The sequence below is a fragment of the Shewanella livingstonensis genome (genome assembly GCF_003855395.1).
GTDB lineage: Bacteria > Pseudomonadota > Gammaproteobacteria > Enterobacterales > Shewanellaceae > Shewanella > Shewanella livingstonensis.
Genome location: NZ_CP034015.1, coordinates 519042 through 576712, shown reverse-complemented (window position 1 = coordinate 576712; position 57671 = coordinate 519042). Strand labels below are relative to the sequence as shown.

Here is a 57671-nt window from a genome sequence, read left to right as displayed (position 1 = left end):
CTGCAAACTTAATGGCACGTATCAATGCAGGGATGGCTAATGACTTATTAACCACTACATGCTTAGCCACCAGTGCGCCTGTCATTATATGTCCTGCAATGAATCAGCAAATGTACCAAAATATCGCCACTCAAGAAAACATGGCAAATTTAGCCCGCAAAGGCCTAATCATTTGGCAGCCAGCATCAGGTAATCAAGCTTGTGGTGAAATCGGTCCAGGCAGAATGCAAGAGCCCGTCGTGATGGCTGAACAACTGGTACAATTTTTTGGCCCTAAATTACTCAACGGCCATAACCTACTCATTACAGCAGGGCCAACGCGTGAAGCAATTGACCCAGTGCGATACATCTCCAACCACAGCTCAGGCAAAATGGGATTTTCCTTAGCTCAAGCAGCGGCAGAAATGGGCGCCAAGGTAACACTAGTCTCTGGCCCAGTTAATTTAGCCACACCTGCTGGCGTCACTCGTATTGATATAGAATCTGCACAGCAAATGCTCGATGCCGTGATGAAACAGGTTGAGCAACATGATATTTTTATCGGCTGTGCCGCAGTAGCAGATTATCGAATTGCCGATGTTGCCCAGCAAAAAATCAAAAAATCTGCCGAGGAAATGCAGCTTGCACTAGTGCGTAATCCTGATATCTTAGCCACGGTAGCTCAGCATGCTAACCGGCCTTTCACCGTCGGTTTTGCTGCTGAAACTAACAACGTAGAGCAATATGCTCGCGGCAAACTTCAGCGTAAAAAGCTTGATATGATCGCCGCTAACGACGTTTCTATTCAAGGCTTAGGCTTTAATGCCGATAGCAATGCATTACAGGTTTTTTGGCAAGATGGCAGCCAACAGCTGCCCGCAACAGATAAACTTACCCTGGCGCGCCAATTACTATCATTGATAGAAAAACAATTAACAAAATCATGAAAACACCCATTGAACTAAAAATTATCGACTCGCGTATTGGCAGTCAATTTCCATTGCCAGCCTATGCCACTGCTGGTAGTGCAGGCATGGACTTACGTGCCATGACCGACACACCAATGTTAATTGAACCAGGAAAAACTGTATTAATTCCAACTGGCATTGCCATTCATGTAGCCGATCCAAGCCTTGCCGCAGTTATTTTACCGCGCTCAGGCATGGGTCATAAGCATGGCATTGTCTTGGGTAACTTAGTCGGCTTAATTGACTCCGATTACCAGGGGCAGCTAATGGTGTCATGTTGGAACAGAAGTGATAAACCATTCACACTCGAAATAGGCGATCGTCTCGCCCAATTGATATTTGTACCGGTTGTACAAGCAGCATTTACCCTAGTGGATGAGTTTAATAGCTCAGATCGTGGAGAAGGCGGATTTGGTCACTCTGGCACCAAATAACCTATTCAAGTAATCACTGAGCCAAGGAACAGATAATGGCTGAAAGCCCTAAAATAAATCGTCGTGAGCATATTTTACAATGCTTGGCGCAAATGCTTGAAACCAGCCCAGGTCAACGCATTACTACTGCAAAACTCGCCGCCGAAGTTGGCGTTTCAGAAGCTGCACTGTATAGACACTTCCCCAGTAAAGCTCGGATGTTCGAAGGCTTAATCGAATTTATTGAAGATGCGATATTGTCGCGCTTAAACATCATCATGGACGAAGAAAAAGACACCATGACACGTTGTCAGTTAGTGCTGCACCTGCTCTTAGTATTTTCTGAACGCAACCCAGGCATTTCGCGCATATTAAATGGCGATGCCCTATTGGGTGAAAATGAACGTTTACGTAACCGAATAGACGTACTCTTTGCCAAAATTGAAACACAGATAAAACAGATTTTACGCGAAAAAACACTCCGTGAAGGCGTAGGTTTTAATATTGACGAAGCCATTCTCGCCAATCTATTACTCGCTTTTGTAGAAGGCAGAATTTCACAGTTTGTCCGCAGCGAATTTAAACAAAAACCAACGCTTCACTTTGATGAGCAATGGACCTTTATTCAGCAGCAATTATTAAGAAGTTAATATCGCATAGATAAAGGATGCTAGTTCGGTCCTTTTTCTACCAATGCTACTGACTCTTCCTTTCCCCTTAAACCGTATCAAATCGAATATTTATACTACATAAAAACAAAGTAAGAACGAATGATTAAACAAGGATGTCTCATGATTTTCACCAAATACCTAACCATTATGTTACTTGTCTGTGGTGGCCTATTCACCCATGCATTTGCTACAGAAAGTCTTTCTACTGCACAGCTATTTAGCCGAGGGGCTGAATTTAGCAATGTAAAAATATCTCCAACAGGCGAGTATATTAGTGCGATAACCAAGCACAATGGCAAAGACAAGCTACTGATATTAAATGCTAAAACAAAGCAAATACATCATGCGATATTTTTTCCCAGCAATGCCCAAGTGGGTGATTACGCTTGGGTAAATAATGACCGAATCGTCTTACAAAAAGAATACTTAAAAGGTTGGAGTGACGTACCGCTGTATTATGGTGAGTTAATGGCTGTTAATGCCGATGGATCAAGAGCAACTTACCTTTTTGGTTTTAATAGCGGCGAGCAACAAACTGGCTCACATCTGAAAAAAAATACCCCAATAAGAGCAACAGCGTTTATTTTAGATCCCCTCCCCGATGACGACCGCTATATGCTCGTCAATGCGATCCCATGGAATGAGTCTAATTCTTTAAACTATGAATTATCACAAACTGTATACCGTGTAAATTTATACAAAGGGTTCCGCAGAAAAGTCACCACTTCGCCTATAGGTTACTCTCGATTTTTAACCGATCATGATGGTGAAGTACGCTTTGTTGCAGGCGAAGATGAAAACAACATAACAAAAGTATTTTATCGTCAAGACCGCGAATGGCTTAACACCGATCAGCTCAAACTCAATCTAGATGATTTCTACCCAATATCTTTTGCCGAAAATAAAAACAGTATTTATGCAGCTGCTCGGGTAAAAGGCGAAACCTTAGGGATTTATGAAATAAATCTAGAAACAGGTGAAAAAACACAAATTATTAAAGATGACAAAAGTGATCCCAGTAATTATTGGATAAACCAAACGACCAAAAAACTCTATGCCGTTGAATTTGAAAATGGTTATCCGTCTTACGCTTTCGTCGATCCAGAAAACAGTCATTCAAAATTACTAAAGCTGTTGCTCGCATCATTACCTGGCCATCAAGTTCGTATCGTTAGCGAAACTCGTCATTCAGAAAAACTCATCGTGGTAGCATTTAACGATCGAAATCCTGGTGATTATTATATATTTGACACCAAGGCGCTCACACTCCAACACTTAGCCTCTGCCAAGAAATGGCTCGACCCAGCGCGAATGTCAGAAGTGAAGCCAATTAGCTTTACCAGCCGAGACGGTAAAATAATTAGCGGTTATTTAACATTACCTTATGGTAAAGAAGCGACAAACCTCCCTCTTGTGGTCAACCCCCATGGTGGTCCGCATGGAATAAGAGATGAATGGGGGTTTAATACTCAAAACCAAATGCTAGCAAATCAAGGGATGGCAGTATTACAAGTCAATTTCCGTGGTTCAGGTGGTTTTGGACAAAATTTTGAACAAGCTGGATTCCAAAAATGGGGTTCAGAAGTACAATATGACATTATCGACGCCACTCATTACGTCATTGATCAAGGTTATGTAGATAAAAACCGCATCTGTATTTCTGGTGGTAGTTTTGGTGGTTATAGTGCATTGCAAAGCGCAATACTAGAACCCGATCTGTTCAAATGCGCAATCGGTTTTGCAGGGATTTATAATTTAGAACTGATGTTCAATGAAGGAGATATTGCAAATAGTGCTTCGGGTACTAGTTACCTTAAAAATGTTTTAGGTCAAAATAGTGAAGTACTAAGGGCGATGTCTCCCTCAGAAAATGTAGATAAGCTTAAAGCAAACTTGCTTCTAGTACATGGCGGTGACGATGAACGAGCGCCCATTGAGCAACTAGAATCATTAGAAAAAGCCCTTAAAGCACGTAATTATCCCTATGAAAAACTGGTGATGGATGATGAAGGCCATGGTTTCTACAATGATGACAATCGTGCCCAATATTATGAAAAAATGCTTCTATTCCTTAAAAAGAACCTAAACATTAAATCGTAATGAGCTAATGAGCTAATGAGCTAAAAAATATTATATCAACAAGCCGATACCCGGCAAACGGGGTCGGCTTTTTTGTACCTGCGTTATGCTTTCAAGTAAATTCTACTGCGCAAAGAGGCCAAGAAAATGGGTGTTAACATAAATTAAAAGTCGTAATATGCGTTAATACTCTACCCCATCTCAATGATAAATAGTGAGTACGTATTGCTCTGATCACTTGAATTAAATACAATACCGTCACATTTTTAACATTTATTACACGGATTGTAGTCATGCTGCGTATTTTATACCTCACTTGCTGTTTGCTTATTCTTTTTACCGCTCACACTTTTGCTAGTCCTCAGATCAAAGATTTTAGTGCTGACTCCGAATTTTCTGAAGTCAAAATATCACCCGATGGTAAATACCTTGGCGTTATTTTAATTGAAGATGAAAAGCGCACCCTGTTAATCCTAAATCTTGAAACCATGAAACCGACTAACGCAGTCAAATTTAGTGGTGATGAAGAAGTTGGAAGTTACTATTGGGTTAATGATGAGCGGGTTGTATTACAAAAACTCTATAAACATGCACAACGTGAATCATCAGATTATTATGGTGAACTACTGGCGGTAAATTATGATGGCAGTAAATCTAAGTACCTGTTTGGTTATAACGGCGGAACATCAACAGGCACCAGTATTTCCAATAATGAAGCTATCCGCGCAAGTGCATTTGTTTTAGATACTTTAAAAGATGATGACAAATACATTTATGTTATGGCCTATCCTTGGAATAGGCAGAATTATGCATACACTCTGGCATACAGAGTAAACGTCTATTCAGGTAAACGTAAACGCCTTACCACTTCACCCATTGCAAATGCGCGTTTTCTTGTAGATAACAATGAAGAGGTACGCTTTAGTTTCGCCACAGATAAGAAAAATAATGATCAGCTATTCTATTATGAAAATGGTGAATGGGTTGATGCGGAAAGAATTAAAGGGGGCCTCACCGATTTCTACCCGCTTTCGTTTACTGAAGACAATAAATCAATTTACGCTTTGGCAAATGGTGAAGGTGCGACTCGCGCTGTTTATGAAGTCGAACTCGCAACGGCTAAACATAAAAAAATCATCCAGCACGATGTTGTCGATCCATTCATGACATGGGTGAGCGACCAAACAAACTCACTCTATGCGGTAGAGTTTGAAAATGGTTACCCTGAATACCAATTTGTCGACACAGAAAGTGCTAAAGCCAAGGCGTTGCAGCAGCTTATGGCCGCGATTCCTGATCATCGCATTCGTATTGTCAGTGAAACGGTTGACGGTAATACCCTCATTGTTGCAGCGATGAACGATAGAAATTCGGGTGACTATTACTTATTTGACCGTAAAAAACTCAAACTCAAATTCTTATTTGCAGGCAATGCTGCACTAGACCCAAGCGAGATGTCAGAAGTACGCCCTATCAGCTTTACTAATCGTGATGGCATAACTATTCATGGTTACTTAACGCTACCCGTCGGCATGAAAGAGCATAAAAACATGCCACTTGTGGTTAATCCTCATGGCGGCCCACATGGCCCGCGTGACTTGTGGGTATTTAACTCAGAAAACCAATTACTCGCCAACAATGGTATTGCGGTACTGCAAGTAAACTTCCGCGGCTCTGGTGGATACGGTAAAGCATTTGAAGAATCTGGCTACTTAGCATGGGGAACTAAAATTCAATACGATATTATTGATGCCACTCAATATGTTATTGACCAAGGTTATGCCGACAAAGACAGAGTGTGTATTTCGGGTGGCAGCTTTGGCGGATACTCAGCACTCATGAGCCCTATGTTAGCGCCTGATATGTTTAAATGCGCTGTAGGCGTTGCCGGTGTGTATGATTTAGAGCAAATGTATAAAACGGGCGATGTACCTGAATCTTACAGTGGTGGAGCATACTTAGAAGAAGTGTTAGGCACTGATATTCAACGCCTTCGTGCAATGTCACCGACTCACAATGTGAGTAAGCTAAAAGCCAAAATACTGTTAATTCATGGCGAAGAAGATGAACGCGCACCGATAGAACAATATGAAGCAATGGCAAAAGCATTGGAGCAAGCTAACTACCCTTTCCAAAAAGAGATTTGGAGAAAAGAAGGCCATGGTTTCTTTAATGCCGAAAACCGTGAAAAATATTATGACATCATGCTTAAGTTCATCAAAGAGAACCTAAACGTAAAATAGTTAACACCTAAACGTTTAGCCACAAAAAGCCGATACCTGACTAAAAGGGTCGGCTTTTTTTTATCGTCTATAGTGTTAATTTGCAACGAATCACGTTATTCTCCATCCCCTTATGGCATAAGCGTCCTAAGGTTTTTTAAGATAAACTCATCGTAGTATGACAGGGTTGTTGGAGGATATATGGCACTAAGTGAAGCCGCAATAAAAGTACAAGCCGCACTAAAAGATCGTGGGCTAGAAACCCCTATGCTGCCGAAAACCTCAACGCCAGAACAACGTAAGGTTAAAATTGAGCATCATATGAGAGAAATCCTGACATTAATGTCATTGGATTTATCAGACGACAGCTTAATCGATACCCCTCGTCGCATTGCTAAAATGTATGTCGACGAGATTTTCTCAGGGCTTGATTACGAAAATTTCCCAAAAATCACCGTCATTGAAAACAAGATGGGTGTCGATGAAATGGTGCGCGTGCAAGACATCAGTCTTACCAGCACTTGTGAACATCACCTAGTAACCATTGATGGTTTTGCCACTGTCGCCTATTTACCGCGTACAAAAATTATCGGTTTATCAAAAATTAATCGTATCGTGCGCTTCTTTTCCCAGCGTCCACAAGTACAAGAGCGCCTAACCCAACAAGTATTAGTGGCGTTGCAAACCTTGCTTGAAACCAAAGACGTGGCGGTAAAAATGGATGCAGTACATTACTGCGTTAAATCTCGCGGCGTGATGGACTCAACCAGCTCAACGACCACTACAGCATTGGGCGGTATTTTTAAATCAAACCCAGCAACCCGCGCTGAGTTTTTACACCTTGTAAAATAAGTTTTAATCATCGCCCAAACCAATAAAAACGCAGCCAACTAATATCATCATCTAGGGCTGCGTTTTTAGTTTTAATGTTTAGAAAACACTAATAGAAAAGATTAGTAGAAAAGATTAAATACCGTATTGCTCGCGATAAGCGCTAACTGAAGCAAGCTCTACTTCCATACCCGGCTTTTCAGACAAGTAACTGATTAAATCAGCCAGTTTAATAATCGACACAATCTGGCAACCAAAGTCACGCTCAACTTCTTGAATCGCCGACAGCTCGCCCTTACCTTTTTCTTGGCGATCCAGTGCAATCAACACTCCCGCAAGTTGGGCATTGTGGGCGTTAATAATTTCCATCGACTCGCGAATCGCCGTACCAGCGGTGATCACATCGTCCACCAGCATCACTTTGCCTTTGAGCTCGCTGCCGACTAAACTGCCGCCTTCACCGTGAGTTTTAGCTTCTTTACGGTTAAAGCAGTAAGGAATATCCACATCGTGATGATCGCACAAGGCAACCGCCGTTGTTGTCGCTATCGGAATACCTTTATACGCTGGGCCAAATAACAAATCGAACTCAATACCCGAGTCCATTAACGCCGCAGCATAAAAGCGGCCTAAACGCGCTAAGTCTTTACCCGTATTGAACAATCCAGCATTAAAAAAGTACGGGCTCGTACGGCCAGATTTAAGGGTAAACTCACCAAAACGTAATACTTGGCGGGCTAAAGCAAACTCAATAAATTCGCGTTGATAGGCTTTCACGGTTATTCCTCTTTCATCAAATTTTAGATTAAAAAAAAGGACCGTAATCGGTCCTCATTTTTCAACAGCATATTAACTTAATGCGGCTTTTTGCACATCGACAATTTCGCGAATACTGTTTTTAGCTAACACTAACAACTCAAGCAACTCTTCATGGCTAAATGGTTCGCCTTCTGCAGTACCTTGAATTTCAATAATCTTACCGGTTTCAGTCATCACAACGTTCATGTCAGTTTCAGCAGCGCTGTCTTCAATGTATTCTAAATCACTGATCGCTTCGCCTTTGTAAATGCCCACACTAACAGCTGCAATTAAAAACTTAAGTGGGTTGGCTTTAATAATGCCTTTACCACGAGCCCAGTTAAGCGCGTCAACTAACGCCACACAAGCACCCGTAATAGCAGCAGTACGTGTACCACCATCAGCTTGAATAACATCACAATCGATAACGATAGTGTTTTCACCTAACAACTTCATGTCTACAGCAGCACGTAATGAACGGCCAATTAAACGTTGAATTTCTTGAGTACGGCCAGACTGCTTACCACGAGCCGCTTCACGGTCCATACGGCTGTGCGTTGAACGCGGTAACATACCGTATTCAGCTGTTACCCAGCCTTGACCCTGGCCTTTAAGAAAACGCGGAACGCCTTCAGTAAAACTGGCTGTACATAATACTTTTGTGTCGCCAAACTCAACTAAAACAGAGCCTTCAGCATGTGCAGTAAAAGAACGCGTAATAGTAATAGGGCGAGTTTGAGCTGGTGTACGGTTACTTGGGCGCATGAAAAGTCCTGTAGTCGAATTCATATCAGATTTGAGCGCATATTATAGAGGTTCGCGACGCCAGATGCCACGACAAACCCACGCTAATCGCTATCGGTAACATGATCGTCCACCAGCGTTATCACAGATGTTGTTGATATCGGCCAAGATAAGCCACAATTATCGCCACTAATCCTTTAATCCAACGACCTAAAACGGCTATAATCAACCCACATTTGCGTAATAACATAACAGGACACTTCATGATCCAAAGCATGACAGCCTACGCTCGTATCGAGCACAAAGCAGAATGGGGCACAGCCTCATGGGAAATTCGTTCAGTCAATCAGCGCTACCTAGAAACCTACCTGCGCCTGCCTGAGCAGTTCCGTAGCTTTGAACCTGTCTTACGCGATCGTCTTCGTAAACGCCTTAACCGTGGCAAAGTAGAAGTGAATTTGCGTTATGAATTAGCTGACAACAGCAGCAACGAATTACAACTTAACCAAGGTCTAGCCAAGCAAATACTTAACGCGGCAAACTGGTTAAAACAAGAGGCAGGACAAGGCGAACTAAGCCTAACTGACGTATTACGCTGGCCTGGCGTACTAGCCACTGCCGAACAAGACATGGACAGCGTTGGCGCAGATTTAATGAAAGCATTCGACACTGCAATCGATCAATTTATCGAAGCGCGCGGCCGTGAAGGTGAAGCGATTAAAGACATGCTGCTTACCCGTTTAGACGGCGTAATGGAGCAAGTGAAGATTGTGCGTGAACACATGCCTACCGTCATGCAATACCAACGCGAAAAACTCACTAACCGCTTAGCCGATATTGCTGGTGAACTGGATCCTGCTCGTATCGAACAAGAAATGGTACTCCTAGCGCAAAAGCAAGACGTTGCCGAAGAAATGGACCGTCTTGAAGCTCACGTAGCTGAAGCTCGCCGCATCCTTAAAAAAGGCGGCAGCGAAGGTCGTCGTTTAGACTTTATGATGCAAGAGTTTAACCGCGAATCAAATACTTTAGCCTCAAAATCAATCAGTGCAGAAATCACTTCAGCCGCTGTTGAATTAAAAGTATTGATTGAGCAAATGCGCGAGCAGATCCAAAACGTTGAATAATGTTTCAGGCTGTTCCAGTTAGTTAAAAAATCCGTTATAACACAAGTTATTACGGATTTTTTTGTTTTTACAGGTTCGTAATTGTTTGCTATTGTTTAATAAAAAGTGGGACTAAAATGGTGACTAAATTGATTAGTCACCACTTTTAAAAAAATCTAGTCACCAATTTGGACTTAAACTAATGAATGATAAGCAAATAAAATCTTTTCTTAAAAGCAAAGAGCTTGGACGCAAGGCTGTAGGTGATGGACTCTATATCCGAGTGCAGACCGAAGGTGTGGCATATTGGGAAGTGAGATACAGCATTAACGGTAATCGCCGCTCTATGATGCTAGTAGGCGGGCTCTATCCAGCCATGCCTTTAGTTGAAGCAAAAGCAGAAGCCGCAAAAGTTAAACTGTTAGCCAAACAAGGTATCGACCCTTTAGCTGAACGAGAACGGCAGCAAGAAGAAACAATCATCACCGTCAATGATCTATTTGACGATTGGTATCAAACGATTGCATCACGTTTAAAGCATGCCGAGATCCCGATGCGAATGTACTCTAAAGAAATTAAACCTACAATTGGGCAGCTAAGAGTGGCTGACGTAAATGCTCGTGACATTAGGGCCATAATCCATAAAGTAGCAACCAGTAACCGTCCTACGGTCTCTAATAAGACGCTACTGTGCTGTAAACAACTATTCAATCACGCCTGTAAACTTGATCTCATAGCTGGTAACCCTGCAACAGCGTTTAAACCTGTTGATGCTGGTGGCGTAGAAAAGAGCAGAGAACGAGCACTTAAAGTCACGGAGCTTGTTAGCCTTTTTAAAGTCCTAAGAGACAATAATCATATTTTTACGAGAGATAATTATCTAGCCGTTGCCTTATTGCTCTCTCTAGGTGTTCGTAAAGGAGAGCTCATTGCAGCTAAATGGACTGAGTTTGATTTTGACAATCAGCTTTGGCATATGCCAAAAGACAGAAGCAAAACAGGGGTCGCTATTACAATACCTCTCCCCAATGCGTCAATTGATTGGTTTAAAGAACTTCATGCTCGGTCTGGTGGTTCTGAATTTGTCTTCCCTTCTCGTCGTGCGAGCAAACGAAGAGGGTATATCTCTAGTGATACCTTAAACCATGCTCTAGCGAAATTGTTTGGTAAGAAGGTTGATAGTAATAAACAACCCTATGACAACTTACTAGGCCAAGCGGGTATTGAACATTTTACCATCCACGATTTACGCAGAACCTGTCGTAGCATGTTAGCTGAGTTGAAGGTACTTCCCCACATCGCTGAGCGTTGCCTTAATCACAAGTTAAAGGGCATTGAAGGGGTGTATAACCAGCACGATTACTTAGAAGAAAGAAGAGAGGCATTAGAAAAATTATCAAACCTATTAGCTCCTCTTGTCAATGATGCTCATAACAACATAGCCCCTTTTATAAAGCGAGCTTAATTCAACAAGTTAAAGATGTAGAGATAACATAATGTCTAAAATCAATATAGTATTCACCTCTGATAGTCATGACATATCTTCAACTCTATTTATCACATCGATGAGAGAAAGTATTAATACACTCATTAGTGACGAGTGCCCTTTAAAACAGTTATCCATTATTACTAATGAGAAAAATCTAAATTTAATCAATACTAATTTAGGTCAGCTCGATGAGCTTGTCTCTGCTCTAGAAGGTCTTCAGAGTGAATATATTACTGGTAGTAACAATCCCGATGGCATTAAAAACCTGTTTGCTAAAATTCATCACAAGCTTATTTATATAATTGGTCAATATAATTATGAAGTAGAGCATAAGTCATTACTAACTAAAGGATTAACAAGTATAAAAACTGCTCAAAAAAAAGCACATAGAGCCTTCCTCAATAAATACAGTGACGCCATAAGGCTTACAGAGTTCATTCTAGAAGAGTTCTACAGTGAACAAGCCAATCATCCTTACCCTCCAAAGGTTGTATTGAAGTCGATAGTTAAACTCTGTGAAGATAATAATATCTGTTATCCAGAAGACTTGAAATCCGCGAAATTTAAAAGCTTCATTCAACCGATGATTAAAGATATAAAAATGAAATTTGTTATCACAAATACATGGCATGGTGCACCTGAGGCCCAATTTAAAGTAATACCGGACCGTTCGTTTCAAAAGAAATTTAATCACCTAATCAATAGGCTTTAATAACTGTAAAGGGTCGCTCGCTGTGCCAGCTATCCTTTACTCGAATTTAACCATGCAAAATCACTCACGAAACGTACTTAAACGGGAGTGACCATGTCAACATCTAACTTAACAACACCAGACCGTATCATCCGCGAAGCTGAACGCAAAACCATTACCTCTATATCTCGTACGACTGCATGGTCTCTTGAACGTAAGGGGTTATTTCCAAAACGACGACAACTATACCCAGAGAGCAACTCTGTAGGCTGGTTATTATCAGAACTCAATGATTGGGTAGCCTCTCGTCAAGCGATTAACTAAGTGGAGGTTAAGATGTCCAATATCAACACTGACCACTTAGCTATGTACTTAGACGATAACCGACTGGTAAAAAAGCCTGAAATCCAAAAGTTACTAGGAGTTAGTCGCTCAACCTTAGGTCGATGGATCAAATCTGGGAAATTCCCTCCACCAGTACTGATTCAAAATGGTCGTTCACGCTGGCGATTCAAAGACGTCCATGAATGGTTATCCACCAAGTAAAAGGAGCAGGTTTGAACCTGCTTTTTTTACCCATACTGATGACACACTATGAACCATGAACAATACCCAGTGAAACGAACTAAAAAGCACACAACCCCAATGGCACAGCATGATTTGAGCTTAAACAAGTCATGCTGTACAGCGGATATTAAATAATATATCGCCGCCAGACTGAACAAGTGTCAAATAACTAGACAAATAACCATGCCAATAAATACAAATAAAAGCCAAACGCTCAACACTAAGGTTCGTAAACAGCCGTTCTGTATATCCAAGCACAACTCAACTTTGTTTGCTTACAAGAACCATGCTTATCAAGTTTATAAACCCAAGTATAAACGCTTAACAAAAAGCATAGTCCATACCATTATCTCTGACTATGAGATTATGCTTAGCCATTACAGCAAAGTCCTAGTAGCAAGAATTGATCTCCATCCAAATAGTTACTCAGTCGATAATCAAACTATTAAGCTGTTCTTACAACAAATCTCAGAGCTTCTAGCTAACAAATATCTGTGTAAAATTATTTATCATTGCGCTAGAGAACAAAACACTTCTGACACCGAGCACTACCATCTAGAGATCATGCTCAGTGCGCATAAAATCAAGCACTCAAGTAAATTACTTAAACTAATAAAAGCAAAGTGGGCAATTCATGCTAATGGCACAGTATCATTCGTGGACAACCCCTTCTGTATCATTTTCAGAGGCAACAAAGCCTCTCTCAAAGAGGCTGTTTATCGCTCAAGTTATCTAGCTAAAGAACACACTAAAGAACTCAATGGAAAAGCTAAAGGCTTTATAAGCAATAAGCTTCCACCAGCAAAATCTTTTGGCCCGACTAATGATCTTATGCTGGTGGCCCCAAACATTACATTTGAAAAAAATAAACGAAAGCTGCTTTATAGAGCCTCTCAAACAACTGAACTTGAGCCTATGACCAAGACAAAAAAACTATCACCATATGGTTGGTTTAATGCCCTTTCTCATGCGCAACAACTCAAAGAATGTATTGCATCTAGAACCACTAGTTTAAGTCATCTGACGAATCCCCCACCAACACAGAAAAGGCAAAGTTATCGATATAAAGATGTATTGATCAATGAAGCGAGCGACGAAGTGATCATCACTCAAGTAGCACCCCATGAACCGAAAAGTGATCACTCTTATTTTGATCACTAAAGTCATTGATGAACGAATCCCAAAGCAAAGGCTAACTCCATGAAACAAGTCATACAGTGGGTTTTGTGAAAATGGAAGTGATCATTGCAACCTTCGAATAATTCAAATGCAAAACAAAGTCCATGAACCGAAGACAATACAGGCGAGTGATCACTAAATTGTTCAACACAAATAGGATAGAACATGACTAAATTTAACCTAGACAGCCTGCCTAAATGCGGAGCAAAGACCCGAAATGGTAAACCATGCAAACGTTATGGTAATAAGGTCAATGGTCGTTGCAAGCTTCATGGTGGACGCTCTACTGGAGCAAAAACTAAAGAAGGAAAGTTAGCTGTGCGCATTAATGCTCTACTAAATGAATTCACGTGGTACTTCAACAACCGCTATTATATGAAGATTAAAAAATCAGACATGCACAATGGAATTCTTGCCTACTTAGAGCTCGTTGAACTCACCAACATGAAAGCTTTAGAACTCAAAGATGAGGTTTACAAGATTGTAGAGCAGTATCATGTTGAACTTGAAATGAGCAAATACTATATAACTATGCGTGAAGGTGCTGACGCCTTAATTATCATTCAATCAGCACTAGATCATTACTACAAAGATACTGCCGCTCAACACCTCTACTTCCATGTGTACACTCCTCTCTATCCCGCACCATTTTTCGATCGACTCGAAGGCTCGAAAGCCCAACAAGATAAAGAGATGCAAATACTCATTCGCACTGCAAAAAAGAAGGGCGATTACTACACAGGTAGAGCCTGTCCGAACACTATGCGCAAAGTGTTAATAAAAGCACCTTGAGACGGCTAAACAGTTTAGTCGCGCACGTAAAAGATGAAACATACTCAATTCATTTAATAGTAATTTCATCAACCCAAATAGAACAATGATTGAGTTGAATGAGGCAATAAAACCAAGCCTATGCTTCTAGCGAGCAAACCTTTGCTTTAGTGACCATAGAATGCCCCTAAATAGCCACTATAAACCACACGTTCAACGTCACAGTTAGTTAGCCTATCTAAGCTTGTCGCCTCGACATTGCTTCAACCAAGCCGTTGCCTTAACGGTTAAGCCCTATGACCATTCAACATATCAAACATGACCTCTAATACATTTTGACGAGTAGAAGGATCACTCAAATATTTCACCATCATTTCCTGTTCAGCGCTTGAGCTAGCCATCACCGCTTCATCACTCGCCACAGGGAAGTCACCGAGCATGGCTTGAGCTCTAGAGTTGTTCTTGATTTGCGCCATAACAGTCTCGTTCTCACGAACCTTTTCACTCCACTTACGGACGGTATTAATCAAATCACCATCTGATAAGTTTTCATTGGCAAATGCTTCATTCAATTTTTCAAGCACATACGACAACAGCTCTTCTTTTTTATCTTTCGCTTTGGCTGAGCCGACATCCGAACTAGGTTCAAGCCCATACTCAACGGCATCTTCTTTAAGTTGAATATCTTGCTGACGAATTTTAGATAAACGATAGTGACTCATTACCACGTTATCCAAATCCAGCTCATCTTCTTCTACGACTTTTTCACGTAATAGAGGACGAAGGTGCCGTGCATACAAGCTCAGTTTTTCTAGCTCTTTGTCGTCATAATCCACCAGCTGAGACATAAACTCATAAAAACGAGTAAAGCTACCCAAGTCTTTCTTGAAAATTTCAAGACGGTCTTTTTCTTGCTTACAATCCTTAAAGCTATTTTCAGCATTGGCTATCAGCACTGCATCGCCTGTTAGCTTCGTACGTTCAAACATTTCTTTGGCTTTGATGTAAGCATCAATCGCAGATGCATAGCGCTTCTGCCAACGGTCTTTAGCTGGATAGCAAATATTACTAATGGCAGCATTAGACTTTTTCTTAGTAAAGAAAGCCTCACAAAACTTCTCCACCTCTGCCCATAAGAAAATGCCGCTTGTGCGTAGCTTCTCAAACAAATCAAACACCATGTTAGGATCGGTAACATCGGTGAGCTCAGCAGTCTGATAATAAGGCTGAAACGATTCTAGAATGTCATCAGGCGAATTATAAAAGTCTAAAACAAACGTGCCTGTCTCGGTCTTACTAGGGTAGATCCGATTAAGACGCGAAAGGGTCTGCACGCATTCAACACCGCCAAGTTTCTTATCTACATACATGGCACATAACTTAGGTTGATCAAAGCCTGTTTGAAACTTGTTGGCCACCAGCATTACTTGATAATCATCACTGTCGAAAGCTTTGCGCATATCCCGACCTTTAAGGTCTGGATTCATGTTTTTCTCGGTAAACTTCTGATCCAAAAATGCGAAGCTATCAGGATCATTCTCGCTAAACTCAACTTCACCAGAAAATGCCACCATGGCTCGTATTGCACCATAGCCAGTTTTCTTATCAGCAAGCGCTTCTGCAATGTACTTGTCAAAGGCAAGCTTGTAGCGCACCGCTTCCTTACGTGAGCTGGTAACAACCATAGCTTTCGCCTGACCGCCCAATAAGCCCATTACGTTATCTTTAAAGTGCTCAATAATCACTTTCACCTTTTGTGAAATGTTGTGATCATGCAAACGCACCCATTGGTTGAGTTTTACCGTGGCCTTCTTACTGTCGACTTCTTTATCGGCAGCCTCTATCTTCTGCGCTAATTGGTACATCACTTTGTAGTTGGTGTAATTTTTTAGCACATCCAGAATAAAGCCTTCTTCAATGGCTTGGCGCATTGAATACACATGATACGCCTCTGGCATATTCTGCTTTGATGGTGGAAGCTCTGGATTAGGTAAACGCCCAAACAACTCAATGGTTTTCGCTTTAGGTGTAGCAGTAAAGGCATAGTAATTAAGATTGGCACTGCCTTGTCGTGCGGCAACAGTGGCGTCTAAAATGTCCTCTGACGATAACTCAACGTCATCATCAACCTCATCGGTCATCAATACTTCTTTCAGCTTACGTGCTGTTGAGCCGCTTTGTGATGAATGCGCCTCATCGGCAATCACCGCATAGCTACGCTCTTTCAGCGAGGTCGAATTTTCTATCGCACGTAATACAAACGGGAAAGTCTGAATAGTCACAATGATAATTGGCTGTGAAGTTTCCAGCGCCAATGCCAGCTTTTCAGATTTAGAGCCATCGCCCTCTTTGTTATTAATCCGCCCGACTACGCCATCAGCATGTTCAAACTGGTAAATGGTATCTTGCAGCTGATCATCAAGCACGGTGCGATCGGTCACCACTATCACCGAATGGAATTGCTTTTCACCTTTATCATCGTATAACGTGGATAGCTGGTGGGCTGTCCATGCAATAGAGTTCGACTTACCCGAGCCAGCACTATGCTGCACTAGGTATTTATTACCCGTACCTTCGTCAATCGCGGCATTGATTAGCTTAGAAACGACATCCCATTGATGATAACGCGGGAAGATAAGGGTTTCTTTTTTAGACTTACGGCCTTCCCAGTCTTCTTTCTCTTCAATTTGTAAATGCACAAAGCGGCCAATGATGTTTAATAGGTTGCTTGGTACTAACACCTCGTTCCACAAATAATCAGTAGCATAAAGGCTGCTATCTTCGGGTACATCGTTACCCGCACCGCCTTCTTTGGTGCCTTTGTTAAACGGCAAAAAGAAGGTGTCATCACCCGCTAGCTTAGTTGCCATGTAGACTTCATACTGACTCACAGCAAAATGCACCAATGCGCCACGTTTAAAACTCAATAATGGCTCACGCTTCTTGGTCACAGGGTCTTTAGCTAAGCGAGTACGTTTATATTGTTTTATCGCATTCTCGACAGCTTGCTTAAACTCAGACTTGAGCTCTAATGTCGCAACAGGTATACCATTAACGAACAACACTAGGTCAATCCGCCATGCTTTGGCTTTTTTACCCGTAGCAGCTAAATGCTCTTTAGTGGCATAGGGGCTATACACCAACTCAGGCACAATACGGCAAATGTTTTGTTGGTAACGCGCCAGAGTTTCAGGGTTAAGGTTATGCTCGGGCTTGAACTGGCATAACGAGAAGCGGGCATTACGAATGTTTAACCCATGACGAAGCACACCCAAGGTTCCCCAAAGACGAGACTCTTTGTCAGTCGCGTTATCATCGGCTTTGGTTAACTGGGCAACTAGTGCTTTTAAGAAATGACTTTCTGGCTCATTGGGATACACCTTACACAGCTTTTGCCACTCTTTGGGTTGAGTGGCCTGTACGAACGCCAACGCATCTTGCTCATAGGTTGCAGTCTCACGGTTGTAACCGTCTGGCGAGCCTTCAACCCAACCTTTACTTACCATTTGAGCAATGATGTCGTCTTGAAAAATACGCTCTTGGGTTGTATCTATCACTTTTATTATTCCCTATAGGTGACTTATTAAACCTGTGGCCCTATGGCCTAGCAAACCTGCGGCCTGATTAAACCTTTGAGCTGATAGCGCCAAAGCAATTCAGGTTAATTATTGGGCTTATCCTGCGGTTGCTTATTTTGTAGCTGCTTTAGCGCATTAGCTAAATCGACATCAACCTTTGATGGCTGGGCATCGATTACTCTTCGGTACTTATCATATTCTTGTTTGGCCTTTTCTGTGGCTTGGGCTTGTGAAATATGGCCTGCATGGTTAAGGACTTCATAATCACTTAAACGTAAAAAGTCATCGAGCTTACTGGCCCAGTCTGCCATTTTCATCAATTTGCCGTTACGGGCTTGCAGTTCGGCAAATTCTAAGTAGGAGTTAACCAGTCGGTTTAAGGTATCAAGCTCTTTTTCATCTAAATAGTTTTTACCCGTTACCACTTCTTTGCGGGTAGGCTCTGTGCCAGCAAAACTCGTTAACCCTAAATGAGGCTTATCGGCATCGATACGCTTAAACACCAATTCAGCGGCGGTATTACCATGTGCCGCCCAGTGCATTTTATTTTGTATTTTGGCAAAAAAATCGACACTGGTTTGGGCTTTGCCATCGTAATCTATGCTGGTGGCGTAAATGTCGCACACCTTGCGCCAGAATATCTTCTCTGATGAACGTATATCGCGGATACGGTTTAACAGTTCATCAAAATACTGCATGTTGTCTGGGTTTTTCAGGCGCTCATCATCCATGACAAAGCCTTTCGTTAAGTACTCTTGTAATGTTTTCGTCGCCCACTGACGAAACAGCATACCTTGCTTAGAGCGCACACGATAACCCACGGCTAATATGGCTTCTAAATTATAATGCGTTACATCGCGCGCCACTTCCCGCGCGCCTTCTATTTGAACTATTCGGAAATTCCTAATGGTTGCATTTTGTTCAAGTTCACCCTCGCTGTAAATGTTGCTTAAATGCTCATTTATCGTCGGTACGGTTTTTTGATAAAGCTCAGCAATGAGGTTTTGCGTCAACCATAAGGTCTCAGTTTCAAAACGACACTCAACCTGCGTTTGGCCTTCGTCTGTTTGAAACAAAATAAACTGCCCAAGCGGCGGCGTAGCATCGTTAGTCATGAGGCGGCTCCCAATGTCGCACGTCTATTTTTCCTGTGACAGCAGCTGAGATTAAGGCGGTGCGGCGTTCTTGCATCAGCAGGATAGCGTTCTGAGCTTTTTCAATTGTTCTATCGAAATATTCTAGTTTTTGGCTCAAATAGTTCGCTATCGCCCTTTGCTCTTCTTTTGTTGGAGGTATTGCTACAACAATGCCTAAAACATCACTATTTGCTAAATTTGCTTGTTTAGTCCCTGATGGTAATGAATATAATTGTGTTAGATATGATTCAGACCACAACACATTAATTAAAAAGTCCACATCAACCTTAGCGTCAAATGGAAGTAATTTGGCCACTCGTTGATTTAGTAAAAAATAGTCACAATGTTCAACCTTAATCGCAAATCCATAGTCACGCTTGCCTAGAGTTCCGGTTAAAGACATGAGGATATCGTTCTGCTGAACTTTAAAATCAGATAGTTCATTTAGCATTTTATTAGGTACAAATATTGGTTGTCGCTCTAGAGCAAGCCTATTTTGATAAACGTTACCGATACGAAGAATCTGAACACCCTCCTCCGTAAAAGAATCACTACTAAAGGCATAACCGCCTTGAATAGATGAAAGGTATTTCAGTTTAGTAACCACCCAATGCGCTGGCACTTCACCTAACCACTCGACACCTGAATCTTTCATTGGGGCTTGTGGGTGCTCTTTATTAGAGATGCCTTTAGTCACTGCATGGCTGATCACCGCTTGGCGCTTTTCTTTTAATAGCTTAATCAGTTGCTGCTGCTTGTCGATGAGCGTATCGATTTTGGCCGTTTCGTGATCTAGAAAGTTGGTTATTTTTTGTCTCTCTTCAACATTTGGTGGGTAGACAACTTCTAAATTGCCTAACGCTTCCGCTGTAAGTTTTGGTTGAGCGGAGCCGCTTACCACGGGACTAATATCCAAATTATTTAGAGAGTTAACCCAAAATGAGTACATTTCATCTAAAGGTTTCAATATATGGGCGTGATTGTTCACCCAGTATTTACCCGAGGCGATAAAAGCTAAAGGGGTACTTTTTGCAAGCAAGTTGGCCCCATCTTCGCCAAACAATATCGTATCCTCATCAAAAAGATAATCATCAACTCTATCTATTACACCTGAAGCACCATAGTAAGGGTATTCTCCTTGACGGCTCCCTCTCTCCTCTGCGCTTAGCGGAATACGCTTATAATCCAGACTCTTGCAGATGTACTTTACGCTCCCTTCAATCCAGTGAGAGGGGACTCTTTCCAACCAGCCGATTTTAGAATCTCGATACTCAGAATAAGCCTGATACTTACCAGCTTTTAACTCACTCATGATCGCCCCCTAGCTGGGCTAATACTTCAACACTGGGCAATTCATTTTTCAACGAGTCGGGGAGCTGTTGGGTTAAGCGATACTCGGCAATGCCCATGGGTTTGTCCATGCCGCTGAGGGCGTATTCGGCCACTAACTTATCTTTGGTTTTGCACAGTAACAGGCCAATGGTGGGCGCATCACCTGTTTTAGCAAGTTGCTCATCAACCGCTTTAATATAAAAATTCAGCTTGCCTGCATGCTCTGGCTCGCTCTGGTTTAATTCAGCACCTAATTTTAATTCAATCACTATGTAGCAATGTAAATGAATATGATAAAACAGCAGGTCGATATAAAAGTCACGCTCACCCACTTGCAGCGGATATTGCTTATCGATGTAAGCAAAGCCTGCGCCCAGTTCCAGCAAAAATTGAGTGATGTGCTTAACCAGCCCTTGCTCTAATTCGCGCTCTGAATGATTTTTTGAAAGGCTTAAAAAGTCAAAAATGTACGGATCTTTTAAGGTTTGAATAGCTAACTCTGATTGCGCGGCAGGCAAACGCTGCTCAAAGTTATGTAAGGCTTGGCCGTCGCGCGTCCACAGGCCGCTTTCAATTTGGTGCACTAACACGTTACGGCTCCAGCCATGTGCGAGTGTGTTACTCACATAATATGCGGCCTCGGCTTTGGTGCTGCACTTGCTGATAATCTGAATATTGTGTCCCCAAGGGATTTGTACTAATTGGGCAACAAGCTGTTGCCCAATTGCATCGCTTGAGAAAAATTGATACCACTGGCGAATGTATTTTAGGTTACGCTGTGAAAAGCCTTTCATTTGTGGAAATTCGGCCATTAAATCTTGGCTGAGTTGGGCTAATAACTTATCGCCCCATGCGGCTTGCTGTTGGCGGGCGACTATTTCTTCGCCCAATTGCCAATACAAGGTTAAAAGCTCGGTATTCACTTTAACGACGGCTTTTTGCTGGCTTGATGCCACTTTTTGTTTAAGCTCTGTTAGCCATTGTTTGTACTCTGCACTTTGCAGTAATGCTGGGTGTTTGTCGTTCATTACGAGTGCACCTCTTGCAGCAACTTCATAATGTCTTTACTGACCGCATCCAAATCAGTGTCAATCGCTTCTAAATCTCGCGGCGGCTGGTAAACATAAAAATGACGGTTAAAGGGGATCTCGTAACCGACAATACCAATTTCACCGTCCTTATCATCACGCTTGTCGGCGTTAATCCACGCATCGGCCACATGGGGGGCGACTTCTTTAGTGAAGTAAGTTTCAATCAATTCAGAGGTGCTTATGCTTGGATCAAGTGGCACGTTTTCGTTATCGCGCAAATCGCCGTCTTGTTGGTATTCAACAACTTGTCCCAACAAGCCTTTCACAGTGCCTTGATACTTAAAAGTACCGTAAAATGGCTGTGCATCGTCTTTAATCACCTTCTTAACCACAGGTGCCGCATCTGGATTTTTGCAAGTGATGGCATCGATAAACTGCTTTTTCTGTTTGGTATCGAGCTTAATACCAGTGGCTTTAAACGCGACTTTGAGGGTGAGTTCGAACTGGTTGAAGTCGTCCGACGGTTGATGCGTCCCGCCTAGCGCTTTGCCTGCATGAGCATCAACTGCTTGTTGAAGCTGCTTTGCATCGTTCATCAATGATTGTTGCCACAACCAAAGCTTGGGCTCTAATACATCTTTAATCTGCTTTTCTTTAAGCTCGGGGAAATCAGCCTTGATCATAGCCCTAGCTTCAACCTCAACCTCTGTGAATTGGCCGTAACTGTTTATATCAGCACTTCCCTCTGTCCAAGCACCACCGAATTGCCCATACAGTGCCACCATAGCGGCATTTAGCGGCTTAGGTGCAAAACGCAGCGACTGAATGGCGGCATCGGTAATTTGCGCCGATAAACGCAGCGGTCGCTCAATCGTTAGACGGCGGTAACCAAACTCGTAAGTGTTAAAAATTTTACTGGCAAAGGTTTTTGTTGTTTCGGCTTTAGGATTAGCAGCCTGTCGACCACGGCTACTTTTTACCTCGGCAGGCTTATCAAGCCCCATGTCAGCCAGTGATGTTGCATCAATCACTTCAAACTGACCGAAGGCACGGGTAATGGTTTTGATGTCGTCTTCACTCATTACGTTACGCTTAGAGCCAAGTGACTTGCGCATTTTACCGCAGAGGTGTGAGCCATCAATCAACTGAACCTTGTCTTTACGCTCAGCGTCTTTCTTGTTTGAGAGTACCCAAACATAAGTCGCGATACCTGTGTTATAGAACATGTCTGTAGGCAACGCGATGATGGCTTCAAGTAAATCAGCCTCTAGAATATAGCGGCGAATTTCACTTTCACCACTTCCAGCACTGCCCGTAAACAAAGGAGAGCCGTTTAAGATTATACCAATACGGCCACCAGCATTAATGCTGCCATCGCTGTTATGTGTATCACGCATCTTGCTAATAAGGTGCATTAAGAAAAGCAGCGAGCCATCTGACACCCGAGGTAAACCCGCACCAAAACGCCCATCAAAGCCTTTTACTTCATGCTCTGTTTTAATCTCACCGTCAATTTTCTTCCAATCGACACCAAACGGCGGATTAGACAGCATGTAGTCAAACTGATCGGTGGGTAGTTGGTCATTAGATAGGGTGTTACCCAGCTTGATACGGCTAACGTCTTGCCCTTTAATCAGCATGTCAGCTTTACAGATGGCGTAGGATTCTGGGTTAAGCTCTTGACCAAAAGCGCGCATAACGGCTTTAGGGTTTAATTTATGCAAATATTCCATACTTGAAGAAAGAAAGCCGCCTGTACCCGCAGTTGGGTCGTAAATAGTACGGATAATACCCTCTTTGGTGAGGGCATCATCATCTTCCATAAACACTAATGACGTCGTTAGGCGAACGATATCGCGAGGAGTGAAGTGCTCTCCCGCTGTTTCATTCGAGCTTTCAGCAAAGCGGCGGATCAATTCTTCAAACACTAAGCCCATTTCATGGTTTGAAACGGCTTTTGGGCTTAGGTCAGTGGTGGCAAATTTTTTCACAACCTTATAGAGCAGGTTAGCACCATCCAACAAGCCAACAAATTCATCAAACTTGAAATGCTCGAAAATTTCACGGGCATCAGCAGAAAAGCACTGAATATAACGCTCAAGATTCGCCTTAATATCCTTTTGCCCCATTTTGCCAAGATCCATCGGCGAGGTATTAAAGAATGCCAAGCCATTCGTGGCTCGCAGAATCATCTTTTCTTGAGCATCTTCTGGAAGAGGCATGGCTTTGACTCTTTCAGCTTCAATAACAACAGCTTCTTTGCTTTCTTCCAGCACACACTCAAGGCGGCGAAGCAGAGTGAAGGGTAAAATAACTCGACCATATTGTGATTGCTTAAAGTCACCGCGAAGCAGGTCAGCGACCGACCAAATGAAGGCAGCAGTTTGAGAGAAATTAGTGTTCGTCATTTATCACCTGTAAAAGCCGCTTATTGTATCGACTTGTTTAAACTAATATTGTTCGGATGTTCTGTTAGAGCTAGCGTAACGAATAAACATGTATGCAAGAAAGTAGCAGATTAATGAACGACTAAATATTCCTACTATGTTTAATCGTATATAGGGGTGTTATCCCTGCAATAATTGATTCGATTATACACAATACACATGAGCTAAATCATAGTCAGATCAAAAAGATAAAACTATTATGTTTCCATGAGTTTGAAGATAGAAAATATGTTGCGCTAATCCTTTGGTTTCAGCATACCAATAAGCTCAATGTTGAGCGTTAATCATTAATGGATGGACTGCTATGAAAATGGACTTGATACCGACTGTAACGTCATTGCTAGTGCAGGATGCAATAAGCATTAGTGGTGATAATGACCTTATAGAGAAGTTTACCGAGCATGTGTACTTTCATAGCTTTGGGTATGAACACCCACCTACTTTTGACTCCAGTGGTTACCCATGCCTAATTTATGCCGAGCGAACAGTACCGCAACTGAGCGACAGCATTGATAGACCTATAAGCAAGCAAGTGCTTTATAGCATTACGTTATTACCTGAAAAGTTTGAAGTGTTGGTGCATGTCCATTCAGCTGATAGCTCTGACAACATAACCAAGCCCATTTATACTGTCATCAAGCCTAATTTATCAATGTTAGATAATGCCTTTAGCGCCTTATATAACCATATTGATGATTCGACTCAATTCTTGATTTGCCAACATTGCCACCAGCTGGTGGCCTCAGAGCTTTGCAGCAATAACACTTGTGGTGGCACTAGCTCTGATAACAGCAGGAGTGAACTCAGCGCCCACCAGCACTGTGAGTCCACTTATAAGCAGGTGTTTGACACTCGTCTTGTTGATCGTGTCTCCATTACAGGAGAAACGGTTAACGTGTTTAAAGATGAGGATGAAATCAAGTTCTATGTTCTCGCGACAGCTTGGGCTGCCCCTGACGAATCTTGTTCCTACCATAGCGTTATTGCAACCCTACCGCTCAGTGCCTCATTAGATGAAGTAAACGCTCTCAGGCTCAAGCTCGAAGCTGAACAGGAGTACCCTGCACCTTGTTATCACTGTGACAAGCAATGCGACAAAGGTGAGGCTATCCATTTAGATTCTTTGGTAGATTTCGATACTGATGACATTGTTTGCTACGCCTGCGCAACACAACACTATGGTGTGGTTTATTAGGCAGGCAAATGAAGCAGCTATTATGTATGGGTGTTATTTAAGCGAGACCAACAAGAAGCCAATTGCTAGTTAAGTAGTCGTCTAGATCTATCCTTTAAGCCATCAAGAATCGTATCTCTTATATGCACTGGAAAATCTTGAGGTAACTTAGAGTTAACTTTAGTGATGACTGAGTCAACTGAATTGGCTATCTCATTCATAATGTCCGCCATAGTTGCAGTATCAAAGCCAACGGCTTTTGCTGTTTGAATAAAGTGCCTTGGGAAGATCTGTGCTATTTGGTACTTCTTACCTCTTGTCGCTTTGAGCCCCATAGCCAGCTTTGCATCGCGAATATTTACACGCTATAGACGTTAAATATGTGATGACATGCTAACGCGTATTGCCATAAAAGAGACTGACCAAAAAATATGAATGAAAAAAAATGAAATACCAAGGGGGGAGTTTGCCCATAAGAATATCAGCTTACAGACCAATCAAAGTGGTACTAAAGTGGTGACTAAATGTATTTTACACAAACAAGAATACAAGTAACCCATTGAATTAAATGCACAATCAAAACTCGCACCACATTCAGATCCAAAACGTTGAATAATGTCTTAGATAGGTAACTACCTGTCCAATAATGTCTTAAAAGCCCTGTACTTACCTTGTAAATAACATTGTAAATACAGGGCTTTTTTATTTATTCCCTTCAAATTAGTTTGCAGATACCTGTTGTAAACTGTCTTAAATTTTGGGAAATGGTGGCACCTCATTTATCCTCAATAAGTGTTTGCAGTTTGCAGTTTGCAGTTTGCAAATTAAGTAAAATCGAGATAAACGTGTGAAACCACAATTTCATTATTATCAAAATAAATAATGTGGTTTAAACATAGATACTTCCGAGCTAGAAAAAAGCGAATAATTGGCATTCTTATACGCATAAAAATATAAAAAACCGCACTTTTATGCAGGTAAAAGTGGGGGCGAGTGGTTCGGTTAACACCAACCAACAGTATGAAGTTCAAAGGTATGACTAACCCATATCAAATGGATTTATTGGTGTTCCTTCATTAAGTAATTCAGACGCGATGGCATTGACCCCTCTCTTATCACATACCTAATACTCTGGGTTATCGAGGGTTCTTTCTTTAATTTGCTTAGGGATAAATCGGCTCACTTCCATGTTGCAGTCATGACAAACTTCATCTTCAGTCATCAGCTGAACAGATAGAGCCTGTTGAAAGCCTTCTGCTTGATTCTGTTTGGCGATGGGTTTCTTTTCAACCAATGTATTGGATAAATCAATACCACGTTGCTTGAGCCAAACAATATCCCCTATATCACGAGGCTTTATGCGCCATGAGCGATACGCCAATGCGATCAATTTATTAGCCATCGTTTCTTGTAAAGACTTACCGGAACCAAGCTCCATTCTGTCGGTGTAACTATATCGTAATGATTGATTAACGAGCATTTTTCGATATCGAATGACGGAATCGCACACTCGCCTATATACATTTTTTGCCTTGGTAAATAAGGACGGTTAGCCTCTTTTACAATACTAATTTGCCAAGTAACAGTATCCCCCTGAACTTGTGCAATGCAAAGGTCTACAGATTGTTACGGCATAAATAGCTTAGTGTAGACCTAGGGATGATTCTTCAGTTTCTTAATCAGTCTAAAGAAAATTTATATCTATTTTTTGTTAACACCATCTGACCCGTCCATAACGGCAAGGTTTATAACAAATTACTAAGCCGGTTTAACAGTGCTTTACGGCTGTTATTAGCAGTAATAAATCGTTTAAAATGTAGCTGAAACGCGGTTGCATCGCCTTTAAACTGATAAGCTTCGAACAGTTTATGAAGATACCGAGATGCCTCATCGTAGCCACTGGCGCAGGTTCGGTTGGCTTGCTCTTGCGCTTTCTGCCAGCAGAGATCACGTTTGCTGTATATTTCAGTAAGCGCCTTTTCTTTTTCCATTTTTTCGATAGCTAATTTCTTTGCGAGTGCTTCGGCTTGTTCTTGCCGTAATTGGCTTTGTGCTGGTTCAATATAGGGTTCAAGCGTATCTGGCGTTAACCAATACTGGTAGACTTCTTTATTGGTCGATTCTTTTCGCATTATCGCTAAGGCTTGGTGACGAGTTAACTGACCCTGCTCAAAGATGGCTCTTATTAGTTTGGTTTTGTCTGCCTCAGTAAGATTATTTAGCCAATGATCAAACTGAAACAGGGTATGTTTAGCTTGGTGACTTGGCTTTACTGCCAACATCATCGCCAGTGCCTTAATCCGCGCGAAAGGAACATCGTACAATTGGACAAAAGCCCTTAGCTCATCACTAATATGATTAAAATCAAAATTAATCAAAGGTATCGTCTCAACCTCACCACAGGCATCTAACCCTCTGAGCCACATGAAGTACAAAAGACGCCAATCACCTTGCATTAACGCATTACGTAAGCCGGCTAAATGTTGGAAAAAATCTTCTGCATTTTCATCATCAAAATACTCTTCATTTTCCTCAATAGAAAAAATAAGCAGTTGCCACTCATCGCTTTGATGAACACGAAGCCCCTCACTTGAAAAGCCAAGTAATGCATCAGATATCGTCCCCGCTGGAAGTTTGATGTAGGCATCGATTGACCCCCAGTTAGCGTAGTAAAAACCGATATCGAAGTGTTTTAGCATTACTTTTTGTGGCTCAGCCTTTAAATCACTGTAGTTATAGACCACGTGAAAAGACGTTGCTGTAATATCGGCTCTACTTGAAATAGCTCTGAGTCCTTGACGTGCTTTGCTGTCTAAATACCCATCCAGACGCTCAAATCGATAATATTGATATTCGCTCACGATGACTTTTTTTATTAGTTAATGGTGAAATGAAAGGTTTGCTTTAATAAAGGCTGAGCCTCAACTATTCTGGCGATAGGTTCCCCGTTTAAAAAACGTTTTGGATCGATGATTATAAACCCCCAAAACTGCAGAAATCGCTTAACAAACCTTGATTCGATTAGCACACTTAACTTTCTTTCAGATGACAAGTCATCTTCCGAATGGCATGCCAGTTGCAAATCGGGGAAAGCTGTCATCACCTCTTTAACGAGCTGATCCACACTGTTATGACTTTGTATTCGCCATAACATAAACAACCAAAAGGTACGCAAATCGACATCGTACTCAAAACCATCTAAATACCCCCAATTATATTTGCTGATTGCGGCTTCTAACATAGGTTTGAAGAAAGCCTGTATCCCTGATGTCTGGTAAAGCTTTTGAGCTGATTTTTTAACATGATAACAACCGCTGCGTCGGTAAATAATACCGCTAATTTCAGCCAACACTCGAGTGTAATGTAAGGCATTGAATTTATCTTCATTGCTACCAGAAAACTCACTGATACTAATATCGCGTTGAAATTGAGCGACAGAGAACTCAGGCAATAACTCACTGGCTTGCTTGACTAATTTAGCTGGTAAGTTGCCTTTGCTAGTGGCTTTGAGTGAGCCATCTTGCGCCATGGCTTCGTCAAGAATGAGGGCCAAATAGCGCATTACAGGACTTGCAGATAGATCCTCTGGCGTACTGATTGTCACCCACTGCAATTCATCAAAAGGTGCATAGAGCCAATTGGCCATTTGCGTTGGAGTCACACCACAAAGATCTTTATGCGGTTGGTTATTGCGGTCCTGGACTTTGTGCTGTAAAGCAGCGTTGAGTTCATCAAGGCTCAAATCTGGGTTCATAGCTAGATTGGCTTCAATATCATCAAAGACTTGGCCATGTTGCTTGGATACGTTATCCATACAACAACGCTTATATTTTTTACCACTGCCACAGTGGCAAGGATCGTTACGACCAAGCTTCATTATTAATTTCTCTTATTATTGTATAAAAAGCGCAGTATTTTCCTGTTTACGCTGATTTAGTGTCTTAGTAATAGCCGCCACTGTCGTTTTACTGATCCCTTGCTGCTGAGCGAGATGAGTAAATTGGCTGATTGCTTCTGATACTTCTTCAACGACTTGCCTCGCTTCCTTCCAAGTAGCAAAACCTGCACTGGCCGCCAGTTTTTGCATCACTTTGAGTGGCGGCGCTTTTCCGTACCCAGCAAAGGCGGTCGCATGCTCATTAAAGGGATGAGGGCTAAACGTCACATCGTAAAAAGGGGCGAGCTGCCAACTGCCATCATCTCCTTGTAAAAAGCCCCAGTTTTTACTGTGATCGTCTTGGTTCGCGGCAAATAAGTTAAAGATTGCGCGACGAAATTGAAGTTGCCCGGCAGCAGGTGACTTACACAGCTGACGGCTGGCCTTAATAAGATCACTATAGTCTAAGCTAGGGCTGCGAAAGTCGGCATCCAATAGACCGCAAGCACTGTGCATATGTAAACGCCCAGCCTTCTCCTGCGCCGGTAAATAATCGAAACGCTTTAACGCTAACCAAGCTTTAGCGCCACTGCTTGTTGGTGCTTCAATTAACTGCCATATCGGTGGCTGACATTTTGCCTGCTCTGCCATTTGTAAATAGACCGCTTCACACAAACCTTCTTCGTGGCCCAAAGCCAAGTTCTTCGAAGTAAACTTCACCAACCATGCTTCATCACCAGGCTGTGCATAAGTACGGCATTGCGTCGCGTCTCCAGCAGGCATATAGATTTGCGCTTTAGGACGTGCACCGCCAGAGCTTCCTACTGCTACCAACGTTGCTAACACTTGCTGAGTGCTACCGTCTAAATCGTCAGAGAGGGATTGGTCAAACAAGGTTTGTGCTTCAAGCCCAAGTGTTTCCAAATCAATATCTGAACGCTGATCTAATGAGAACTCTGATACAGGCGTAAAAGACAATGCCCCCATTGCTTGCTGGCCAACAAAAGCCAGTCTATCCATAGCTGTCAATTGCGCTGGTAAAATGCCTTGTTGGCGGAACGCGCGATCTTGTAGCAACAAACCCCAGCCATCGGGAAGACTATCACCAAAAACGCCATGAATACCTTGGTGTGGCTGTTTAGGTGCGGCTTGAACTTGTGTGTTCGCCTGCAAAGTAAAAGGCGATAAATTGCCAAACTGCGGCAAATAGCTGTCTGCATACTGAAAAAAAACGCCTTGCCGATTCTGAGCTAACACACCAACGGCTATCCGTTCACCTGAGCTTAACGTGCGAGCTACGTTGAGTTTCTGAATGGGTTTAAAACTCATCTTTTAGCACCTCATCAATGCTAGTCGGTATAGCTGTGCGCTCTTTGTTAGGTTGTGTGAGCTGATAGAGCCTATCCAATGAGTCGAGTGTCTGCCAAAGTAAAAGCAATTGGCGAAATGAAATTTTCCCGGTCAACTCAAACTTCTTAATGGTGGCAGCAGGCACGCAGCTTCGCTCTGCCAATGCTGATCGTGACAGCTTTGCTTGTTGGCGTAACTCACGTAAGTAAGCAGCATAGGCTTGGCTCACATCAGCATCATCAAGTAATGTAAAATTCATTCGCAAAGGCCATATGGACACAGTAATATCCATTGTATAAATAAAAAGCCAAAAATAGCCACTATTGTATCCAAAAAAATACGGGGTATTGAAAATCTTCTCGATAAAGCCTTTCAACACTGCTATTTTTAGAACCATAACAGCAGCATAAAAACGGAATTGCTTTTCCATTGCTCTCAACTAAGATTGTGTAAAACCATTCATATAAACATCAAGGATAGTCATTACCACTCCTCCTTCCATTCTTACTCAGTCGGTATAGTTTTATCATCTACAAGCTCACACCCTAACTCTGGGTTTCTAACCTTGATGTCTAGCTCAAGGTTTAATGCCGATAATATTTTAAACAGTGTTTCTACTTTAGTGGAGTCAGGGTTCTGCTCAAAGCTAGAAACCGCATCCTGACGAATGCCGACCTTACTAGCGGCTTTACTTTGCGATAGCTTCATATTTAGCCGTGCATCTTTAAGATACGCGCTAAGCTGCTTTGAGGTCGTCACCTTCATAGTCACTTTACCTATATAAACAGTTCCAATATCACTTTACACGCTACAACCGTTAAAACAATTCTTACATGCCATAGCGTGTAAGAACAACCCACACAATGATTAATCCTTACTACCAACATCTAGCAATCTTATTATCAACCGCGGGTATACTCTGCTATAAAATTCGGCCTACAATGACTTATTACCGTGTTCAATTTACTTACTGAATTCTATAAAGGGCGCTTGATGACCAATCCTTACTCTGCCACACAATGGTTACAGCTAAGTATGCAGCAGCAAGGTTTGTTGCAGCCTTTAGGATCGTTATCAGAATTGATGCAGCAATTAAGTTATGTGCAAATCGACTCTATTAATGTGGTCGAGCGCGCACATCATCATGTGTTGCACAATCGCCTAGCCGATTACTCTCCTGCCATGCTTGACGAGGCTATGACCGATAAAACCGTATTTGAATACTGGTCCCATGCGGCGGCATATTTGCCCATAGATGATTACCGTTTTAGCTTGTATCGCAAACAGCAATTACAACAAGGCGATAAACATTGGTTTGAGCCTGAGCATAAAGTCATGCGCGAGGTAAAAGCCCGCATAACAGCCGAAGGCCCACTCAAAGCCAGTCAATTTACACATAATGCGGATGCTAAAAAGGGATCATGGTGGGATTGGAAACCCGCTAAAAAAGCGCTTGAACAATTGTTTATTCAAGGCGAGTTAATGGTGGCTAAGCGAGATAAGTTTCAAAAAGTTTACGATTTAACCGAGCGAGTATTGCCTCGCAATATTGATATCACCATTCCCAGTGATACCGAGTACGCTCAGCACTTAATTAATCGTTATTTAGCCGCCCATGGTTTTGGCAATTTGCAACAAATTCAATACTTGCGTAAAGGCCTTAAACCATTACTGAGCAAAACATTAGCGCAAATGTGTGAGCAAGGAGAAATCGCCCATTTTACTGGCGCCAATGCGGCAACAAGCCAAGTTTATTTTTATCAGCCTAAACTTACGTTACCCACAAGTATTCCCAACAAAGTGTGGCTGCTTAATCCGTTTGATAATTTAGTCATTCAACGGCAAAAGCTTAAGCAATGGTTTGGTTTTGACTATCAAATCGAGGTATATGTGCCTGAGGCAAAACGCCAATACGGTTATTACTCATTGCCCATTTTATGGCGCGACCGCTTTGTTGGACGTGTGGATGTAAAAGCTGATCGTAAAAACCAATGCTTGTTACTGCAAAACCTGCACATTGAAACGCAAATATTGACGAACCAGCATGATGAGCCACATGACAAGGCGCATTTGGTTTCTGCACTCATTGAAGCGATTGAACACTACACTCAGTTCAACAACTGCCAACGTTGGCAGCTATTACAATGTAACGATAAAACGATTGCCCAAATGTTACTCAAAGCAAGTCAACAGAGTAGTTAACTGCCCCCGCTGAACGTCCAATACCGCTCGCCCTCACCAAGTAATAAGTGATGCAACACAATACATGCGGTTGTATGTAATGTTGTTCACGTTTTAAACATTTATTGCCATCCCCGATTCAATAGCTTGAGTTATGTCACTAACCCCAAAGATGTAGTGGGATACCTTCAAAAGGCTAAAATAATAACAACCTACATAAAAACCTACGCGGAGAGAACACACGATGTTTTATATACACATGCTGCTGTTATTAACAGTGATTTTTATTGGAATACGCCACGGCGGTATCGCCTTTGGTTTACTCGGTGGGTTAGGTGTTTCGGTACTTGCTTTTGTATTTGGCATTGCACCAGGCACACCTCCTGTCAGCGTAATGTTAATTATTCTGGCGGTGGTCGCGGCCTCAGCAACACTAGAGGCAACCGGCGGCTTAAACCTATTAGTCAAATTCGCTGAAAAACTGTTACGCAAACATCCTGAACATATCGTGTTTTTAGGCCCGCTTTGTACTTATACCTTAACGGTACTGGTTGGTACTGGCCATTCGGTTTACCCACTTCTGCCAGTTATTTACGATGTATCATACAAAAAAGGCATCCGTCCTGAACGCCCATTAGCCATGGCAACCGTTGCTTCACAAATGGGTATTACAGCTAGCCCAATTGCTGCTGCTGCAGCAGTAGTACTAGCGACTGCTGTTGATAATAATCTTGATATTAACTTACTTGATGTACTCATGGTGACCATTCCAGCAACCCTAACGGGCTTGCTAGTGGCTTGTACCTGGAGTTTAAAACGCGGTAAAGATTTAGATAAAGATGAAGAGTTTCAGGCACGATTAACCGATGCTGATTTTCGTGAGGCGTTAATCGATCCACAAGATGACAATGCAGAAACACCACAAGCACAATCAACCGCTAAGAAAGGCTTAATCGTATTCTTACTGGGTATTCTGGCCGTTATCATAGTGGCCATGTTTAATAAGCAGCTACTCCCTGCTGGCGTCAGCATGTCGGTCGCAATTCAATTTATGATGCTGTCCGTCGGTGGGGTCATATTACTCGCAACCAATATATCGCCTAAAAAAATCGTCACTAGTAATGTGTTTACTGCTGGTATGACTGCAGTGATCATTATTTTTGGTATTGCATGGATGAGTGACACCATTATTGAGCACCATAAAACCTATTTGGTGAGCGCGGTAAGCGACATTGTCAGCGTGTATCCATGGACATTTGCTATTGCGATGTTTGTGTCGTCTATCTTCTTAAAAAGTCAGGCTGCGGTATTAACTATAATGCTGCCATTAGGGTATTCACTCGGCATCCCAGCACCAGTATTAATTGGTGTACTGCCAGCGTGTTATGCCTACTTCTTCTTCCCATTCTACCCAAGCGATTTAGCCGCAATTAGTTTTGATAGAACCGGCACCACCCACATTGGTAAATACGTACTCAACCACAGCTTTATTATTCCAGGCTTTATTGGCGTAGTAACCGCCACATTTGTGGGTTACTTTATTTCAATGGCGATTAACTAGCCCTCGCTTGTAATTTGGCTTTGAGCTTTAAGCTAAGAACTAAAGTGATAAACCGCTCGTGAATTGCCCCAAATAAGTCACTAGCATCAATAATAATGGCAGCCAAAGTGGCTGCCATTATTGTTTTTAATCATTGAGAACCTAAAGACCGAAGAGCTAAAAACGAAGACTTAAAAAACTAAAATTATCTGATGAATTATCGACAGGTTCATGGGTTAATACGTCCACCATATCGTCCTCTACAACACGCCGTAAACCCATCCATGGGGCTTGACGAAAATATCCTGTTTTCAACAGTTGCCTATGCCGATATGGTTGGCTTTGATGGAATCAAATAATCCTAAACAACGGTAATACCACAACGTTGTAGGAAATCGAAAGTGTCATCATAAAACTCAGACAGCCTTGTTTTATCAGAGTCATCTCCACTAGGAACAAAAATAACCATCCCTTGCCTCGCTCTAGTCAGCAGCACTCGGTAAGCATTCTCTAAATAAATTTGAGTTTGTTCTTGTGGGCGCTTTTCCCATTTACTTCCGCGAAATCGCCAATGTTCTTTCCCAGTAGGTTTAAATCGAAAATCACCGTCCCAAGCAACTAAACACCAATCTAACTCTAAACCTTGAACATCAAACTCAGTCGCAATATCTTCCAAGAAGTGAGATGAGCGAATATCCTCCGGTGGCCCTAGAAACCAATCTTTGGGCTCAATTTTGTTTTTTACAAAAATACCCTCTGCTTTAAGACGTATTGCGTTTGACGAAGCAAGCATGCCAATACTTTCAGTAGCTCGGCTACGCGATTTTATCCACTTCTTTGCAGTGTCTAAATCTCGAGTCACTTTAATAGGATATAAGTGTGAGAATGTAGTGAATAATTTCCGAGCTAGTACGCTATCACCATCAATCAAATAATGAATAAAGCTTGATAGTTTTTCCGCCCTGAATGACCGCATCGAAGTTGCTAAATGCAAACACGGTAAGACAGTTCCTTTTGATAAATGGCTTGCGGTTAAATTTGATGCAACATATTCCCCATTGAGTAAATCTGCAGAGTAATAAGCATCCCAATGACTAAATTTTTCGTCTAGTGCATTAAGCCAACCTAACAATCCCACCTCTCCGGTATTAATTTCTTGCCCTCCACCAACCAGAGCAATAATTACGGCCCAATCTTCGTGACGATCCATGACTTCAATGAGATATTCGGGTTCTGATTTATTAAAGCCTATTTGATTACGTTTTGTTTGCATGAACTTACTAGTTTGCTCTTTATTCCAAGCTCTTTGTGCCTCATCAAATATTGCGACCTGTTCGGGCGGAACCGCGCCGGATAAAGAGTCATCCCTAAACTTATGAATATTTTGAATAAACTGCTCTGTCTGTCGTCGACAAGATGCCAGTGTATCAGCAGTTCTTACTTTTCGATCACGAGCTAAGGCCTCTTGTAACACCGACACTAAAGGACCATTGCCACTCAAGAATACTGAGTATTCTTTCTCTTTTGGGTTTGAATGAGTACTCGCGATATTTAATCCAACGAGTGTTTTACCTGCACCTGGGACACCGGTGACAAAACAAATAACTTTCCGCTTTCTATCACGAGCATCATGTATAAGCTGCAATAGTTGTTGGCTTGTTTGACCAATATTTTGAGTATCAGCTTCACTTTTGGCTATATCCTCAACGTTATGTTGAGCGTAAAGTGCTTGTGCGGCTTCGATGATTGTTGGAGTCGGTAAGTAACCAGATGCAGCCCATTGGTTAGCGTCAAACTCAACCTGCTTTAAAGATGTAGTTATTTGATTAATTGCATTAAGTATTTGACCTGAATGAATAGCAATCGGAGAAGCTACGTTATCAAATGCAAAGTCTAATTTGAATAATGCCTGCTGGGATGTTGGTTTAGCTAAATTCGTAGCAATTAAAATGGGCACGATAAATTTATCATGACTGCCACTATGAAAGTTCTTTAGATCGAGTGCATAACCATGGGCTTGCCTTAAATCGGCATGATTAATTCGTTGTGCACCAACCTTGAATTCGATAACAAAGATGACGCCTTTTACCACGAGAACAACATCTGCACGTCGTCCCATTCTTGGGATCATAAACTCAAAAAAGATATGTGTATTATCAGCACCACATAATTTCAGTTCTCTTTTGAGTATATCTATTTCAGCCCCCCACGCTCTGGATTGCTGATGCTGTAGTTGCTGAGTATGAGCCGCGGATATTTCACCACTTATAGACAAGGCGTTAGTAACTAAAAACTGCTCGAGAGGTGCGGAATAAAATGCTCTGTTAGACATATTTATTCCTTGAACTTAAAATCAAGAAGTTGCTTAGGAGGTAACTCCAAAGCTTCTGCTAGTTTGACAATATTGATCAAACTAACATTTCTTTTCCCTCTTTCGATTCCACTGATATATGTCCGATCTAAATCAGCTTTTAGCGCAAGTTGTTCTTGTGATAAGCCTTTTGCAACCCGCAAGCTTTTAAAATGCATACCAAACGAAACTAATATCAAATCTTCCATGAAATATCCTAAGAAAAGGTTTTCATGATGATCCGAATATGTAGACAATGAGTCTACGGACTATAGGTCACATACTTAAATAGGTAAGATATTAATTCACAACACCAACACATACCTTGTACTTCTGCCACCCGCGCCAGTCTTAACCAAACACTGTTGATCCACAAGTTGAGCCAAATGACGGGTGGCGGTGGCGCGGCTGACTTTAGCGACTTTTTGATATTGGCTACTGCTTATCCCATCATTAAAGTCACCATCAAGTAATCTATTCAACACTTTCACTTGTTCTGTTGTTAACGCCGGATTGAGTAAGTGTTGATCTACTCGACGCCAAAACTGGGTTTTAGCAGTCGTTTGCTCAATGATATTGAGCGTGTGCTGAATAGCGTCATTTAAGGTGTCTAAAAACCACAGCAACCAAGGTGTGATATCTAAGCCACCTTGCTGGGTAGACTCTAATATTGCGTAATAGGCTTTGCGTCGCTCAAGAATACTAACTGACATTGTGTAAAAATGAATCGAGCGATGCTCAGCTTGCGCGAGTGCTAAGTCGGTGAGTAAACGCGTTATACGTCCGTTTCCATCATCAAGCGGGTGCAAGGTGACGAACCACAAATGGGCGATGGCTGCACGCACCAGCGGGTCGACGTTAGGTTGATTTCTCGATTGATTAAACCACTCAATAAACTGCGTTAAATTAAAATCTAGCGTATTGCGTGGAGGCGCTTCAAAATGAACAGTAGGTTTGTCTAAACGGCCCGATACCACTTGCATAGGCTCGTTACCACGTAACTTACCGCCAACAACAGGATTAAACCCAGTTTGGTTTTCTGGAAACAACATTGCATGCCAATCTAGAATCCGCATTAAGCTCAGCGGTTGTTGCCAGTTTTGTAGCACATCTAAGGTGATATCTGCTAAACCATCAGTTTGCGTCGTGGTGGGATAAGGTTTTTCTTCACTCACGCCAAGCTTATTCGCCAGAGAGGAACGGACAGAAAATGCGTTAAGCTTTTCACCTTCAATAGCACTTGAATGAACAATATTGGCCAGCATGGTATCGAGTGTCCATTGACTAGCGGATTCAGAACCTATTTTACCCAGCAGCAAACCTTGGTTAAATTGAATTTGCCTCAATAATGCACTTATACGAGTATTATCCCATACAAACTCTGGCCATTGTTGTTGCTGCCAAATCCACATAATGACCTCTATTTAACTGACTAAAATATTTTTTGATGCGAACACTAAGCTATTCTACTCATCAAATGAGGCAAATAGCAATTTATTCGCCTCATACTATGAGGCGAATAAGTGTATTAATTGCCTCACAACAGTACTAGTCACCTCTATAACACGTTAAATGGCCATTTCGGTATAATCATTTACCGACAGAACAACCCCGAAGCGATAGCAAGTTAATGACACCTAAGCTGACAAATTATTCCCTTTATTGCCCAGCACGATTGTTTTGCACACAAAGGAATGACGGCTGCATTCATATCAATAACGCCACAAACCGGACTAAATGTCGGATGACGATAGGCGCGGCTGACTTTAGCTACTTTTGATATTGCCGACTTTTTATTACGTCACTTAAAGCCACGCCAGAGCAGTCAAAACACACTTTTATGCGCATAAAAGTGTAGCTTGCTCGCACTTTTACGCGCATTAAAGTGTAACTTATGCGTGTTTTTATGCTTATAATGGTCACTAACATTAATTACCGTCGGTTAGAGGCTTTATGAAACGTACTTTACTCAATTCATTAATGACATGGAAAAACCAACCGGAGCGTAAGCCATTACTGATTGATGGTGCTCGCCAAACGGGTAAAACGTTTCTCCTGCAAATACTGTTTGGTAAAACATTCGCCAACACGCTTCGTATCGACTTTCTAGAAACCCCTGCTTTTAAAGAGGCATTTGAAAGCTCACTCGCACCTGAAGAGTTATTAATAAACATTGAACTGATCACCGGCCAGAGCTTTAACCCAGAAACAGACTTACTTATTCTTGACGAAATCGGCGAGTGTGAGCGTGCTGTCACATCACTCAAATATTTCGCCGAAAAAGCCCCGACTTACTTTGTCGCTGCAAGTGGATCAAACATTGGTTTATTAAATACTTTTCCTGTAGGCAAAGTTGAACAGTACTATTTACGTCCGTTAACGTTCAAAGAGTTTATTTATGCCTCTGAGGAGTCTGCGCTAATTAAGGCATTTGACACCCAAGCAAGTTCGACGACCGCACACAACATACTGATGGACAAACTCACTGATTATTTCTTTACTGGTGGTATGCCAGAGGCCGTGGCGGCTTGGTATCAATATAAAGATGCCAGCATATTAGAACGTGTTGCAAAGGTATCGAAAATACATGCTGACCTGATAGAAGGTTACCGACGAGATTTTGGTAAATACGCAGGTAAAGTTGATGCTACCTTAATTGAATCCGTGTTTAGTAGCATCCCTGCACAACTCTCTATCGTGATGGATGAGTCGGTTAAGCGCTTTAAATTCAAAAACGTCTACCAACGTAAATCGCGTTATAGCGATTTTGAAAACGCGATTCACTGGTTACTCCGTTGTCGCTTGGCGCTAGCTAACTATCCGATTGAAGGGACGCCTAAATCACCACTTGCGGCTTACAAAAAAGATAATATGATTAAGTTATTTTTGTTTGATATAGGTCTACTCAGCCATATGCTTAGCAGTAGTTATAAAGAAATAAAACAGCAAAGTTATGAGTACAAAGGGTATATTGCCGAAAACTTTGTTCAGCAAGAACTGACTGCTATAGGTATTGACCCTAGCTACTCTTGGAATGATGCTCGAGCAGAAATAGAGTTTATTGTGACTAATGATGCAGGCGCCATTTTCCCTATCGAAGTCAAAAGTGGTAAACGTACGCGCGCTAAATCTCTTATGTCATATATCGAAAAATGCGATCCAAGCAAAACATTCAAGCTTACCGGAACACAAGGATCTTCAGCTCTAGAGAAAGAACATATCGTAATGCCGTTATATTACACTCAATATTTACCGACAAAATGGTAGCGTTAGGTTACTACTCATAAATTGTGTAACCCGTAATTTATATGGCTGATTAATAAATAAGTTTACCTTTCAATAACCCAATGCGACTGTAATTAATGACATCTAAGCTGACTGAAGTATCGACAACGCCACAAACCGCTAAGCATCAAGCCGCTATGCCTAAATCTACATTGGCAAATGAACAGGCAAATAAAGTGCTTATTATCGGCCTGCCGCGTACCGGCACTACCAGTGTGAGTGTGGCGTTGCTTGAGCAAGGGTTAACGGTTGCCCACCAAGCGTTTACCAAGCAGGCGTTTATGCTGGCCGATGCGGTGTCTGACGCGCCGTGTTTTAGTGATTATCAGCAGCTTGACAGATTATTCCCCAACGCTAAGTTTGTTTATTTAGACAGGCCATTAGATAAGTGGTTGCCGTCGATGCAAATGTTATTAAGCAAAATGATGGTGCATTTAGACAAAGACAATGGCCGCTTTCATCCGGTGATGAAGCGCAGTTTTAATCATTGCTTTGATATATGGCAGGTTGAAGATGTAGCAGATGAAGTCCACTTAACGGCTTGTTATCAGCGCCACCAGCAGCAAGTGTTGAGCTATTTTGCTGGCCGAAATGACTTTATATCCATTGATATAAGCGTTGCAGGTAGCCTTACTGCCCTATTACAGTTTATCGGCTTACCTCTGGTAAATAAGGTTGAATGTCCGCAACTGAACCTTTCGCAGCTAAATGGCCTACAACTAATATTTCCAGAGCAGAACTTTCCACAATTAAACTTTCCACAGCTGAATATGGGCCGTAATGTGGCTAGTTGGGATGAATATAAACACCCCAATAAAATCAGCGCCAATGCTTCCGGCCCCGATAAACGTAAGTTTTTTGATTATCGACTATAACGCTATTTATTGAGGTTTGTTCTTGATCGGGATAACAAATGGATTAGTTATCTTTATCGCGCTTTTTCTTGGCGACAGTTAGCCAGTCTAAGCCCACACCTGAAATGGCATTAAAGCCACGGATACGGAAAATAAGTGTTAATAATTGAGGCCTTGGGCGAGTTTTAGGCTCAACAGAGCGCGGAATAAACCACAATGCCACCAACGAGCGCATGACGGTTGATACAATAAACACCACAAATATTGGACTGCTTAGCCAAGCATCCAACCCAGTCCAGATTAAAAATGCTTCTGAATATGAGGCAATGACACCACCGACCATAGCGCCAACAAACACAAAACCGGCACTCAATCCTGCTTGTAAAGCAGCATAGATGGCAAAGTCACTGCGAAAAGGGCGAATATCGTAAAGATAATTTGCGGTGCTTAAGGTAAAGCCACTCCAACCAAAACCGGCAAAAGCTTGAATGGCTAGAATGTACAAATAATTATCTGAGAATAACCATAATAATGGCAAGCTCGGAATTAAACAGCTGGTAATAATCATCACTAACCGATTGCCATATACATCGCTAAAGCGGCCCCAAAACCTTAATGTGATGAACTGAGTAAAAATAGACGCTACACTCGAAAGCACAAATTCAAAATAGCTAAATTGCAAATCTTCCAACATGTATACTGCAAAAAACGGTGCCGATATGGCCACCATGCACTGCATTCCTGCCACAAATAAGCTGTAATGCCTGAACGTTTTATCTTTCCATGCTTGGCGAAAGTTATATAGGGTTTGGGTAAATACCCCAGATACTTTGGCCTCTCTTGGTTCTGGGTCGTGCATTTGCAACAACAACCAAGCAGAGGCAAAACGCCCCATAGCCGCAATAGAAAACAGTAAGCTAAATCCTAACCACGCCATCTGCACTGAGTCGGTTAGCGTTAAAATACCGCCGCCGACAAAGAACACACTCAGCGATGCCATCATGGTTAAACGGGTGCGAGAAGCAAAAAAGGCTCCGCGGCGACGTTGCGGTACTATCATGCCCATCCAGGCACGCCAATGTGGCTGAATTAGGTTGATAAAGCCCTGATACAACACCGCTAATCCAATAAATATCCACACTGCATTTTCTGGTCTAAACGCTGCAAGCGCGCCCATAGCCAATACCACAACAGCCTGCAATACCGCACATGCCACAATAAATTGCCGACGACTAAAATGACTCGCCAGCCAAACAGATAACAATTGTGCCATCGCACCAAAAAGCTGCGGTAAGCCTGTTACCCAGCCCATTTGCCCAAGGCTTGCCCCTAAGAATATGGCATAAGCATTAAAAAAGTTATCACTGGTGGCGGTCATGGTAGACGATGCTACAGCCTCTTGCTGGCTACGGCGCAAGGTACACCGTAGCCACGACAGTCTGTCACGACTGCGCGAACAAGAATTAGTGCTGCTAAACGAAGGTTCTAAAGCCATAAGATATATGAATGCACGCCATTGATAAATATTTATTCGTGGAACAAGCTAGCTTAACTTTTTATAATTCGCCCAAGCAATAAAGCTATTATGTAAAAGTATGATAGTAAACATTACAAATTTATTACTCCAACTTAAAACTAAGTCGAATAAACCGAGGGCCATCACACAAGATCCAGACAATAAAATAGCGTGAGCGACAACAAAGTAAGAAGTTGATTTTATTGTTTTAAAATATTTTTCATTTGATTTATTAACTATATTTACAGCACCAACAAGAGCTAAAAAAGACCAAAAAATATAAGCAAACATCACACCCTCCCTGTTGTAGGTTTACGTATAAAAAAATTCAATATGTATCTACGAGACTTGTAACAAAATCATCAAAAATAACTGTATAACAAATATCGTGTAACAAACATAATATTTAACTTTTAATTTAGAGTTTATGTTTGTTATTAGCTCTTCAATCTGAATTAAATCCACCTAACAGAAGGACACGATACCTTCGGTAATATATTGTTCTGGCAGCTTTTGTAACTGTTTTAACAATAATGGATTACCCAGTAAATACGCCAATTCTTGACGGGTAAACAGCTTTACAATGTTGTGTTGGCACTGGGCCTCTTGCACTTTAACTCGGGTAATGGCCTCTAGCGACTCAACCGCTGAACCAGGCAAACGATGCGGCTTTTTGTCAATAATGGCTAAATGTAAATCCATGAGCTCTGAGTCTTTTAGTAGCCTTGATAAGCTCCACGGCTCTGCAATAGCTTGCACATATTCGGCACGACGTGCTTGCGAGTCTACGCTAAGTTGCGGTGCGCTTACCTCTTCTGGCGTGGCCAAAATACCTAAGCTTTTTACCCATAAGCCAAAGCGCTCTGAACCTGTCATGGCAGAAAGCGGCACTGCAAGCCATAAACCAATTAACGCGGGGCTCATCCAGGCCAATAAGGTAAGCGAATCAAGCACGGCGGCGTAACCTAATAACGCACCCATTAACATGTGCCAACGATGACGATAAATCAGTGTTAGCCAAGGTAAGCTGCCGTCGTCACGGCGTTGTGGCGCCCAACCGCTGTCGCGTCCGGCTAAAATAGACATCACCGCACCACAGTGGATCAGCATCATTATTGGCGCAATCAGTGCCGACAATATCACTTCGATTATTACGCTAATCATGGCTTTGCCTCTGCCACCTAACTGCTTACTCATGATGCTATTTTTCAGTAACAATATGATCCCAAGAATTTTAGGACCGAACAGTATGCCCATGGTGATATAAAACAACCGTAGTGCACGGTCTGAGTCCATTACTGGCCAAGTGGGAAATAGTGAAAACTGGTCGGTAAAATACTCTGGGCGAATAAAGTGTGCTTGTAATGCCAGCATTAAGCCCGACAAAATCAGCATTAACCAAAATGGCGATGACAAATAAGCCATTATCCCAGTGAGTAAGTGTAAGCGGCTAACCCAATGTAATCCTTTACTAAACAATATTCGAGTGTGTTGTAAATTACCTTGGCACCAACGACGATCGCGCACCGCTAAATCGACAATAGACGGAGGGCATTCTTCATAAGACCCTGGAAGGTCTGCGGCAATGACCACGCTCCAACCCGCACGTCGAATCAAGGCTGCTTCGACAAAGTCGTGGCTCATTATATGGCCACCAAATGGCGGTCTACCTGCAAGGTTGGGTAACCCTGCGGCGCTCATAAATGCCTGAGTGCGGATAATAGCGTTATGGCCCCAAAAGTTGCCTTCTTTATGGGTCCACCAAGACAAACCAGTACCAATTACCGGACCATAAATTCGCGCAGCAAACTGTTGTAACCGTGCCATAAGCGTGTTGCCATTGACAAGGTAAGGGATGGTTTGGATAAGCCCAGCGTCAGGATCTGCCTGCATCCGTCTCGCCAAACTAACAATGGTATGGGTTTCCATTAAACTGTCGGCGTCTAACACCAACAAATGGTCGTATCTAGCGCCCCAGCGTTTGCAAAAGTCGGCCACATTACCGGCTTTACGGGCATCATTTTTACGGCGACGGCGGTAATACACCCGCGCATCTTTGCTCACTTGGTGACGCAATATTAAAAATGCTTGTTCTTCTGCCAACGCAATATCGGGGTCGGTCGTGTCGCTTAATATAAACCAGTCAAACGCATGGCTTTCGCCGGATGAAACCAATGCCATCGCCATCACCTCAACCGCGGCAAAAACGCGATCGGGTGACTCGTTATAAGTCGGCATTAATATCGCGGTGCGGGTATGCAGCTTTATGCATTCGGCAGTTTCTGCAACAGGCTTTTTAAGGAGCATAATAAAGCCGGCAATGCCGCCACTAAATGCCAAAGCAATCCAACAAAAGTTAACCGCAAACAACACTAAAACGATGTATTCAAGTGGCGTTACGCCGCCGACATTAAATACCGACACCATTTCGTAAATGGCCATAACCGACATAATAAACGCGCTGCCAACCACTAACAGACGACGTAATCCGTCTGACTTTACGCCATTGGCAAGAATACTTTTACGTGGCATGCCTTCAGGCAGCGCACGTAAACTTTGCGCTTCCATTGGGCTTGGTCGCTCTAACGGCATGGCTGCACCACCGACCAATGTAGGCTCGGTAGCATTTGTATCAAACTCAGTTTGCATCGTATTCATGTTTAAAGGGTCCAGCGATAAAGCCAGGTTTCGACATCCCGTGGGCCTGCAAACTTAAGCTCAGCACGTAGCTCAATCAATTCAGCATCTTGTGGGTCCATTTCAAAAGCCAAACGATAGCCATTGGTTTTAGGCTGACGAGACACCACTACATTGGTTACCGCGCCGGCTGAACTCTGCACTTTGGCGACCGGAATTTCATCGTTATTGCCTTCTTTCACTTGATAGTCGATAACAAACAAACGTCTCGGTGTCGCTTTGGCGATTTCAGCGCGGCCACTGGCGGTACGGGCCACAATAACAGTGCCATCATCCACTTCGGGCTCGCTGCCCCAAATTAATCGATAGGTAAAATGAAACTCGCTACCAGCTGCAAGGGGTTGTTTAGGTTTCCAGTAACTGACGATGTTGTCATGAATTTCAGAATCTGTTGGAATTTCGGTTAACACTACCTCACCCGCGCCCCAATTGCCGACCGGTTCAACCCATAAACTTGGACGACGCTCATAATGGGCTTCGAGATCTTGATACGCATCAAAACTACGTTCACGCTGAATTAAGCCAAACCCTTGTGGCGAGTTGTCCATAAAGGCACTGACTTGCAATTGCTTTGGATTAGCCAGCGGACGCCATAAACGCTCACCGCGACCATTTAAGATCAATAGCGCATCAGAATCATGCACTTCTGGTCTAAAGTCATCGGTGTTTTGACGACCATTCATTGAATGTAAAAACATACTGGTGCTAGGCGCTAAACCGACTTTAACTAAATCCACGCGTGGAAATAACGTTGCTTCCACATCTATATGGGTGTTTTCGCCAGGTCTAACAGAAAATCGATATGCCCCTGCCACGCTTGGGCTGTCTAGCAAGGCATGCACCACAATTAAGTTACTGTCGGTGTTTGGGCGTTCAACCCAAAAGGCACGAAATATTGGAAACTCTTCGCCTTCTGGTTCAGCTGTATTTAACGCTAAACCTCTTGAAGACAAGCCATAGTCACTGCCTTTACCCAATGCACGGAAATAACTCGCGCCTTGAAATACCATTAATTCATCAAAATACGCAGGGTTATTGAGTGGATAATGGATACGTAAACCAGAATAGCCAATATCTTGGGTCGGCAAACGCTGACTTAACACATCTCCTGCAGTAAAGAACTCTGAGTTGTAGGCTAAATGACTGGCTTGTTTACCTTCAACTAAGGCAATTTCAATCAAGTCTTGGAAATAAAAACCCCGATGAAATAACTGCATTTGATATGGCAAAGCTTCCGCTTTCCAAATAGAAGCTTCTGGCTTAAAGCGAATATCGCGATATTCATCGTAAGAAATTTTAGCCAACCCAGGCGGTAATGGATCTTTAAGTTCTACATAAGGATTTTGCGCTAATTTACGCGCAATTTTAACCACTGAATCAGAATCAAAGTTAGCTGTTTTAGCAAAACGCACTTTGGTTTCTGTATTCAAATTATTCGGTGATTTAACTATCGCTTGTTCATCTGCATAAGTTTGCAGCGGTATGGTCACGCTAGGCGATGTGGGTGTGGTAATCGGTGGAGTAGGTTCTTGTGCGGCAAGATTAAAACAAAACCCTGCGGCCATGGCTAACGACAAACGCGTTAGCGCTTTTTTTACAATGTGAGATGAGCCAAAAGTGCGACAACTCAGTAAGCTAACCATAATAGGCTACCTAAAAAATACAGCGTTAATATGCGAGTTTCAGAGCGGTTATTGCGGCAAAATGTCTTGGTACACAACCCTATGCTCTATTTCGCGAACGATATCAGAACGCCAAAATTTTGCACAAGTATTCATCAATAAAATCCACCAGCACCTATAACATTTTAATCTATTGATATATCCAAATAGCACACAAGGAGAGTGAAAAACGATCGTATTGTTATACATTACATTTACAGGCTGTTGATTTCGGTTACAGCAAATAGAACAACGGTAGTCTCAATATTTAATAATACTTAAATACAAACACTTACTAAAAAACAGGTCGATAACAACATCCTCTATTTATAATAGAAACGAGTCTAAGTGAATTACCCAGCTATCAATGACATTTAGCACGGCAAGCTCACGCTTACTGACTATTTACTGAAAGTTTACATTCATAAAAGTAATGAATCAAAAACACCTCATCGCATTGATTAAATTAAGAAACATATCTTAAACATTTTATTAGAGCAGAGAGCTTTACAGTAACAACACCATAAGCACTGGTACGTACCTTGACGGCCACCTCACAAATGAGAATAATTATCAAAATCGATACCAAAATATGCTTTGATCATTATGTTTACCTCTCGCTCATTGAACTTAGAATCAAGTCACCAACAGGCTAGTTTCGGAATCGTAAACTCAGCCCTTTCTCCTCCCATCAATAAATACTCCAAATTGCGCCATCGATAACACGCGTAAACAACACACTTGTTTACGCCAAAGCATCCTTGATTACTGAAAATTGAGATTGCTGAAGATCGAGGAATGGTCTTTGAAACGTTTATCGTCAACTTATCACTTTAGAACAGACCAAACGAAACATAGGGAATATGCATGTTAACTGAAAAATCCAGATTCACTTTAACCACCATAGCAATGGCCATTGCAGCAAGTTTTGCTAGCTCGACGGCAGTTGCTGACGACAAAAATCAGACCGAAGCCAAACCTGAAATCATTGTGGTGACAGGGAGCTTATTAGGTAATTCTGAAGTTGCTGATTTAAAAACGTATACCGGTAACCGCTCAATCATTACTTCAGATCAAATAGAGCGTACTGCAGCCAGATCAATCGACACTGCATTACAACAAGTTCCTGGGATTAAAATTAAAGACGAGACTGGAACAGGGGTTTTACCTAACATATCAGTACGAGGCTTAGACAGCAGCCGCAGTGGTTACGCCCAAGTCTTACTCGATGGGGTCCCAATGACGCTTGCGCCATATGGGCACACAGGTCAGTCATTATTCCCTGCCACGTTATTCATGATAGATAGAATCGATGTAGCACGTGGCGGAGCCATCGATTCAGTATGGCCCTAACAACGTTGGCGGCGTAATAAACCTTATTTCAAAGCCAATCCCGACCGACTGGGAAACCAGCGTTAATGAGCGCATGACCTTCTTTGGTGACAGTCGCAACTTATTTGATACCAACATCAGCACTGGTGGCGCGGTTAATGAAGATTTTTCAATGCGTTTTGATGGCAACATCACCAAAGGGGAGTCGTTTCGTGAACACTCCGACACTGACATTAAAAACCTAATGTTAAAGACCCTGTGGAATATCGATGAGCAAAACAGCTTAGATGCCACGCTGCAATATTACGATGCTTTTTCTGAGCTACCGGGTGCATTAAATACTCCCGCTTATGAAGCCGATCGCGAGCAATCCCTACGCCCTAATGATGAGTTTAATGCCGATACTAAACGAGTGTCATTGAAATATAGCCATGTTCTCGACGACTCTAAAATTATCGATTATGGTGAGATTGATCTCAGAGTATTTGGTAATAAAAGTTCACGTAACTTTCAGTGGGATTTTTATGATTCAAGCAAAGACACCGATGGCAATTTAGGCACAAGCTGGAGCGATACCACCCAGGATGCTACTCATCTGCGTAACTCTCCGCGAGACTTTACCGTGTTTGGCATTGAGCCAACGGCAAGCCTGCTTATTGATGGCGATATTAGTCAGCACATTATCGCAGGTGCTCGTTATATTAATGAAGACATTAGCTACCAACTCAACCACATAGACAAGTCGACTCAAACGGCAACTCGTCCGCGTGACTGGCAAATGGATACCAATGCCATGGCCTATTATGTGAGTAATAAAGTGGGATTTTTTGACGACACATTGTCGGTTACTCCTGGCATAAGATATGAAGATGTCCGCATGACCTTCACCAATGTTGGACAAGACTATAGCCAAGATAATCACGTGACCGAGTGGCTTCCCGGCATCACCTTGGGTTATGAGTTCAGTTCAAACTGGTTTGGGTATACCAATGCTCAACGTTCATTGAGAACCCCACAAATTTCGCAATTATGGCCTAAAGATCAAACCCTTGAATCAGAGCTATCTTGGAACTATGAAGCTGGGGTACGTTTTACTCCAACAGAGCGCAGTAACTTAAGTATTGCGGCTTATCGTATCGATTTTGAAAATAAAGTTGAGTACGACAGAAACGTCAGTATGTTCGTCAATATTGGCCAAACTCGTAACCAAGGCATTGAGCTAGAAGGCACTTACTCACCGATGTCGCTACCAGATCTGGTTCTAACGGGTGCCTACAACTATTTAGATACTGAACAACTTGATGGCGAGTTTGCAGGTAACGAATTGGCTTATGTGTCTAAGCATCAACTTTCTGCCAGTGCTTTATATAGCATTAAAGATGTCGATTTAGGATTAATGGCGTTCTATTACAGCAAGTCATTCGCAGATCTTGCTAATAGTGTTGAAGAAGATGTATCAGGCACATCGGGTGAAGTGCCTGCGTATACCGTGGTTAATTTCAATATTGCGACTGAGTTTTTCAAACAAGATAATCACGGCTTAAAGGTGGGATTGTCGGTCAACAACCTATTTGATAACGAGTACTACTTTAGAGGCTTAGATGTGTCTCCAGCAGGACGAGTGCCAGCATCAGGCCGCTCACTGAGCTTAGATGTCGGTTACACCTTCTAACTGACATCCGTTTCTAAGAGCGTAATATTAACTCAGATAGAATATCGATTTCTCAACTCAAAAAATATCGATAATAGTCAAAGGCTCTAAATGAACAAAGCCTCAGCATGGTTGTTGAGGCTTTGTTCATTCATTATGGAAACGCTATCTTCTTGCCTATGCATCACTAATTAACTGAAGTCACCTTATTGAGTGATAATCAATAGATTCAGCATGTTATAACCAAACTTTTAATATGGGAAACAGATTGAATGACGATATTGTTACTTCAAGTCATTGAATATATTGTTCTGTTTCTTCGATATAGTTTTCACCTTCTTTCGAAAACATCTTAGAACCCGCTTGATAAATACCAATAATAATTACGCTATACATAAGCCATAACCCTATCGCTTTAAGGTTAATGTTTTCTAACGGCTTTGCTGTTTCTCTTTGTTCGTTTAAGGCAATATTTGATGAAGCTTGACTCGATTGACGGAGCGCTTTAATCAATAAAATAAAAATCCCAATACTCACCACTAACCAAAAAAGTAATTTAGTCAGTGCGATATACATTATTAATCCGCCAATAAATTCACCAGAATCAATGACCGCACGCCATAGCGCTGTAAGGTTCACAAAGATGGCATAACCCCAAATAAGGGTTCCAAGTTGATAACCTAATTTGCATCCCTTAAACAGTAAAATACCCGCAGGGATCCCTAAATAACCGGTCACGAAGAAAGAGACTAAACCACTAATCAATAGCCAAGTACTGGTTGATTCATTAAAAGCAAAACTTGAGAGGAAACCGATAGCAAAGAGAACGGGCAGTGCTTGAATGATGGTCAGCACAGCGATAATAGGACTTTTTTTCATTGAATATCCTTGTAACAGGTCAAGCGTAATCCTTTAGACCTTATTGAGTTTGCGACGAATATTATGCAGCAACGATGGAGTATTACTTGTTAACAAAAAACATACAACTATAAGTTTACCGATAAAAGCAACACAAAGCCTCTCGCTCAACTCATGTCACTTACTATCGAAAATTTGATCATTAGCGAACATGCCTATGCACTTGGCTCAGTAAGAATGTATTGGCGTGTGAATCATTGCCAAATTTAACAATCTGTTAGGTATTTCTCTTTCCATTTGTCTACGATTGAACCGATAACAGAACTCGCTCAGGTATTCTTGCAGGTACTTTCCTGAAACACCATGAAATGTCCCAAGTAAAAATGCCTTTAAGTTACCAATGGCAATATGAACCCAAGGCAGCCATTCATCAACAAGCTCACTGGGGGTAACCCTCGCTTCATGTTGTTGAGTCTTATCTATAATATTCAACGCAGGTAAGCCGTCTGTATGCACTTCTTGCTGTTTCGTTAAGTGTTTGGCAACGAACTTTTCAACACTATCATGGCAAACGCTATTCACAGCCTGCATAGCAATAAATCCAGCTCTTTTTCCTTTGCTTTCAACGGCAACTAAAACAGGTGTTTTACCTTCTGCTCCACGTCCACGCTTGCCCTTCCTTCTGCCACCCACTAACGCATCATCAATTTCAATAACGCCTGACAGTCTATATAAGCTGTCTCTATGGCCCATAGCCGTTCTCAGCTTACTTAATATCAAACGTGCCGTTCGCCAATTAACTTCAATGTGCTTGCTCAATCTTAATGCTGAAATACTGCCTTTATCTGAGCCTAAAAAGTAGATTGCCCAAAACCACTTAGTGATAGGAATACGGCTACCGTGGAATAATGTGTCAGCTGTGACCGATGTTTGTTTATGACATTGACTGCATTCATATAAATTGCGGGTTGTAAGCTCATAGGCATGCTCACAAGAGCATCTAGGGCAAACAAAACCATTAGGCCATCTCATTTTCTTAATGTGATTTAAGCAATCAGTTTCAGAGCTGAATTGACGTTGCCATTCAAAAAAACTCGTTTCAGGCATTTTCATAGCAAATCTCACTTCTAGTCTTGATTTATACTATAAGAATAGGCCAAAACTGACTCAGATGCATAGGCATGTTAGCGAATGAAAAACAATGGCTTAAAATAGTCAATTTTAGTGAGTATTTAACTCGTTCATGTATTTCATCGGCGATTTTTTCATGACTTTTTTAAACATAGTAATAAAGGCGCTAACCGACTCATAGCCTAATAGTTCAGAAATCTGCTGCACACTTTGCTTGTCTGATAGCGCTTGTAGTGAAGTAATAATATCAATTTGCGTACGCCACTTTCCAAAAGTCATGCCGGTTTCTTTTTTGATTAATCGTGCCAAGGTGCGTTCTGTTAATGCAAACTCATCGGCCCATTGCGGTAACGTTTTTCTATTACTAGGTTGGCTTATTAATTGTTGGCTCATAGCTTGAATCACTGTATTTTTCGACAACACAACATCTAAGTGCTGAATAGGCATGTCACTCAATTGATCAAATAACACGTGAGCCAAACGCGCGGTTTTACTGATTAAATCGTAATGTTGATCACACCCTGCTAGTTGGCACATCAACTCTTTAACTAAAGGCGTAATCGCTAAAGTGCAAGTATTTGGCGGCATGCCTTGCATGTTGCTATCAATAAATACATGACACAGTTGTGCATGATCTGAGGCGCGATTACTGTGTAGTTTATTTGCCGGGATCCAAATAGCGCTATGGGTTGGCACCATCCACATTTTTGCCGAGACTTCACAGGTCACGTAACCGTGCAAAGCAAAAATTAACTGACCTTTAGGGTGAGTGTGTAACGGGATTTCATGACTGGCACAAGCTTGTTCAATTTTAGCGATGACAGGTTGTGGCATCGATTCATAATTGCTGATCTCATCCCACCCTACGGGCTTAAACATAGACTTGTCCGTTTTAAGATATTTATTGTCACTATAGCTAAATTATCTCAGCAGGCAAATCTTTATACTGTCGACCATTATTAAGTGAAATCTAAAGCAGCAAATGACGTTACAAACCGATAATAGCAAACTGCAATCGCGCTTTTCTGGCGTAATACTGGTGATGGGTATTTTACTGATTGCGGCTAATTTACGCGCGCCGTTTACCGGCATTGCCCCTGTGTTAGCGCAAATTATTGATCACTTTACGCTAAGTGGTTCACAGGCAGGCTTTATCACCACACTTCCGCTTATCGCCTTTGCGATTGTTTCACCCATGGCGGCCATGTTTGCCAGAAGGCAAGGTTTAGAGCATGCCTTGTTTGCCGCGTTAATACTGATTCTATTCGGTATTTTGGTGAGATTTATCGACTCATCAACCATGTTATTTGTGGGTACCACCGTTATCGGGATCGGTATCGCCATTGCAAACGTGCTATTACCGAGCTTAATCAAACGAGATTTTGCCACCAGAGTGGCGCTGATGACTTCTGCTTATGTCCTCACCATGGGCATGGCATCGGGTGGTTTTTCTGCTGTTGTATTCCCGCTGAGTCAGTTTAATGGTTTAGGTTGGCAATTAGCATTGGGCCGGTCGCGGGGTTGATTGTGTGGACAGCACAATTAGGCAAGCACACTAAACCCGCGAGCATGTCGCAATTTGCGCCATCGTCAAAAAGTGTATGGCGTTACTTATTAGCGTGGCAAGTGACCTTACTGCTGGGTTTAAACTCATTTCTTACCTATATCATCCTTGCTTGGCTGCCAAGCATATTAACTGATACTGGCCACTCAGCAGTTGAGGCTGGGGCATATCATGGCGCATTTCAAATTTCGACCGCACTACCCGGCCTGGTATTAATCCCCCTGTTGGCTAAGTTAAAAGATCAGAGTGCGCTGAGCTTTATTTTAGGATTACTCAGTGCAGGCAGTGCAATAGGCCTGTTATACATGCCTAGCTTTGCTTTTTTCTGGACGATTATGTTGGGGTTTTGCTCTGGAGGCTGTTTTATTTTGGGGTTGTCGTTTATTAGTTTGCGCACAGATGACCCGCATCAAGCGGCCTCGCTTTCTGGTATGTCACAAAGTGTTGGTTATTTATTGGCGGCAATAGGCCCTATGCTGGCGGGAGCACTTCATACCTCAACAGGTAGCTGGGAAGCACCACTGTGGTTATGCATCATTGCTGCGCTATTGTGTGCATTATGCGGGTTCGGTGGCGGCAGAAATACCACTCTGAATAAGTCTGCCGTGGCGTAATTGATGGTGATGGTGATGATGATGGTGATAAGAACAAACAACTTATTCATCAACATAGTGAGCAGAGGCAACTCATTTTAAGATGGCTTGCTTAACAGCAAGCCGAATTAAGCAGCAAGTCTACTTTAGAAGCAAGCCCAGTTCAGTTTGCTTTTTTTTACTCAGACCTGAAGCGACAATACGATGAGATTCAGATAAATAATAGGTTAACTCTTCATCTAACCTGCCTGATGTTTCTATTTGTTGGATCCACTTCATCCCACGGCTAGCAAAGTAAGGCGCAGGATGATAACCATCATTATTTTTTAAAAACTCATAATTTAACGGTGACGTTTTGAATGTGAATGCCGGATCGCCATTTTTAGCCGTAAAACCAATCGCGAATACCTTACCAGCCACTTTCCAAACGTGCGAACCTCCCCATTGCATAACATAAGTTGATGCAGCTAAAGCTTCACAAAATTGATTAAATTCACTGTGCTTCATAAATTCATCACCGTTTAACGTATTAACAAAAAAGATCTACCGTTAACCATAACGAGCGTAGAGTTTACTCGCCAAAAATGCCCCGATAATCATTTCAACCCATGCTATTGGCACCAATGTATATGCCATTTGCCATGTGCCTAACCCTGAGTTGACAGAGCCGACCCAAAAAACACCTAGGGTTGCGATACACGTCACCGTGGCCGATATCACGATCGATTTAGCGTTATGACCAAAGCTTTGGGCGCATAGCCAATAGACAAATACCAATGTGCTGGTGAGCATGGTATCCCACAAAACCCATACCAGTGCATTACTCAACGCCATGGGGCCAACGGCTAACTTACCCGCATAGAATGCTTCCATCATTGGAAACGCGACCAACATGGCTCTGGCGACTTCAGCAATATTGATCCAAATGCTAGTGAGTAACATCACCACAATGAATTGTTTTACGTTAAAGGTATTATTCATAGATAGCCTGCCTGGGTTTGATTTATAGTGATTACTACATAATTAAATATTGTAGTGATCACTATTAATTGTCAACCCGTTCAGGTAAACGTTTAAAGTAACTGTGATACAGCTCTGAACGTAACGACATTTGCCAAAACAACTCACTGTAGACTCATAAGCCAATTCAGTATTCACTTAACCAAGCAAACAACTGGCATTGATATTAGTGATTAGGAATCGCTGACAACGCATGATCAAACACAGACTTCAATGCCGCTTCCGATTGCCCCGCTTTAGCTTGAACTGCCAGACCATAGCTAACCGCTAATAAATAATCGACTAATGTTTCAATGTCTTGGTTATGAGTGCTGCTAGCTTGATGCATATCAGACTCGAGTAACGTCATTAACAGCTGTTTAGTTTCCTGCCCCTGCTGTCTCATATATAACAGCGCGTCTTTAGGGAATGAAACACTATCAGACTCATTGACGCTTTTTACCAATAAACAGCCGCGTGGAGTGTCACTGCTGGCAAACAAATGGATCAAACCATAGAAACACGCTTGCAATCTTTGTTTTAGTGTCGCGTCAGACGTCTCGGTTAAATAGTGATAATTAACACCAGCATATTGCTCAACATAATGAGCAAGCACCTCTTTAAACAGGGTTTCTTTATTGCCAAAGGCGGCATACAAACTCGGCGTATTAATGCCAAGTTCAGCACTGAGGTTGGCAATCGACGTCGCTGAATAACCATTCACCCAAAATAAGCGCATGGCTTTGTCTAACGCGATATCTCTATCAAATGCTCGCTTTCTTCCCGCTTTCAATTGCCCATCCACTATATTATCGAATTTTTATCATTTTGTAGCAGTTACTACAAAATGTCAATTTACCATATTGACATAATATAGTGATCGATACATAATTCATCTATTCTATATCGATCACTATAGATCGTATTTATATAAGTGACCTTGATGTAAGTGAGATTGATATAAATGAAATTAATGTAAGTAAAACTGACATAAGTGAGAGCCAACATGTTTAAAAAGTTCGTCCAATTTACCGCGCTATTTAACTTTCCTATTGCTATAGGAATAATCATTCCAGCGCTAATTAATCCTCAGGCTGACACCTTGATTATCACTGTGGTATTGGGCGGATTTTTAATACTCATGGGAGCCGCATTACTTTGGGCTGTGTCTGATATCAACACACGTGCACCCATTGTTGTATGGGGAGGATTGGTCAGAATGGTCGGCTTTATCGCTGTCGCTTACGCAGCGTCATTGGGTATGGCACCTAAGGCATTTGTCATTATTGCAGCCATGGATCTTATTACGGCTTTTATTTACATCATCGGCAGTATACGGGCATCTGGATTACCTTTTAATACCCTGCTTTTAGGTAGAAGCCGCTGAATTAATATCAAATCGAGATAACTGCAATAGCTAATGGTTTCGGGCTAAAAAACAACTAATTTATCAAACAGACTTTTGGAGATATAACATGACGATTAAAGCACTAAGAACACCAGAACAACGATTCTCTATGCTACCCGCTTTCCCTTTTCAACCTCATTATGTTGATGATTTGGAAGGCTTTGAGTCTTTACGCATGGCTTATATCGACGAGGGTGATAAATCAGCTGAATACACATTTTTGTGTTTACACGGTGAGCCAACCTGGAGCTATTTATACCGCAAAATGATCCCGGTATTTACTCAAGCAGGACATCGCGTAATCGCCCCTGATTTATTTGGTTTTGGCCGTTCAGACAAACCTGTTGATGACGATACATACAACTTTGAATTTCACCGAAACAGTTTAGTACGCTTAATTGAGCGTTTAGACCTTAAAAATATCGTTCTTGTATGTCAAGACTGGGGCGGGTTTCTAGGGCTAACTATCCCAATGGATATGCAAGACCGATTCAAAAAACTCATCGTAATGAACACGGGGATCAGTAATGGCCAAGCGTTATCAGAAGCCGCTATACAATGGATGGCCTTTTCTGCTGCGGTACCTGAAATTCCAGTAGGTGGACTGATTGCCTGCGATGCCGGCTCTGCAGTAAATATGATGGATGTTATCGCTTATGATGCGCCTTTTCCTGATAACAGCTATAAAGCAGGCGTAAGACGCTTCCCGCAGATGATCCCAACCGATGCCAATGATGACGCGGTAAAATATGGCCTACGAGCTATCGATTTTTGGTCTAACACTTGGGATGGCGACAGTTTTATGGCCATTGGTATGAAAGACGTCATTTTAGGTGAACCGGCAATGATGGCATTAAAGGGAGTCATTAAAGGCTGCCCAGAGCCGATGAAAATAGCTGAAGCGGGCCACTTTGTACAAGAATATGGTATTGAAGTGGCTGAAAATGCGCTCATTCATTTTCAATTAAATCACTAACTATTTAAGCATTCTCATCGCAAATGATAAGACACGTTGGCGATGAGGGATGCGAAATATCGACAAGTAGGCAATAGATAATTAACCTGATACACCTTGACCCTGATACCCCACCATATTAATCAACAACAATATTAGATTGTTTCACCTCTTTTAAAACCGAAACCCTTCCCTCGACTCAACCTAAGAAATTGATACTAGCTATCAATTTTTATTTGCCGAGTATCACTAGGTTTAAAGGGCTTTTCGGCCTCATATCTATCATTGCAGTGAAATCTGCGCTTTATTTTTACCTTGATGAGCATTTGCATTATTGGTAGAGCAAAACGGTCAGAAATAGCCTAAAACAGCTCATAAAAGCCTAAAACAGCGTCCGTTAATGTATCAATTAAATTGATACATTGCTTAAGAAAGTCCCAATATTATTTATGTGCATTTTTGTGTACTTTGAATTTAGGTTAACAACTCAACAAACAAATTCAAGGAGTTATCAATGTATATAACATATATGAATCCCCCTCCCTGTGGACTCCGTCATATGTTACGGAAGACATCATGAGTAGAGTTGACGCCCAAGAGGCGCAAACTCAACAGCTAACGGCTAGGCAAATAAGCCATCTCGCCGTGGTTGATAATTCCGCT

At 42.1% G+C, this 57671-nt stretch carries 49 protein-coding genes and 1 pseudogene (2 of these 50 cut by a window edge); 24 read left to right on the top strand and 26 right to left on the bottom strand.

From position 1 onward, the window contains the following. From coaBC to folE, 6 genes are all read left to right on the top strand, one after another. On the top strand, positions 1 to 926 hold the 3' portion of the coding sequence (gene coaBC, locus EGC82_RS02670; protein ID WP_208646920.1) for a bifunctional phosphopantothenoylcysteine decarboxylase/phosphopantothenate--cysteine ligase CoaBC. It extends 277 nt beyond the left edge of the window; 926 of the gene's 1203 nt are visible here — the last part of the coding sequence; the start codon falls outside the window, past its left edge; it ends in the stop codon at positions 924 to 926. After that, entirely contained in the window at positions 923 to 1381 is a 459-nt protein-coding gene (gene dut, locus EGC82_RS02665; protein WP_124729381.1) for a dUTP diphosphatase, read from the top strand. The genes coaBC and dut overlap by 4 nt, the downstream gene beginning before the upstream one ends. A 35-nt stretch (positions 1382 to 1416) precedes the next feature. Beyond that, positions 1417 to 2010: a nucleoid occlusion factor SlmA gene (gene slmA, locus EGC82_RS02660; protein WP_124729380.1), complete on the top strand. Its 594-nt coding sequence runs from the start codon at positions 1417 to 1419 to the stop codon at positions 2008 to 2010. A gap of 168 nt (positions 2011 to 2178) precedes the next feature. After that, on the top strand, positions 2179 to 4131 hold the full coding sequence (locus EGC82_RS02655; RefSeq protein ID WP_244212569.1) for an alpha/beta hydrolase family protein: 1953 nt from the start codon (positions 2179 to 2181) through the stop codon (positions 4129 to 4131). Positions 4132 to 4403: 272 nt separating this feature from the next. Continuing rightward, positions 4404 to 6353, top strand: a complete 1950-nt coding sequence (locus tag EGC82_RS02650) for an alpha/beta hydrolase family protein (protein ID WP_124729378.1) — start codon at positions 4404 to 4406, stop codon at positions 6351 to 6353. Positions 6354 to 6533: 180 nt separating this feature from the next. Further along, the gene (gene folE / locus EGC82_RS02645; RefSeq protein ID WP_124729377.1) at positions 6534 to 7184 is read left to right on the top strand and encodes a GTP cyclohydrolase I FolE; all 651 of its coding nucleotides are present in this window, start codon (positions 6534 to 6536) and stop codon (positions 7182 to 7184) included. A gap of 114 nt (positions 7185 to 7298) precedes the next feature. Here folE and pyrE read toward each other — a convergent pair whose 3' ends face one another. Together pyrE and rph are read right to left on the bottom strand one after the other, a co-directional pair. Next, positions 7299 to 7940, bottom strand: coding sequence for an orotate phosphoribosyltransferase (pyrE, locus tag EGC82_RS02640; protein ID WP_124729376.1), 642 nt, complete (start codon positions 7938 to 7940; stop codon positions 7299 to 7301). Positions 7941 to 8012: 72 nt separating this feature from the next. Then, entirely contained in the window at positions 8013 to 8726 is a 714-nt protein-coding gene (rph, locus tag EGC82_RS02635) for a ribonuclease PH (RefSeq protein WP_059746838.1), read from the bottom strand. A 242-nt stretch (positions 8727 to 8968) separates the two neighbouring features. On the opposite strand from rph, the gene EGC82_RS02630 reads away from it, so the two are divergent. The 7 genes from EGC82_RS02630 to EGC82_RS02600 all read left to right on the top strand — a co-directional run bounded on the left by EGC82_RS02630 (position 8969) and on the right by EGC82_RS02600 (position 14529). Next, entirely contained in the window at positions 8969 to 9832 is an 864-nt protein-coding gene (locus tag EGC82_RS02630; protein ID WP_059746839.1) for a YicC/YloC family endoribonuclease, read from the top strand. A gap of 181 nt (positions 9833 to 10013) precedes the next feature. Continuing rightward, complete coding sequence (locus tag EGC82_RS02625; RefSeq protein ID WP_124729375.1) at positions 10014 to 11276, top strand: tyrosine-type recombinase/integrase; 1263 nt, start codon at positions 10014 to 10016, stop codon at positions 11274 to 11276. Positions 11277 to 11307: 31 nt separating this feature from the next. After that, complete coding sequence (locus EGC82_RS02620; protein WP_124729374.1) at positions 11308 to 12012, top strand: hypothetical protein; 705 nt, start codon at positions 11308 to 11310, stop codon at positions 12010 to 12012. 93 nt (positions 12013 to 12105) lie between these two features. Then, the gene (locus EGC82_RS02615) at positions 12106 to 12315 is read left to right on the top strand and encodes a helix-turn-helix transcriptional regulator (RefSeq protein ID WP_124729373.1); all 210 of its coding nucleotides are present in this window, start codon (positions 12106 to 12108) and stop codon (positions 12313 to 12315) included. Positions 12316 to 12327: 12 nt separating this feature from the next. Further along, positions 12328 to 12537 (top strand): helix-turn-helix transcriptional regulator, encoded by a 210-nt coding sequence (locus EGC82_RS21825; protein WP_208646919.1) that lies wholly within the window; start codon positions 12328 to 12330, stop codon positions 12535 to 12537. Positions 12538 to 12741: 204 nt separating this feature from the next. After that, complete coding sequence (locus tag EGC82_RS02605; protein ID WP_124729372.1) at positions 12742 to 13719, top strand: YagK/YfjJ domain-containing protein; 978 nt, start codon at positions 12742 to 12744, stop codon at positions 13717 to 13719. A gap of 183 nt (positions 13720 to 13902) precedes the next feature. Further along, entirely contained in the window at positions 13903 to 14529 is a 627-nt protein-coding gene (locus EGC82_RS02600; protein WP_124729371.1) for an HGGxSTG domain-containing protein, read from the top strand. A 266-nt stretch (positions 14530 to 14795) separates the two neighbouring features. Here EGC82_RS02600 and EGC82_RS02595 read toward each other — a convergent pair whose 3' ends face one another. The 5 genes from EGC82_RS02595 to EGC82_RS02575 all read right to left on the bottom strand — a co-directional run bounded on the left by EGC82_RS02595 (position 14796) and on the right by EGC82_RS02575 (position 23993). After that, positions 14796 to 18065 carry a type I restriction endonuclease subunit R gene (locus tag EGC82_RS02595; RefSeq protein ID WP_124729370.1) on the bottom strand — a complete coding sequence of 1090 codons (3270 nt, stop codon included), beginning with the start codon at positions 18063 to 18065 and terminating at the stop codon, positions 14796 to 14798. A 104-nt stretch (positions 18066 to 18169) separates the two neighbouring features. Next, positions 18170 to 19201: a virulence RhuM family protein gene (locus tag EGC82_RS02590; RefSeq protein WP_124729369.1), complete on the bottom strand. Its 1032-nt coding sequence runs from the start codon at positions 19199 to 19201 to the stop codon at positions 18170 to 18172. Further along, complete coding sequence (locus EGC82_RS02585; protein ID WP_124729368.1) at positions 19194 to 20534, bottom strand: restriction endonuclease subunit S; 1341 nt, start codon at positions 20532 to 20534, stop codon at positions 19194 to 19196. The genes EGC82_RS02590 and EGC82_RS02585 overlap by 8 nt, the downstream gene beginning before the upstream one ends. After that, complete coding sequence (locus tag EGC82_RS02580) at positions 20527 to 21582, bottom strand: PDDEXK nuclease domain-containing protein (RefSeq protein ID WP_124729367.1); 1056 nt, start codon at positions 21580 to 21582, stop codon at positions 20527 to 20529. Before EGC82_RS02580 ends, EGC82_RS02585 begins: the two co-directional genes overlap by 8 nt. Then, entirely contained in the window at positions 21582 to 23993 is a 2412-nt protein-coding gene (locus EGC82_RS02575) for a type I restriction-modification system subunit M (RefSeq protein WP_124729366.1), read from the bottom strand. Before EGC82_RS02575 ends, EGC82_RS02580 begins: the two co-directional genes overlap by 1 nt. A gap of 343 nt (positions 23994 to 24336) precedes the next feature. Here EGC82_RS02575 and EGC82_RS02570 point away from each other — a divergent pair, with 343 nt between their 5' ends. After that, complete coding sequence (locus EGC82_RS02570) at positions 24337 to 25227, top strand: hypothetical protein (protein ID WP_124729365.1); 891 nt, start codon at positions 24337 to 24339, stop codon at positions 25225 to 25227. Positions 25228 to 26329: 1102 nt separating this feature from the next. Here EGC82_RS02570 and EGC82_RS21430 read toward each other — a convergent pair. From EGC82_RS21430 to EGC82_RS02535, 6 genes are all read right to left on the bottom strand, one after another. Continuing rightward, complete coding sequence (locus EGC82_RS21430; protein ID WP_244212526.1) at positions 26330 to 26686, bottom strand: nucleotidyl transferase AbiEii/AbiGii toxin family protein; 357 nt, start codon at positions 26684 to 26686, stop codon at positions 26330 to 26332. A gap of 265 nt (positions 26687 to 26951) precedes the next feature. Beyond that, complete coding sequence (locus tag EGC82_RS02555; RefSeq protein WP_124729364.1) at positions 26952 to 28067, bottom strand: hypothetical protein; 1116 nt, start codon at positions 28065 to 28067, stop codon at positions 26952 to 26954. Positions 28068 to 28081: 14 nt separating this feature from the next. Further along, positions 28082 to 29083, bottom strand: a complete 1002-nt coding sequence (locus EGC82_RS02550) for a YecA family protein (protein ID WP_124729363.1) — start codon at positions 29081 to 29083, stop codon at positions 28082 to 28084. 15 nt (positions 29084 to 29098) lie between these two features. Continuing rightward, entirely contained in the window at positions 29099 to 30412 is a 1314-nt protein-coding gene (locus EGC82_RS02545; protein ID WP_059746842.1) for a type II toxin-antitoxin system HipA family toxin, read from the bottom strand. Beyond that, complete coding sequence (locus EGC82_RS02540; protein ID WP_059746843.1) at positions 30402 to 30692, bottom strand: helix-turn-helix domain-containing protein; 291 nt, start codon at positions 30690 to 30692, stop codon at positions 30402 to 30404. Before EGC82_RS02540 ends, EGC82_RS02545 begins: the two co-directional genes overlap by 11 nt. 245 nt (positions 30693 to 30937) lie before the next feature. After that, positions 30938 to 31198, bottom strand: a complete 261-nt coding sequence (locus EGC82_RS02535; RefSeq protein ID WP_124729362.1) for a helix-turn-helix domain-containing protein — start codon at positions 31196 to 31198, stop codon at positions 30938 to 30940. A gap of 228 nt (positions 31199 to 31426) precedes the next feature. Here EGC82_RS02535 and EGC82_RS02530 point away from each other — a divergent pair, with 228 nt between their 5' ends. Both EGC82_RS02530 and EGC82_RS02525 read left to right on the top strand, forming a co-directional pair. Next, entirely contained in the window at positions 31427 to 32635 is a 1209-nt protein-coding gene (locus tag EGC82_RS02530; protein WP_124729361.1) for a winged helix-turn-helix domain-containing protein, read from the top strand. A 223-nt stretch (positions 32636 to 32858) separates the two neighbouring features. Next, positions 32859 to 34175, top strand: a complete 1317-nt coding sequence (locus EGC82_RS02525; RefSeq protein WP_124729360.1) for an anaerobic C4-dicarboxylate transporter — start codon at positions 32859 to 32861, stop codon at positions 34173 to 34175. 340 nt (positions 34176 to 34515) lie between these two features. Here the strand turns inward: EGC82_RS02525 and EGC82_RS02520 are convergent, their stop codons facing one another. The 3 genes from EGC82_RS02520 to EGC82_RS02510 all read right to left on the bottom strand — a co-directional run bounded on the left by EGC82_RS02520 (position 34516) and on the right by EGC82_RS02510 (position 37916). After that, positions 34516 to 36486, bottom strand: a complete 1971-nt coding sequence (locus EGC82_RS02520) for a DUF2075 domain-containing protein (protein ID WP_124729359.1) — start codon at positions 36484 to 36486, stop codon at positions 34516 to 34518. 2 nt (positions 36487 to 36488) lie between these two features. Further along, complete coding sequence (locus EGC82_RS02515; RefSeq protein WP_124729358.1) at positions 36489 to 36713, bottom strand: helix-turn-helix domain-containing protein; 225 nt, start codon at positions 36711 to 36713, stop codon at positions 36489 to 36491. 96 nt (positions 36714 to 36809) lie between these two features. Continuing rightward, a complete protein-coding gene (locus tag EGC82_RS02510) occupies positions 36810 to 37916 on the bottom strand; it encodes a Fic family protein (protein ID WP_124729357.1) in 1107 nt (368 codons plus the stop codon). Between the two features lie 541 nt (positions 37917 to 38457). Between EGC82_RS02510 and EGC82_RS02505 the strand changes: the two genes are divergently transcribed. Both EGC82_RS02505 and EGC82_RS02500 read left to right on the top strand, forming a co-directional pair. Further along, on the top strand, positions 38458 to 39771 hold the full coding sequence (locus tag EGC82_RS02505; RefSeq protein WP_124729356.1) for an ATP-binding protein: 1314 nt from the start codon (positions 38458 to 38460) through the stop codon (positions 39769 to 39771). A gap of 155 nt (positions 39772 to 39926) precedes the next feature. Beyond that, on the top strand, positions 39927 to 40664 hold the full coding sequence (locus EGC82_RS02500) for a sulfotransferase family protein (protein WP_244212568.1): 738 nt from the start codon (positions 39927 to 39929) through the stop codon (positions 40662 to 40664). 43 nt (positions 40665 to 40707) lie between these two features. Here the strand turns inward: EGC82_RS02500 and EGC82_RS02495 are convergent, their stop codons facing one another. From EGC82_RS02495 to EGC82_RS02480, 4 genes are all read right to left on the bottom strand, one after another. Further along, a complete protein-coding gene (locus EGC82_RS02495; RefSeq protein ID WP_164839079.1) occupies positions 40708 to 42138 on the bottom strand; it encodes an MFS transporter in 1431 nt (476 codons plus the stop codon). Positions 42139 to 42186: 48 nt separating this feature from the next. Beyond that, positions 42187 to 42450 carry a hypothetical protein gene (locus tag EGC82_RS02490; protein ID WP_124729354.1) on the bottom strand — a complete coding sequence of 88 codons (264 nt, stop codon included), beginning with the start codon at positions 42448 to 42450 and terminating at the stop codon, positions 42187 to 42189. A gap of 174 nt (positions 42451 to 42624) precedes the next feature. Beyond that, positions 42625 to 44808: a glucans biosynthesis glucosyltransferase MdoH gene (mdoH, locus tag EGC82_RS02485; protein WP_124732539.1), complete on the bottom strand. Its 2184-nt coding sequence runs from the start codon at positions 44806 to 44808 to the stop codon at positions 42625 to 42627. An 11-nt stretch (positions 44809 to 44819) separates the two neighbouring features. Next, positions 44820 to 46499: a glucan biosynthesis protein G gene (locus EGC82_RS02480; RefSeq protein ID WP_124729353.1), complete on the bottom strand. Its 1680-nt coding sequence runs from the start codon at positions 46497 to 46499 to the stop codon at positions 44820 to 44822. Positions 46500 to 47384: 885 nt separating this feature from the next. Here EGC82_RS02480 and EGC82_RS21425 point away from each other — a divergent pair. Both EGC82_RS21425 and EGC82_RS02475 read left to right on the top strand, forming a co-directional pair. Beyond that, positions 47385 to 47870 (top strand): TonB-dependent receptor plug domain-containing protein, encoded by a 486-nt coding sequence (locus tag EGC82_RS21425; protein ID WP_244212524.1) that lies wholly within the window; start codon positions 47385 to 47387, stop codon positions 47868 to 47870. Next, positions 47839 to 49521: a TonB-dependent receptor family protein gene (locus EGC82_RS02475; RefSeq protein WP_244212523.1), complete on the top strand. Its 1683-nt coding sequence runs from the start codon at positions 47839 to 47841 to the stop codon at positions 49519 to 49521. Before EGC82_RS21425 ends, EGC82_RS02475 begins: the two co-directional genes overlap by 32 nt. 273 nt (positions 49522 to 49794) lie before the next feature. Here the strand turns inward: EGC82_RS02475 and EGC82_RS02470 are convergent, their stop codons facing one another. From EGC82_RS02470 to EGC82_RS02460, 3 genes are all read right to left on the bottom strand, one after another. Further along, complete coding sequence (locus EGC82_RS02470) at positions 49795 to 50379, bottom strand: hypothetical protein (protein ID WP_124729352.1); 585 nt, start codon at positions 50377 to 50379, stop codon at positions 49795 to 49797. 207 nt (positions 50380 to 50586) lie between these two features. Then, positions 50587 to 51471 (bottom strand): IS1595 family transposase, encoded by an 885-nt coding sequence (locus tag EGC82_RS02465; protein WP_124729351.1) that lies wholly within the window; start codon positions 51469 to 51471, stop codon positions 50587 to 50589. 108 nt (positions 51472 to 51579) lie between these two features. Continuing rightward, the gene (locus tag EGC82_RS02460; protein WP_124729350.1) at positions 51580 to 52368 is read right to left on the bottom strand and encodes an AraC family transcriptional regulator; all 789 of its coding nucleotides are present in this window, start codon (positions 52366 to 52368) and stop codon (positions 51580 to 51582) included. Positions 52369 to 52471: 103 nt separating this feature from the next. On the opposite strand from EGC82_RS02460, the pseudogene EGC82_RS02455 reads away from it, so the two are divergent. Next, a pseudogene (locus tag EGC82_RS02455) lies at positions 52472 to 53667 on the top strand (MFS transporter). 120 nt (positions 53668 to 53787) lie between these two features. Here EGC82_RS02455 and EGC82_RS02450 read toward each other — a convergent pair. The 3 genes from EGC82_RS02450 to EGC82_RS02440 form a co-directional block, all read right to left on the bottom strand. Further along, positions 53788 to 54153 carry an MmcQ/YjbR family DNA-binding protein gene (locus EGC82_RS02450; protein ID WP_124729349.1) on the bottom strand — a complete coding sequence of 122 codons (366 nt, stop codon included), beginning with the start codon at positions 54151 to 54153 and terminating at the stop codon, positions 53788 to 53790. Between the two features lie 42 nt (positions 54154 to 54195). Further along, positions 54196 to 54627 (bottom strand): hypothetical protein, encoded by a 432-nt coding sequence (locus tag EGC82_RS02445; protein WP_124729348.1) that lies wholly within the window; start codon positions 54625 to 54627, stop codon positions 54196 to 54198. Between the two features lie 205 nt (positions 54628 to 54832). Then, entirely contained in the window at positions 54833 to 55438 is a 606-nt protein-coding gene (locus tag EGC82_RS02440) for a TetR/AcrR family transcriptional regulator (RefSeq protein WP_124729347.1), read from the bottom strand. A gap of 213 nt (positions 55439 to 55651) precedes the next feature. Between EGC82_RS02440 and EGC82_RS02435 the strand changes: the two genes are divergently transcribed. From EGC82_RS02435 to focA, 3 genes are all read left to right on the top strand, one after another. Next, positions 55652 to 56032 carry a hypothetical protein gene (locus tag EGC82_RS02435; RefSeq protein WP_124729346.1) on the top strand — a complete coding sequence of 127 codons (381 nt, stop codon included), beginning with the start codon at positions 55652 to 55654 and terminating at the stop codon, positions 56030 to 56032. 88 nt (positions 56033 to 56120) lie between these two features. Beyond that, positions 56121 to 57029, top strand: coding sequence for a haloalkane dehalogenase (locus EGC82_RS02430; RefSeq protein WP_124729345.1), 909 nt, complete (start codon positions 56121 to 56123; stop codon positions 57027 to 57029). Between the two features lie 555 nt (positions 57030 to 57584). Continuing rightward, a protein-coding gene (gene focA / locus EGC82_RS02425) for a formate transporter FocA (protein WP_124729344.1) crosses the window boundary here: on the top strand, positions 57585 to 57671 show its beginning. It continues 1503 nt past the right edge of the window; only the first 87 of its 1590 coding nucleotides appear in the window; it begins with the start codon at positions 57585 to 57587; its stop codon lies beyond the right edge, outside the window.

Coding starts and splice junctions, on each gene's coding strand:
- folE (WP_124729377.1), top strand. CDS start 6,534: ATGGCACTAAGTGAAGCCGCAATAAAAGTACAAGCCGCACTAAAAGAT.
- EGC82_RS02480 (WP_124729353.1), bottom strand. CDS start 46,499: ATGGTTAGCTTACTGAGTTGTCGCACTTTTGGCTCATCTCACATTGTA.
- slmA (WP_124729380.1), top strand. CDS start 1,417: ATGGCTGAAAGCCCTAAAATAAATCGTCGTGAGCATATTTTACAATGC.
- EGC82_RS02435 (WP_124729346.1), top strand. CDS start 55,652: ATGTTTAAAAAGTTCGTCCAATTTACCGCGCTATTTAACTTTCCTATT.
- EGC82_RS02630 (WP_059746839.1), top strand. CDS start 8,969: ATGATCCAAAGCATGACAGCCTACGCTCGTATCGAGCACAAAGCAGAA.
- EGC82_RS02540 (WP_059746843.1), bottom strand. CDS start 30,692: ATGAATTTTACATTACTTGATGATGCTGATGTGAGCCAAGCCTATGCT.
- EGC82_RS02520 (WP_124729359.1), bottom strand. CDS start 36,486: ATGTCTAACAGAGCATTTTATTCCGCACCTCTCGAGCAGTTTTTAGTT.
- EGC82_RS02625 (WP_124729375.1), top strand. CDS start 10,014: ATGAATGATAAGCAAATAAAATCTTTTCTTAAAAGCAAAGAGCTTGGA.
- EGC82_RS02460 (WP_124729350.1), bottom strand. CDS start 52,368: ATGTTTAAGCCCGTAGGGTGGGATGAGATCAGCAATTATGAATCGATG.
- EGC82_RS02515 (WP_124729358.1), bottom strand. CDS start 36,713: ATGGAAGATTTGATATTAGTTTCGTTTGGTATGCATTTTAAAAGCTTG.
- EGC82_RS02505 (WP_124729356.1), top strand. CDS start 38,458: ATGAAACGTACTTTACTCAATTCATTAATGACATGGAAAAACCAACCG.
- EGC82_RS02445 (WP_124729348.1), bottom strand. CDS start 54,627: ATGAATAATACCTTTAACGTAAAACAATTCATTGTGGTGATGTTACTC.
- EGC82_RS02545 (WP_059746842.1), bottom strand. CDS start 30,412: ATGAGTTTTAAACCCATTCAGAAACTCAACGTAGCTCGCACGTTAAGC.
- EGC82_RS02470 (WP_124729352.1), bottom strand. CDS start 50,379: ATGAAAAAAAGTCCTATTATCGCTGTGCTGACCATCATTCAAGCACTG.
- EGC82_RS02620 (WP_124729374.1), top strand. CDS start 11,308: ATGTCTAAAATCAATATAGTATTCACCTCTGATAGTCATGACATATCT.
- EGC82_RS02430 (WP_124729345.1), top strand. CDS start 56,121: ATGACGATTAAAGCACTAAGAACACCAGAACAACGATTCTCTATGCTA.
- rph (WP_059746838.1), bottom strand. CDS start 8,726: ATGCGCCCAAGTAACCGTACACCAGCTCAAACTCGCCCTATTACTATT.
- EGC82_RS02450 (WP_124729349.1), bottom strand. CDS start 54,153: ATGAAGCACAGTGAATTTAATCAATTTTGTGAAGCTTTAGCTGCATCA.
- EGC82_RS02550 (WP_124729363.1), bottom strand. CDS start 29,083: ATGAAGCTTGGTCGTAACGATCCTTGCCACTGTGGCAGTGGTAAAAAA.
- EGC82_RS21425 (WP_244212524.1), top strand. CDS start 47,385: ATGTTAACTGAAAAATCCAGATTCACTTTAACCACCATAGCAATGGCC.
- EGC82_RS21430 (WP_244212526.1), bottom strand. CDS start 26,686: ATGCTCGTTAATCAATCATTACGATATAGTTACACCGACAGAATGGAG.
- EGC82_RS02500 (WP_244212568.1), top strand. CDS start 39,927: ATGCCTAAATCTACATTGGCAAATGAACAGGCAAATAAAGTGCTTATT.
- EGC82_RS02650 (WP_124729378.1), top strand. CDS start 4,404: ATGCTGCGTATTTTATACCTCACTTGCTGTTTGCTTATTCTTTTTACC.
- EGC82_RS02465 (WP_124729351.1), bottom strand. CDS start 51,471: ATGAAAATGCCTGAAACGAGTTTTTTTGAATGGCAACGTCAATTCAGC.
- EGC82_RS02495 (WP_164839079.1), bottom strand. CDS start 42,138: ATGGCTTTAGAACCTTCGTTTAGCAGCACTAATTCTTGTTCGCGCAGT.
- EGC82_RS02575 (WP_124729366.1), bottom strand. CDS start 23,993: ATGACGAACACTAATTTCTCTCAAACTGCTGCCTTCATTTGGTCGGTC.
- EGC82_RS21825 (WP_208646919.1), top strand. CDS start 12,328: ATGTCCAATATCAACACTGACCACTTAGCTATGTACTTAGACGATAAC.
- EGC82_RS02590 (WP_124729369.1), bottom strand. CDS start 19,201: ATGACTAACGATGCTACGCCGCCGCTTGGGCAGTTTATTTTGTTTCAA.
- EGC82_RS02615 (WP_124729373.1), top strand. CDS start 12,106: ATGTCAACATCTAACTTAACAACACCAGACCGTATCATCCGCGAAGCT.
- EGC82_RS02535 (WP_124729362.1), bottom strand. CDS start 31,198: ATGAAGGTGACGACCTCAAAGCAGCTTAGCGCGTATCTTAAAGATGCA.
- EGC82_RS02655 (WP_244212569.1), top strand. CDS start 2,179: ATGTTACTTGTCTGTGGTGGCCTATTCACCCATGCATTTGCTACAGAA.
- EGC82_RS02580 (WP_124729367.1), bottom strand. CDS start 21,582: ATGAACGACAAACACCCAGCATTACTGCAAAGTGCAGAGTACAAACAA.
- EGC82_RS02600 (WP_124729371.1), top strand. CDS start 13,903: ATGACTAAATTTAACCTAGACAGCCTGCCTAAATGCGGAGCAAAGACC.
- EGC82_RS02585 (WP_124729368.1), bottom strand. CDS start 20,534: ATGAGTGAGTTAAAAGCTGGTAAGTATCAGGCTTATTCTGAGTATCGA.
- EGC82_RS02525 (WP_124729360.1), top strand. CDS start 32,859: ATGTTTTATATACACATGCTGCTGTTATTAACAGTGATTTTTATTGGA.
- EGC82_RS02510 (WP_124729357.1), bottom strand. CDS start 37,916: ATGTGGATTTGGCAGCAACAACAATGGCCAGAGTTTGTATGGGATAAT.
- mdoH (WP_124732539.1), bottom strand. CDS start 44,808: ATGCAAACTGAGTTTGATACAAATGCTACCGAGCCTACATTGGTCGGT.
- EGC82_RS02570 (WP_124729365.1), top strand. CDS start 24,337: ATGAAAATGGACTTGATACCGACTGTAACGTCATTGCTAGTGCAGGAT.
- EGC82_RS02490 (WP_124729354.1), bottom strand. CDS start 42,450: ATGTTTGCTTATATTTTTTGGTCTTTTTTAGCTCTTGTTGGTGCTGTA.
- EGC82_RS02530 (WP_124729361.1), top strand. CDS start 31,427: ATGACCAATCCTTACTCTGCCACACAATGGTTACAGCTAAGTATGCAG.
- dut (WP_124729381.1), top strand. CDS start 923: ATGAAAACACCCATTGAACTAAAAATTATCGACTCGCGTATTGGCAGT.
- EGC82_RS02605 (WP_124729372.1), top strand. CDS start 12,742: ATGCCAATAAATACAAATAAAAGCCAAACGCTCAACACTAAGGTTCGT.